Below are 51,255 nucleotides of genomic sequence, written 5' to 3'. Positions count from 1 at the left end.
GTGTAGACATACCTGAGGCAATCAAGCGACCCACACGAGAGGCAGAACAATGCGGAACGGCGAGGGGCCGACCAACAGCACCAGCGAGGTCACCGATGACCTCGACGCGTGCCAGCAGAACGACAACTCACCCAAGCCCCGAGGGGATCGGTACATCCGGGCCGCCGCCGTCCTCGTCGTCATCGTCCTGGCCGGCGTCGCCGCGTACGTGTCGTACCACCACCAGTACGGGCTGGCGATCAAGAACGGGGAGCCCGAAGAGACGGCACGCTGGTTCCCCATCGTGATCGACGGCGTCATCGTTATGGCGTCCCTCGTGATGCTGTACTGCGCCCGCCTCCGACTGGCTGTGCCGCGCCTCGCATACCTCGCACTGTGGGCCGGCATCGGCGCCACCCTCGCGGCCAACGCGGCGCACGGCTGGGACGGCGGATGGATATCACGCCTGGTCAGCGCAGCACCCGCCGCCGTGCTAGTGATCGCGTACGAACTGCTGATGTGGCTGATCCGCACCATCCGGCACAAGGCCCCGGAGCAGACCGTCGAGCGGGTGGTGTACCGCGACCGCGAGGTCGAAAAACTCGTCGAAGTCGAGATCCCCGTGATCGCCACAGACCGGTTCGAGGCGGCACGCCTGGCCTACGAGGCGAGCATCGAAGGCGGCAAGCGCGGGCTCGGCCGGCGCACCCTCGCGGACCGGTGGGGACTGGAGATCCGCGAGGCGCAAGAAGTCATCGACGAGGTGAAGAAGGAGCGCGGCCAGGCATCTCCCGACCCGGAGCCGCGCGCACCGCAGCAGCCGCCCGCCGAGCCGCTCCAGCCCTCGTTCGAGACGGCCTCCCTGAACGGTTCGCACCCCGCCCCCGCGCTGAACGGAGAGTCGTCGTGATCGACGTCGCAACCCACCCTTTGATCTGGTTGCTGTTCCTCGCGTGCGCGATCCGATCCGACCTGTCAGAGGCTCGCACCTGGCCTGAGGTCAAAGCCACCGTCAAGGCCCGCGGCTGGTGGAGCGCGCTCACAGCGGCTCGCGTCGCCGGCGTCGTGATCCTGCTCGTCCTGGTCGAGGTGTGCCGCATCGGATGGGCCGCCTTCCAGTTCGGCGGCGCCGTGCTCGGACTTCTCGCCCTGCACCTGCAGAGCGTCGGCCGCAGAGCCCCGTTGGGGGCGGCATGAACACCGACCGGGACCGCTCGCACCTCGCCGTCGTCTCCCAGGAGCAGGCCGTCGAGGAGAACCACGGCCAGGAGGTCGCCGTTCCCGACCAGCCGGGCGAGGTCGAACCTGAGGTCGTCGACGCCGAGTTCATCGACGAGACCGACGACATTCAGCCCACGCGCAGGACTGGCCGGATCTCGCGCAAGCTGTCGTACCGGCGTATCGCCGAGTTGGAGCACCTGACCGGGCAACTCCCTCACAACGACACGCGGGTGCTGCGCGCTTGTCGAGCCTCAGGCTGCGACACCTCCGGTCAGGCGTTGGAGCGCCTCACCGTGCAGATCAGCGCCGCAGCGCAAGGTTCAGCCCCTTACGCGCGCCGCAGCGGCAGGTTCGCCAAGTACGCCCTGATCGGCTCAGGCAAGGCAGTCGTCCGCTGGTGGCTGTGGGTCACAGCAGCCGACTACGCAGGCCGCGAGCACGTGTCCGTCGACAAGCTGGAAGCCACCCAAAAGCGCCGCTGGATCATCACCGGCGTGTGGACTGGCGGGCTGGCGGGCTCGTGGCTGTGGTGGTGGCCTGCCCCGATCTTCATCGTGACGCTGCTGTTCATCGTCGCCGGCATCGTCGAACAAAAGCGCCGAGCCGAATCCGCCCAGCAGGAAAAGGGTCGCAAACTCGCAGGTAAGCGCCCGTCCTCCGCCCTGGTGCGGCAGGCATTCGCCGACGCCAAACTCGGCAAGCTGGACAACATTCGAGTGATCAGCCCCGGCGTGGTGAAGGACGGCGACGCCTGGCTGGCCGTCGTCGAGCTGCCTTCAGCCGTCACCGCCCGGGCTGCCGTATCCAAGCGGAGAGAACTGGCGTCCGCGTTTGGCGTCGGCTACATCCAGCTCGACATCCGCGGCGTCAACGGCCACGAAGGCCGGATCACGGTCCGCTGCTCGCACGGCAACCCGTTCGCCCGCACGCTCCGCTCCCCGCTGCTGTACCGCAAGACACCGCTCGACATCTGGACCGAAGGCGTGCCACTCGGCATGGACGCCCGCCACCAGCAGGTCGCCCCGCGGATCGTCGACTCATCGTTCCTGGTCGGCGGCGCCCCGCGCACCGGCAAGTCCATTGGCGTCACGAACCTGGCGTGCGCCGCCGCCCTCGACACCCGCGTACGGCTGCACATCATCGACGGCAAGGGGGCCGCCGACTTCGACCCGTTCGCCTGCATCTGCCACACGTACTTCAAACGGCAGCCAGAGCGGCTGGTCGAGTTCCTCGAAGGCAAGGTCGCCGACATGGAGGCCCGCTACGACAGGTTCTCCGAACTGGGCAAACGCAAGCTGACAGCGGACCTGCTCGACGAGATGCCGCTGCACTTCATCATCATTGACGAGCTGCGCTGGTACACCACCGACAAGAAGCACGGCGAAGACATCGTCAACCTGCTGGCCGACCTCGCCTCCCGCGGCCCGGCCGCCGGGATCCTGCCCGTCCTCGCCACCCAGCGCACCACCGTCGACGTGGTCCCGGGCACGCTGCGCGCCTCCGTCAGCATGCGATGGGCGATGCGCTGCGACGGCGCCACCTCATCCAACGCCATCCTCGGCGAAGGCAAAGCCGGCGACGGCTACGACGCCTCCGACATCCCCAAAGCCATCGAATACCGCGGCCTCGGCTGGCTCGACGCGGACGGCGAAACCCCCATCTTCATGCGCTCCTACTACCTCGACGACGAGGCCGGGGAGGTGGACCAGATCATCGCCGTCGCGTACAAGCTGCGCGAGGCTGCGGGGACGCTCCCGTTCGCCGACAACTCGCCTCTCGGCCGTCTCCTACGCCTGCTGCAGGACCTCTTCGGCGAGCAGGACCGAATGGCGACCGAACAGATCCTTGACCGGCTCCACGAGCACGACGAGTGGGCCGGGCTCGACCCCTCCCAGTTGGCGGCCCTACTGCGGCCGATCAACGTCAAGCCGAAAGCGCTCTGGCTACCCGACCCCAACGACGACGGCAAGAAGAAGACCCGCAACGGCTACGAGCGGGCGGACGTCGATGACGCCCTTCATGCGCTCAGAGCGGGGTCGCGGTGAAGGTCCCTGCATGCGCCCCAAGAGGGCCCAACACCCACAAGAGCGCAGGTCGGCGGAGTCGAGAGCCGCCCCAAGAGTCCTTGACACACCCCCAAGTCCTTGGCTTCAGAGCCAAGATTCTTGACCTTCTCCCCCAAGTCCTTGGCCCCCTCTTGAGCCCCAACTCGCACCTCGAAAGGACCTCTCGTGAAGATCCGCGTCAGCGTCGCCCTGTTCACGTGCAAGCACTGCCGACAGGACTACAACAACAAGCTGACCCACGTCTGCTACGTCCCCTGGACCGCCATCAGCCGCCCCGCCCCCATGCGCAAGAAGAGCCGGTAGCGCGCATGGAAGCGGCCTTGTTGCTCCTGCTCGGCGGAGGCCTCTGGGCGATCGTCTACCTGCTCTCGTGCGCCATCCACCCGTACAAGATCTGCCCCGCCTGCAAGAAGTCCGGACAGTCCAACTCGACCACGTTCAAAGGCGCGTTCGGCGCCTGCCGGCGGTGCAAGGGCACTGGCCGGCGTATCCGAGCAGGCGCCCGCCTGCTCGGCCGCGACAAGTAGGAGACCAAGCCATGGCATCCATCTACGGCACAGCTACACCAGCGCGGCTACAGACGGCCCTCGCCTGCGCTGCTGTCCTGCTCGGCTGCGAGGCGCTGACCGAGTGGACGGCGTTCATGTGGCTGCTGCACGAAGCCGGCCTGCCCTGGCAGCCATGGGCGTGGCTGCCGGCCGCAGCCATCGCCTCCGCCTGCTGGCACGTCGCTATCCGCCTCTGGCGGACCGGCACTATCCCAACCGTCTCGGCGCTGTGCGCGGGCGCCGGCTGGGTGCTGCTCATTGCCCTCAACGCCGCCTTCTGGCTGCGCTAACACTCCCCTCCCACGAGAAAGGCATCGACATGGCCGACCCCAAGAAGCCCAAGAAGGCGAAGAAGCCCACGGTCGTCAACAACTTCTACGCCAGCCACATGACGATCCGTGGCGGCAAGGTCTACGACGACGACGGCAACGAGCTCGGCAGCGTGCAGCTCGGCGTCACCCTCCCGGACGACGACCCCGACGACGACGAGTAGGTGCCGACATGGCCGCCACCTGCCCCCGATGCCGTCACGCCCTCGACGAGGGCCCGGTCCAGTACCGGTGCTCCCACTGCCGGCGAGCCGTATACGCCGCCGACGTCGACACCGAGTTCCGTTCTCTCCCGCTCACTTCGGTTGGAGTCGCCCAGTGACCAGCAATGAGAAGACCAGCGCGAACGCCGCATGTGGCGCGAAGTTCATCGACGCCGAGACCTACCAGACGATCACCTGTGATCGGACGGACCGGCACGTGGTCCACAGTGACTCCACCGCCGGCACGAAGGCGCTGCGAGTGCCGGGTGGTGCCCTCATCAGCAAGGTCAAGCGCTGACGTTGCGGGTGCCCGCCACCGCCCTGCTGTGGCGGGCGTCCGGAGCAGCCAGCTCCCACACGAGAGGACAAGCCATGTGCAACAAGATCCATTGGGGCCAATACATCGAGACCCCGGGCAGCCCTTTCACGCGCGTGCGATCACCCCACGGCCTCGACTGCCCGGACAGGGACAGCCAGCCGAACATCGAGATGTTGCCAGACGGCCGCACGCGGGTCCATCCCTGCCCGACTTGCCGGGGCCTCTGCGGCTGCAGCGGCAAATGAGCTGGCCAACCGCTCCCCAACCAACGAAAGGAGCCCCCGTGGGCCTGTTCAGCAGCAAGAAGACGAGCGACCCCGACCCGCCGCCCGTGCGGCGGGACCTGGTACGCGAAGCGCTCAAGCTCGGCATGGTGTGGTACGGCGGCGACCCCGACGGCGACGACTTCAAGGCGAACCGGGACCGGTACTACCGGGCGCTGGATAAGTGCACTGGAGCGGAGGTGGACTACGTGGAGGCCGCTCTTCTACGGCACGGCTACCCACCATGAGGCCGCCAAGAGCGGCCGGTCCACCCCATCAGTTCGACTCCGAGGAGCAGGAAGACGACCGCTAGCTAGCACGTGCGGGAGCCCCGGCCCACTTCCCCAAGGGTCCGGGGCTCCCGCGTGCAGACTATGCACTTTTGTCCGGTTGTGGCGTACGCTCTCGCCCGTGAGAGTGTGGCGCGGCCCTGACGGCATCGAGATCGCCGTCATCACCCTCGACCGCGGCCACGGGCCACGTCAGGTGTACCGCGTCGTCCACCACAGCCCCACCCGAACGACCGTCGTCGACTATGCCACCAGCGTCCGCCAGATCGAGCAGTGGGTGAACCTAGCCGACCTGGTCGAGGTGATCGACCTACCCCTCCGCCGCAGCGTCGCGTAGCAGCGTCCACGCCTTGTGCCGGTTCTCGGCTGCGGCCAGCCACGGACTGCGCTGGATCTCCACCGCGAGCTCCTGTGCGCGGGCGTACGTCGCCTCCCACGCCTCCCGGTTGAACGGCTCCGCCCGGCCGAGCTCCGCCAGCTTCCGTTCTGCGGCGACGAAGTCCCGCCTCATCTGCAGCAGGTCGTCAGGTCCGTCGTAGGCCATGGAGCCCTCCCCGGTGGTGCTTGTGGTGCGAGGGCATCCTACGGACTCCTGGAGCCCCAGCCTCATGCGGCTCGACGCCAACCACCGAACGCAGGCGGTCGTCTTACCTTGCGGCTCGCCCCATCTCTCCCCAGACGAAGGGCCCCCTGATGCGCTCCAGCATCCTCACCGCGGCCATACTCGCGGCCACCCTCACCGCTGGCTGCTCCGCGGCCACCAGCTCCACCACACCCGCCGAGACGGCGCCGGCGCTCCTGTCCACGGGCACGCCCACGCCGACCCCGACACCGACCATCACAGCGACGGCCACGGCCACGCCGACGCCGACCCTGACGCGGGTCAAGACGCCGAAGCCCAAGCCCACCACGCCGAAGCCGCGCGTCAAGACGCCCACGCCGAAGCCGAAGCCCACGAGGAAGCCTGCCCAGCCGTCCGTCCAGACTGGTGTGCACCCTGGCTCGTTCTGTTCCCCGCAGGGTGCTCTCGGCCGTACGAAGGCGGGCACGCTGATGCGGTGCACGTCTCGTGGTGGTGAGCAGGCGCGGTGGCGTAGCGCCTGACCCTGGACAGCACGAAACCGGCCCCCGCCCACATAGGGCGGGGGCCGGTCTGTGTCACCCGGGGAGGTGAAGCGGCGGAGGACGCAACTGGAAAGGATTTCTTTCTAGTTCGACAGGAGGGGCGGCTTGTTCGAATACCGGGGTGTGTATTTTCGAGTAATCCCATTAATTACGATCATGACGAGGCGCTGATAATATCAGCCGATTCACAACACCAAGATCGCAAATGGGGCCGGGCAGCCCGAAGGCGACCCGACCCCGTAAGAGCGCGTCCCGCCGCTTAACCGCTCAGGAGCGGACGCTACGGCGTCCCGCAGCAGAGACGGACCCGCGCGGGGCAGTCCCGACACCCGGCCACACCGGGGCAAGACCACAACAACAGGCTAGCGCGGCGGAATCTCCGACTGGCGGGCGTTCGGGACCGCCCACACGCCCAGCGACGTCAGCACGGCGAGCGTGATGTCGATCCACTCCTGCGGCGTGATCACACCATCAGTGACGGCGGACTTGGCGACCACGACAGCAGCGAACAGCGCGGCCACGACCGACTTGGCGTACTTGCCTACACTCATTGCCCCTCCTCAGGGACAGCCCGCCACGACAGCGGGACGACTTTGAATCTCGGCCGCGGAATGCAAGCCGAACGGGAAGCGCTTCAAAAGCGCAGGCCAGCACGTCAGCGGACGTAGTAGCCGTTGTCGAAGTTGTAGGTCTTCGCCTCGGAGTCGCCGCCCTTGCTGATCCACACGGTGTCGCCCGTGTTGTTCAGGTAGTGGCCGCGGTAGCCGCACTTCGAGTTCATGTACACCAGGTGGAACCGACCACCCTCACCCGACACCGCGGGCGTGCCCGCACCCGAGTAGACGCGGACCGTGTGCCGACCGGGCAGCATGAGCTTCCCCTCGACCTCGGTCACGCCGGGCACGCTGTTGACCGTCCACGTGTTGCAGTTCTTCGGGTTGTCGTCGCCCGCCTGCTTCGCCCAGCCGTCAGCGACGACCAGGCCCTTCACGTCCACCGGCGCGTCGGTGACGTTGACGACGTCGACGTACTCCTTGTTGCGGTTCCACCAGGTGTCGGCGCCGTTCGCGTTGTAGCCGATCGTGCCGATCTCCAGGCCGGGCACGTCGGTGCCGACGGCGGCCGACGCGGGAGCGCCGGCCAGGACCGCCGCGGTGGCGAACGCGGTCGCCAGGATCAGGGACTTGTTGATGCGCATGTTGAGGGTGTCTCCTCGGGACGGGGGAATGCGAAAGGGCGGCCCGCATCTGGCGGGACCGCCCTCAGTGAGCCTCGCGGCTCGTCAGGTGCTCTTGCCGACCAGACCGGACACCCGGCCACGGTCGGCCCACTGGAGCTCCACCGACAGCTCGGCGTGCTTCAGGAGGTCATCAGCGTCGACCGCCGCCCACGAGTCGTCAGTAGGCTCAAGGCGTCGCTGCACGTCTCGCCACGGGTAGTTGCGCAGCCACAGGCCGTCGCTCACTCGCCCACGTCCAGCCGGACCGTCACAGACTCGATCTCCGACCGGATCCGCGCCATCAGCGCGTCCACGTCCACCGACCCGTCACGAGCTGCCAGCGCGTCCGCGAGAGCCTTGATGGTGGCGTGCTGGGCGTCCAGCTTCGCCTCGATGTTGCGGAGCCGCTGCCCAGCGTTCACGAGGATGGACTTGGCCTGCCAGGAGGGGTTCTCCTTGCTGCCCCACTCGACCGGGATCTCATAGCCCCACACGTCCTTCGCGCTCACGTCGTCGTCCTCCTGCTGCTTGGCGCCGGCGGCCGGCTTGGCGTCGCCGCTGGCTGGCTTGGTGAATGTGCCGTTCTTGACGAGCCGGTACAGCCGGTCTCCGGGGCACGAGGTGGAGTAGAAGTCGCGGTGGCCCTTCACGAGGCCGCCGACGCCCTTGTCCATAAGCCACGCCCGCAGCTCCCGGACGGCGTCGATCTGCGCCGGCGTCGGGTCCTCGGACGGGCCGCACATGAGTGTCACGCTGTAGTAGGTGCTGTTCCCGGTCGGCTGGGCAGCCTGCATTCGATCCAGGCCGCGGCCCTCGAAGAGGTACCCGTGCGGGCAAGCGCCGTAGCTGTAGCCGATATCGGACCATCCGCGGTTCGCGCCCATGTGGAAGCGGCGGGTGCGCCGCCAGTAGTCCACGCACGCCGCATGCTCACGCCGGGCCAGACCCTGATCGGACCCGTCGTAGTGGATGACCAGCCCTCGGGTCGGGTGGGCGTACGAGGCGGCCGAGGCGCCCCAGCCGAACGCCGCGCGTCTCACAAGCTGCATGTGTCAGCCTCCCGGCTCACAGGTGTAGGTGGTGGATCCGGGCTCTGTGGGTGTGCACCGGTAGGTGATGGCGCCGACTGTGAACGTCCAGCCGGCCGGTGGCGGGCCGGGCTCGCCGCGCGGGCCAGGCTCACCCGGGTCACCCTTCGGGCCGGGTGCCCCGTCCTTGCCGTCTGCGCCGTCCTTACCTGGCTCTCCCTTGGCTCCAGGAGGGCCCGTGACGGACGCTCCCGGCTCACCCCTGGCGCCCTGCGGTCCTGGAGGTCCAGGCGGCCCCGTAGGGCCGTCCCGGCCTGGCTTCCCCGCGGCGCCGTCCTTCCCATCCCGGCCAGGAGGGCCAGACGGGCCCGGCAGGCCGCGAGGACCTTCCTGGCCAGCCTCGCCCCGCTCACCGCGTGGGCCAACCGGCGGCGACACCTCAGGAACTCCGCCCATTTCGCGCACCTGATCCGCCAACACACCCGCGGTGTCCTGCGCCGAGTGGAGATCCTCGCGGAGCTTGCCGAGCTCCACCGACACCCACACGAACAACCCGGCCACCGCGACGACGCTCACAGCCACCCACCACAGGCGACGTACGCCAGCCAGCATCACGAACCACCCCGGGCGTTGAGGATCTGGATCAGGGTGGCCGCCGCGAAGATGGCGGCCGGTATGAGGCCGGAGAAGACGAACTGCCGCCAGTCCAGGCCTGAGCGCTCCTGGCGTTTGTCCGCCGTCGTCTCCAGCTTGGCGATCCGGTCCAGCATCGCCGACCGCTCCGCTTCGTACCGGTCGCGGGTCACCAGCTGCTCCAGGCGGGCGTTTACGGATACCCACTCGCGCTCCTGCCGGGTGCGTAGCTCAGCGATGTCCTCGCGGATGTCGGCTCGCACGTCGCCGAGACGGCGCATAACCTCGCCCAGCGATGGTGCGTCCTCGGTCACGCGCGCTCCGTTCAAAGTTGGGGTGCCGCCCGTCCCGCACCCTCAGCAGACGGGCGGCACGATCATGTGTCCGGGATCGGACGTGCGCGTCGGGTAAACCGGGGGGATGCTTGGGGCGTCCCACCACGTTCCCCCAGCGATTCATCTGGAGCCGCGCAATGGGTTACCCCCCGCCCCAGCATCAGCCGCCTTACGGACCTCCGCCGAAGCCGCCGAAGAAGGTCACAGCGGTGACGAAGCAGCGCGGTCTGTCCGGGATGAGCCACATGACCCACCTCATGCTGACGATCTTCACGTGTGGGTTATGGGGCGTCGTCTGGCTGTGCTGGTGGATGTTCCGGATGGTGGTCCGTAAGAAGACGAAGACCACCTACCGGTACCGCTAGACGGCCTCGCCGCCGTCCCGGCCGCGCAGGCGTTCCACCTCGGCGGCCAGTTCGTCCCGCTCGCGAATGAGCTGCTGGACGAGGACCTCCAACTGCGCGGCCCGGTCGAGGGCGGTGTTCCGTTGCTGGGAAGTGACCACAACCAGCGCATCGAGAGGTACAGGGAGCTCTTGGTTATCCACGGGGTTCCTTGAGGGTGTAGGAGCGGTAGGCGCCGGAGCCGATCACGTTGACGTCGTCGCGGAGAGGTTCGACCAGCACGGGTGGCACATCCCGCCGGATCGCCTTGACCAGCCACGACACGCGCTGGCCGGGCATGCCATAGATCTTGAATCGGCCATCTTCCGGGTAGGAGGCAGAGACCGGCAGCGGATGGCCGCCGAGGGCGGCGACAAGCACAGCCCGGCCTTCAGTGCTGGTTAGCGACTCGAAGTAGGCGGGCAGCTCGACGTGGGCGTGACCGTACCCGTCGAGGACCGCGCTTCCCCAGTACTCGACGCCGTTGTGGGGCGACTCGGTGCAGGCGTGGATCAGATACCGGTCCGGGTCAGCCGGGTGGTCGATGATGAACGTCTTAGGGTTGCCGTTGACTGTGAATGAGCCGCCGCCAGTGAAGACGGCCACGCCTGAGTCGTTGAGGGTGATCGAACGCTCTTGGGCTGAAGCGCTGTAGTGCTGCAAAACCAGTCCGCCGGACTGAGCAATCAGTCCGGTACCGAAGGCTCCCGCGCTCTTGAAGTGCTCGAACCGGGCCTGATTGGGCCACAGGTTGTACTTCGACTGCTGCCCGGACCATACGCTGGATTCCATTGAAATGCCGACATAGTCGCTCGTGGTGTCAGAAGTGGCGACAATTTTCGCAACCTCGGACCCTGACGTGGCCGTGAACCTGACCTCGGGCAGAGTGGTGCCGGTCGGGTTGAAGATGATCCGCTTGCCGGAAAAAGCGGTACTGACTTGACCTACGAACGTCGCCGCGCCAGTCGCAGCGGAGATGTCCACAGTGGCCTGGCTGCTGCTGTTGTACGCCTTGAAGCCTGTCCCGTCGAGCTGGATACGCGCCCCAGAGGCGGCACTGCGGAGCTCGAAGCTGCCATCTACGTCCAGCTGAGCCGTGCGGATACCGGACGCGTTGTAGATCTGCAGTCCAGTCACGGTCGATAGATCCAGGCGCGCTCCTGTCGTACCGCTTCGCAGGAAAAACTGCCCGTTGGTTTGCAGTTGGACGAGCGATGTTCCTGCACCGTCGTACATCTGCAGGCCACCTGCGTTCATTTCGACACGGGCGCCTGTGTCGGCGGTTTTGATGCGTGCCGCGAGCGCGATGTCGGCGTTAAGCGTCCCGGTCAGCAGCTTGGAGACTGTCAGGTTGCTGATGTGCGCGTCGTCGATGAGCAGCGCAGTTGCTGTGGCCGCCGTGGACGGGTCTGACCGGTTCCCGGCCTGGTCAACGGCGATGACCTTGACATACCGAGTGGTCGTCTCCTCGACCTCAACGCTGCCGATCGCCGGAATCCCGGCTTTGATCATCCCTGCGTGGGCGGACACCTTGCCCTTCAGCGTCGTGTCGTCTGGGGTGTAGCTCGACGAAGCCCCAACGTGCACTTCCAGATGGTCGAGATCCAACTCCAGGTTGTACGTGCCACCGCTGGCCTTCCCCAGCGTGTGCACGATCTGGATCGCCAACCGGCTCCCGGCCACCGTCGGCGGCGCTGGCGTGCTCGGCGGGATCGTGTCCGCGTTCGCCTGCTCCGTCTGCGTCACCGACCAGGCGCCCTGATTGTTGGAGGAGTCGACCGCGCGGATCCGGACGTCGTAGTCGATCCCAGGGCTGAGATCCCAGATCATCGCCTGCAGATCGCCCCACGGCGCAAAAGCCGTCTGCCACTCGTCGGCGACTGGAGACACCCCGTATGCGATCTCGTAGTGGTCGCCATCCAAGATCGTGGAGCCGTCCACGTTGAGCGGCAGATCCCACTTGACCAGCATCTTTGCGCGGGTCGTCCCGTCGGATGCCAGATACACACCCGACTCGAACGGTAGATCCCAGCTCACGACACCGGGGATCGTCGAGTCCGGGATCGGACGAGGCCCTACCGGCTCCGTGCCAGCCTGGGACAGCGACCGGAGCAGGTCGCCGACGATGACCGTCGTCTCCCCGCCCTCCCAGTCCACGAACGGCGTCAGGTCGTACCAGGTGCCGTCCTGGTGCCGGTACGCCACCGTCGACCCGCTACGCACCGGCCACGACGCGCCCACCATGCGTAGCTTGATCGGGTTGATCCGCTCGCCCCGGAACGTGATCTCCACGCCCGGATCCACCAAGCCCTCATCGGGCGCGTACACCCACGCCCAGTCGCCGACCGCGAAAGCGCCCTCGACGTCGTAGTCGTCCGTCGTCAGCCGCATCGCCGCACGGGGGGTGATGAAGCGGCTGAGCTGGTATTCCGCCCGGCCTTGCGCGTTCGTCGGCGTCGTCGTCGACTCGCTGATCACCCGCACGCGTTTGACCGGCTGGCCACGCAGGTCAAGGTAGGGATTCACTGCGGCGTTGGCCGCGCCCGTGACGACCGCGCTGCCTTGCCCCTCCCCCAGCAGCACCACCCGGGACGACCAGTCATCCACGTCCTGCGCGAGACCCATGTCGCCGCGCAGACCATGCAAGGTGAGGTCGTCGCCGTCGGTGTGCCGGTTCGGCCGGCGCCGCACGATAACCGTGTCCGGGGTGCCGTTGTACAAGTCCGTGGCGAGGCCGGCGTCGAGCGTTCCGTCGCCGTTGACGCGCCACTCCGCGCCCATCGTGGTGCAGATGTAGTCGATGGCCTTGCGCTTGGACTGCCACTGGTGGCGGCCCTTATAGGTGCCGGGCACCGAGTGGAGTGTCCCTTCGACGACGGACGTACCCGCGCCGAGGATCTGCCGGATCGCGTTCGGGAAGGTGTTGTTGATGACGACGGCGGTCTCCAACACGTCGCCCTTGCCGTCGGCGTCGCCCAGCCACACGGCCATGCCCTGACCGTCGATCACCTTGCGGATGTGGTCGACGTCCTTGCCGGTGAGAACGCCGACGTAGCGGGCCATGCCGAGGAGGTTGTCGCCGTACTCGGCCGGGTTGACACGGCCGGGCACGATGGCGACGTGACCGAAGTACTGCAGCCGGTCGAGGACCTCGCGGGGCGTCTCCTCCACCAGCGTCAGCGACCACGAGCCGAGCTCCATGAGTTTCTCGTTGACCGGCACCCGTCACCTCCTCACCGCTGCTGTGGTCTCCGCAAGCGCGCCGATGTACTGGTTACGCAGGTCCGTCGCCGCATCTCCAGACACGGCGCTACCGCCGCCGGCGACAACGCCGAGGTAGAAGTCAAGCGCCGCCGTCGAGGTCTTGCTGAGGCCGCCGGAGGCGTGCGGGTCGAAGTTGCGGGCCGACCCTGCGATAGCCCGGTTGCCGTCGGCGTCGTCGGTCGTCTTCACCACGTACGACGTGGCGTCCGTCATCGTCTCCGCACTCGCCAGATAGACGCTGAGCGTGCCCGAGTCGCCCCGCTGCAGATACCCCTCGACGATGCGAGATCCGCGTCGCAGCGTGAGGTCGAGGTAGGCGCGACCGACCGGAGACCGCGCCACCGTCAGGCGGATGATGCACTGCTCAACATCGTTACGCAGCACGCTGGCCGAGTCCCACGCGGTGACCTGCGTGCCGCCGACGTCGATCCACCACTTCTTCGGCCGCCAGGCCCCGCCGGTGAACGCAGCCACCTCCAAGCTGCCGCCGGACGACACCGGACGCACCCGGACAAGCCCATTCGACAGCTCCCAGCCGTCCGCCGCCAGCGGGTGAGCCGTCCCCACCCGCTCCGTCCCCACGGTGAGGACCCGCACCCGGCCGCGCATGTAGTCGCCCACCGCGCAACCCCACCGCGGCGAAACCCCAGCTGGCAGCCCACGGTACACGGTGATCAGCCCGTCCGTTGAGGCGCGCGTCATCAGGCTGGGCAGGGTCGGGCCGGTGTAGTAGCCGTAGTGCCCGATCGGTGGCGCGCTCCACCGTTCGCCCGTCAGGCTGAAGTCGTTCTTGCGTACGGCGCCGCTGAGCCGGCTCTCCAGGTCTACGTCCGTGTCGGGGCCGTGCCGTTGCAGGCTGATCTTCCACTCGACGGTGGCGATGCCGATCGGCCGCCGGTCCAGCACCGCCCCTGACGCTGAGCTCACGGTGTAGTAGCCGTTGCGCTGCGTCTTCTCCTCCCAGATGGCCGGGATGAGCGCCCCCTGCACGCCGAGCGCACCGTCGAAGCGGTCCCACAGCTCATCGAGCCCGATCATGGGACGCACCTCGATACCCGAGATGTGCATCGACCAGCCCTGATACGCCGACTCCGTAAAGCCCCACGTCTCCCTGAGCGTGAGCCGGCCGAGCTGGAGGCTGCTAGGCATCCGCGTACACCTCCCGTTCAAGCTGGCGGATCGCCTCGCGGAGCTGCTCGACCATCCGCCGGTAGCTCACCGGGTTGGAGGGGTCGAGCACGCCTTGGACGGTGATGTTCTCGATCGTGATCCCACCGGCCGGAGTGGCCACCGCGGCGCCTTCTCGGGCCGAGGAGGCGAACGTCCCCGTGAACGCCGGCACCGACGTCTCCGCGGCCAGCTCGGGGAGGTTCACTGAAGCGGCGAACGCGTCCGAAGCGGCCTGACCGAGCCGGGCGACCGCGTCCGTAGCTAGCCCTGCTTTGGCGTCCACACCGACCATAAGGCCGACCGGGATCTCACGCCCGATCGCCGCGAACACCTTCGATGGGGAGGCGATGCCGAGGATGCTCTTGGCCCATTCGGCGAGCCCGCCGAACAGGTTCTGCACCTGGGACACCAGCCAGTTCCACATGCCGATGATCCCGTTATAGAAGCCGATCACCAGGTCACGGCCGGCCCCCTGCAGCAGGGTGCCCATGCCGCTCAGCGCGGACGTGATCCGGCCGGGGATGGACTGGACGAAGCTGACGGCCTCGTTCCACCGGTCGACGATCGACTGCTTGGCGCGGCCGAACCAGTCGGACACCTGGCCGGGGATCTCCGATAGCCGGTTGATGTAGTTGCGGACGGCGTTGACCTTGTCCTCAACCCAGCGGGTGATGGTGTTCCACACGTCCGTGACGACCTGCTTGAGCCTGTTCCAGAAGGACTCCCAGGACTGGCCGAGCGCCGATAGGGGCGCCGTCATCTGGAACTTGATCACTTCCCAGGCGGCGCTGAGAACGCCCTTGATGGCCTCCCAGACGCCGCCAAAGATGTCCTTGATGCCGTTCCAGGCGCGGTCCCAATCCCCAGTGATCAGGCCGACGACGGTGTTGATGATGCCCTTGATCGCCTGCAAAGCACCGTCGATGACCTGCAAAATCCCCGAGAAAACTCCGGACACCAGGTCGAGCAGCGGCCCGCCGAACCGCTCCCACGCGATCGAGATGAACTCGAACAGCCCCGACACGATCGGCCCGATATGGCCGATGATCGACTGGATGCGGGCGCCCCACTCCTCGAACGTGGAGCCGTTCGACTGTACCCAGGCGACGATGTCCGAGAACACGCGGCCGATCAGGTCGCCCGCCTGCTGAACGATCGGCATGATCGTGTCGCGCAGCAGCGTCCCGAACCGGGCGAGCGGATGATCGTCGGTCAGCCCGCCACCCGTCTTGATCCAGTCGACGGCCTGCGTGATCCAGCCGACCAGCGTAGACAGGGCGGGCGCGACCACGCCCGTGATCAGCGCGGCCAGAACCTGAAGGATCGGCACGAGCAGGTCAGCGATGGCGGGCAGCAGCGGCGCGAGCGCGATCAGAATCGCCGACAGCGCTTCAGCGACCAGATTGAGCACGCCCGAGCTGGCGAGCGTCGTCACAGCGGCACCGAGGTTGGTGAACACAGCGATGATGCCGGGCCCCAGCGCGGCTAGGGCCGGGGCCAGCGCGTTGATCGCGGTCGTGAGGATCGGTCCGACCAGCGTCGCGATCTCGGCGATGACGGGTGCGAGGGTGGCGATGCCGCTGGCCAGGGCGGTGACGACCGGAAGCAGGGCACGGCCGATGTCAGCCAGCGCCCGAAAGATCGTGATCAGGGTTTCTTGGCCCTTGGCCGAGTTCACCCAGTCGTTCATGGCGCCGACCAAGTTGCCGAGCACACCGAGAGCCGACCCGCCGGCCTTCTCCGCGGCGTCGAACAGGCCGGTAAAAATGCCCCACACGTCCTTGACGAGGCGGCCGAGCTGCTTGAGCACGTCGAGGGCGTCGTTCATCCATGCCATTGCCTGGCCGGACTCCGACACGCGGCTCATCCATTCGCCGAACGTGGTCAGCGAGTCCTGTAGCCCGCCGGACAGGCCGGCCAGCCACGTGCTGCCTACCGTGCCCAGGTCGAGGAAGCCCTTGAGGAGCGGCTGTAGGGCGTTGCGGACGGCACCGACGAGGGTGCGGGTGTTTCCCAGGACGGTGCCGAGCTGGTCGAGGCTGCGCGGCGCGGTCGCGAAGTCGAGGGTGGTACGGACGAGGCTGCCGAACTCTCTGGCCAGGTCCGAGATCGCGGGCTTGAGCCCGCTTGCGGCGAGCGCCCACTCCATCAGCCTGCCGCTGATCTGGCTCAGGAACGCGTCCTGTGCGGCAGCCTTGAATTCCTTCAGGATCGGGATGGTCTGCTGGAATTCGGCAACGAAAGCCTTGCCGCCGTCGGACAGTTTGGCCATGGCGGCGGCGAGCGCTTCCGCGTTACCCGACAGGGCGGCGCCCATCGCCTCGCCGAGACCGCCCGTAGCCAGCTTCCACACGCTGAACGCGGCAGCGCCGGTGAGGGCGATGCCGGGCAGTGCGGCGAGCAGCCCGCCAACGGGGGCGAGCGCAGCCGACAAGGCGACCACGTACCCGGCCGAAGACGCCGCCGCGGCGCCCAGTGTGGCGATACCGCCCGCGATGGCCGTCCACTTGGCGACGCTGCCCAGCAGCCCGGCGGCGGCCCGTGAAGCGTCGCCGAAACCGCCCGTCAACCTGCCGAGCGACGGCAGCATCATGTCGAGGGCGCGCCGGCCGATGTCGCCGACGTCACGGATCCGCCGGCCGAACCCGTCGTTGAAGCCGTCTCCGAGCCCCTCGCCGAGCTTGCGCCCTTCGGACACGAACCGGCCGCGCTCGTCGCGCAGGCGACCGTTGGCGTCGCGGAAGAACCGCTTACCGAACTCCTCGCCCGCCGCCTGCCCCGCGTCGCCGCCGATCCGCTGGCCGACAGACACGAACGGGGCTCCGTCGTCGCCGAACCGGATCTGCCCGGTTTCGGCCATGCGGCGGCCGAACCGCTCCCCCGCAGCGTCGCCGGCGGCGTCGCCGATGTCCTGCCCAGCAGCAGCGAACAGGCCTCGCTCGTCACGCAGCCGGGCGGAGCCTTCGCGGGCGAACTGCTTACCGAAGTCGTCGCCTAGCCCTTGGAAGCCGCGCTCGACGTCGTCCTTGAACTTGTCGGTCAGGGCGCGGACGCGGACGAACGCCTCGGCAAGGGGGGTGGCAGCCACGACACCCCCCGACCGGTTTCCTGTGCTGGGCTATCCGGCGGCGAGCGCGGCAATGATGCGTCTGCGCTCTTCAGGGTCTTGCTTTGGTGCTGGGCGGGGCGGCCCATACAGGTCGTCGAAGTCGGCGTGCGGGTCTGCTTCGAAGTCCTTGGGTGCACCGGCGAGGGCGAGCAGCGCCTGCGTCTGAATCAGGGTGTGCCGCCACTCGATCCACAAGCTGTGCACGAAGTCGCACCAGTCGCGGAGCGGCAGGTCACTCAGCCGTAGGACAGCACCGGCGGCGTCTCCGCCACCGGCTCCTGCGGCTTCTCCTGCTCGACGGTGCCCCGCTTGAAGGAAACGACCGTCACAGAATCCGGGGCGGTCGGCGGCCCATCGGAGGAGTCCGAGGACCTGCCGGTAGGGCGGCCCGCCTCCTCCTCGACCGCTCCTGACACCAGGTCGCCGAGGATTTCCAGCAGGACGGAGGGTTTTGTGTGATGCGTGCGGGTGTGCTCTCGGAAGAGGCGGTACTGCTCGGGGCCGAGGAGCGACAGGTAGACGTCGGCCAGGAACGCGACCGCCTGGGGGCTCTTGGAGTCGAGTCCCTGGCTGGCCAGTCGCGCGAACTCGGAGATGTCCATCATGGAGATGGAGCCCTGCGCGACGAAGGTGACGCCGTCCAGGTCGAAGTCGAGCGGTGCCGTTGCGGGCGCCTGGTCGCGGCGAGAGGTGTAGGAGCGCCGGGCCATGGGTTACGCCCTCGCCATCGCCATGATGGCCTTGAAGCTCTTAGCGCCAGAAGGCCGCTCCAGCTTGAACTCGCAGCTGATCGTGGCCTTCGCGGCGCCCTTCGCGCGGGACATCTCCATGTTGCCGACCTGCAGGCACTTGCGGTACACCCAGCGCTCGGTGTGGTCCTCCGACTCCCAGCCAAGCATCGTCCGCACCTCCTCGCCCAGGTCCGGCGGCTCGAACGTCACGATGCCGGTGCCGGCGGTGATGGTGCCGCCGTTGAGGGCCCGCTTCAGGTTGGCGGCGGTGATCTCGGCCAGGGCGAACGCCAGGCTGAGCTCACGCGAGGTGAGGGCAACCGCGACCGGGTCGAGCTCCTCCGCTACCTCGACGTTCTCGGAGTCCACCGAGTAGTTGAACGTGGAGCCCTCGTCGGTGTAGCCGAGCGGGATCCAGCTCGCCGACACGGTCTCCCACGGCGTGGTGAGGTCGGTCGGCTCCGGCGTGCCGAGCACAGCGATGTACAGGCTGCCGGGGCCGAGCGCGAGCGCTCCCGGGTTTCCACGAGCCATCAGGCATCCGTCCCTTCAGAGGTCGCCTGGCCGCTGTGGGTGGTCTCAGGCTCGTTGTGGTCGTCGCTGGCGGGCTGGTCGGGGCGGCGCACCTTGTCGCGCCAGCCGAACCGGTCGACATGGTCAGCAGGGACTCGGTCGCCGGGGTTGTGGGCGCGGCTGAACTGGTCGTCGATGTACAGCGGCTCAACGGCGATGTAGTACGGGGGCGGCGTCTGGTCCTGCGTAGCGGGCTTGCTGTCGCGTCGCGTTGCCATCAGGCCACCTTGAACACGCCGACGGTCACGGAGGTGACGCCGGAGTAGGTGATGTCGCACTGGCCATCCGCTTTCGCGTACGTCCTGCTGACCAGGACCTTTCCCCGCGCCCCGGCAGGGACCGACTCCTCACGGTCAGCGATCGCGAGCCCGTCCACGGTGCCCGGCGTGGCGAGTGTGACGGTGATGGGACTGCCGCCCGCGTTGTCTACCTCCAGGTAGATACCGTCGCCAGCAGGGCATGTGTCACCGCCGACCGATGCCGCGACGAGCTCCGATTCAATCAATTCAGGTCCTATGACCTGCAGGGTGAGAGCCGCCATTGAAAACCTCCAGGTCAGGGCGGGGTCAGTAGATGTAGAAGCTCGCGTCGACCAGGTACTGCCACTGCTCGCGCTCGGAGTCGTGGTTGTCGACCAGCAGTGGCCCGACCACCTCGTCGGCGATGAGGCAGCGTGAGTCGCCGATCACTGACGGGCTTCCTGACAGCGCGATGACTGCGTTCGCGTAGGCGACAGCGGCCAGTTCGGCGGCTTCGTCGGTGCCGGCGTAGATGCTGGCGCTGATACGTGGGCTGTCGATGAGGTCTTCGGCGACGAGGTCTCCGGCTCTGCCGATACGGGACAGCAGTACGTATGCGCCGTGGCCGGGCGATCGGGGGTGTCTGCGGTGGGCGCCGAGCGCGATCGGGTTGCCGGGCCCGGTAAGGGTGTCGATGTCATTCAGCCAATTGCGAACGATGCCGACAGCAGCCACATATCCAGGCATTTGGTTCCCAACTCCCGATATATTAATAAGGTGTTAGGAAAAACAGTCGCAGCGCGACTCCTCGCCAGACTCATTCCGGCAGACCCGCCCACCACTGCAGACCGCCTCGGCAGACCGCTCATCGGTCCCTGCATGCTGTGGACCGGCGCCCTCGACAAGCAGGGCTACGGCGTCATCTGGGACAGCCAGCACGGGAACAACCGCAAGGTGCACCGCGTCGCCTACGAACTAGCCAACGGCGAGCCGCCAGCGGGAGACCTTGACCACCTCTGTCGGGTACGGCGCTGCGCCGCCGCGCCACACCTAGAAGTCGTGACCGCCGCCGAGAACGCCGCCCGAGGTGATGTGCACCTCAACAACGGCGGCAAGACGCACTGCCCGCGCGGGCACGCCTACGACGAAGCGAACACGCGATGGACGACGACCGCAGTAGGCAAGGGGCGCGAGTGCCGAGCCTGCGACCGCGAAAAGTGGCGGGCCGCCAACGGTGTCCCGCTCGACGCTCCGCTTCGCTCCGAGCGGGCGACCTGTAAGAACGGCCACCCCTGGACGGAAGAGAACACGTACTGGGCACATCAGTCTGGCAACGGCAAGCTGCGGCGGCAGTGCAGGGCGTGTAAGCGCGAACGCGCCCGCCGGAGTTAGGCGCCACGCAGGTCTTCCAAGGCTGGCCGCAGGTGCGGGTAGGGCCGGGTGCCTGGGTGGTTGACCTTTTTGGCGAAGTGCACCTTGCCGTCGGAGCCGACCCAACGCAGCCATCCGTTCGGATTGCGCGGGCGGATCACGTGAGCCCGTGTCCCAACTTCCATGAATAGGCCGACGGGCTCACCGTGAACGGTTCGGGCGGGGCTGGAGATATCAACGTACTGGCCAATCACGTCGCGTCCACGATCCCATCGAATCTTCGACCGGAGATAGCCGCGCGGTCTTCCGTCGGAGCCGGCCGGAGACACGGGGGCGCGGCGCTGCGCCCCGATTTTGACCTTTTCGCCGAGCACGCCCATGTGTCGCCCCACGGGCCCCTCGTAGCTCTTGAGTAGCCAGTAGACCTGGGGTTCGTTCCACACCCACAGAACGTCGGGCACGGTCGCCTCCTACAGGGGGTAGTCGCCGTACCAGACGGGATCGGAGAAGCTGTAGACCGGCAGCAGGCTGCCTTCCGGGCCGGCGTCGGCGTCGTTGACGGCGTCGATCAGGCGTTGCAGGGCGTCCTTGGCGCGCTGGTCGAGCTGCTGGAAAACGTTGACGTCGGCGTTGCGGTCCGGGTAGGCGAGTTCGATGTCGGCGGCGGCCCTCAGCGCTGCCGCCTCGGAGGCGAGCGTCTCCAGGTGCGCGGGCGTTGCGGGGACCGTGCCGCCCACCGCGGCGAGCACCTCTGCGACCGCGGCGACGATCTGCCGTGTCGCCTGCTCGGCGGTCGGCGTGGTCGAGGCATTGAACGTCCCCAGCAGCGTGTCACTGCCGGGGTTAGCCGCGTCTCTGGTGCGGGTGGGGATGTGGTCGGCTACCTGCTCCAACGTTGGCTGCCACGACTCCGCCACGGCCCCTCCTCGCTGTTCGGTTGTGGCGGCCCGGCCAGCATCTACGGGGATTGCGCTGGCCGGGCCACGTTCTCAGCTACGACCGGACGTACCGGTCGAGCAGCTCGTCGCGGGTGGCCGCCTCCAGCTCGGCGCGGTTGCCGCCCTGAGCAACGCCGTACTCCACCAGCTCGGCCTTCGAGGACCGGGAGTTGACAGACAGCTGCTCCTGATCGACGGACTCCGCCTCGACCCGGCCATCGACCGGCGCGATCAGGTTGGAGTCGAGCAGGTGCTTGATTCGGTCAGCGGGCACACCCTCGGGCAGGACGGCGTCCCGGTAGAAGGTGTTGAGCTGGGCGCCGTCCGCGGAGCTGACCGGGACGTTGACCACGCACGGCGCGGTCACCTTGTACTGCTTGGCCACGGCCAGTCTCCTTACGGGTTCGTGCCGGTGATCTTGATGGCGGCGCCCGGCTCCTGCACGACCGGCACCGTGATACGACGGCCCCACATCTCCCAGGAGTCCTTCGACGCAAGCCGCTCCGTCTGGATCTGCACCGCCATCTCAGACACGGTGTAGCCGGGGTCGGCATTCGTCTCGTCGGCCATACCGCCGAGCTGCTGGCTGTCGAGGATCCACACGTCATCCGACGGCAGCGACGACAGCGGCGCCTTGATGATGGCCAACCCGCCGATCCGCTCGATCTCGCCGCCGTAGACGGGGTTGTCGGTCGCCTCTCGGCGCCGCAGGTTCGAGATGCGCTCGTCGGACGCCATGTAGGCGTACTTCGTGCTGGACATGACGATCGTGTCCGGCCGGTACCCCATCTGCAGGTCCTCGATCTTGGCCGTCGCCAGCTCGATGTCCCGCAGGATCGTCGCGGTCGAGGCGACCCAGTCGTCACCGGCGAGCTGCGTCTGCGTGACCGCGGACGCGACAGCCGACATGGTGATGCCGTCGATGTGCCGGATTACGGTGTTGATGACCTTGCGCAGTGCCCGGTCGACCGGCGCGCCGGCGGGAACGCTGCGCTTGATCGCCTCGTCGGTGATGCGGGTGGCCTGGCCCCACTTCAGGACCGACGCCAGCGCCGCAGCACCGATCGGGGTGACGGCCTTCGGGTACTCAGAGCCGGGGCCGACAGCCTCGGGCGTCCGATCGGTGAAGATCGGCTCACTGACCTCGTACAGCACCGCGCCGCCGGACGACCGGAAGCGCTGGGTGAGAATCTGGTCGGAGATGAACCGCATGTCGGTGATGGTCTGCAGCCGACGCTGAATCTGCGTCGGCGACGCGAGCAGCCGGTGGATGGTGAGCAGGTCACCGGACAGGCTCGGCGGAGCGTACGGGTTAACAGGCATCGAGAGGCTCCTTACCAGGCCATCCAGCGGACCTTGGCCGCGTCGGCTGCTGTGGTGAGCGCGACGCCGATGACGCCACGCGCGCTGTTGATGTCGCCGGCGGTGGCGCCGGCCGCCGCGGCGAGGGAGGCGACGGTGCCGGCGGCGCCGGTGGCGAGCTGCGCGCCAGCGGTGATCGCGCCGGACGCCGTTGACTCGTGGACGGTGCCGCGGCAGAACACCGTGACGCGCGCGCCGGAGGTGGCGTCCCCGGAGGCGACGCCGATCCAGGAGGCGCTGCCGGCCGCCGCAGGGGCGACCGTGCCGTTGCCGGAGACGGCCAGAAGCTGACCGCCGGTGACGGCGGCGCTGGTGGTGAAGGTGGCGGTCTCGGCCGGAGTGAAAATCGGCAGGTAGTCGCTCACGAGTTAGCTCCGTCCGGGGGTGGAGAAGAGTCGGTCGACCTCGGCGTCGAAGCCGTTGTCGGTGGGCTCGCCGCCGGGCTGGCCAACATCGGCGAGCGGCACGATGCCCTCGGCGAGGCTGGCGAGAAGCTGCTGGGTGCCCTCAGGGTCGGCGTCCCACGCCGCGGCGTAGTGGGCCTTCCGCGACGGCGGGAACTTGCCCTTGGCGATGGCGTTGTCGAGGGCGCGGTCGCGAGCCTCAGCGCGCTGCTGCGCCCTCGCTGCGACGCCTTCGGCGGCCTGCGCTTCGAGCTGGGCGAGCCGCTCGGCGTCGACCAGCACGGTGCCCTCGGGCAGGCGTGCGGCGACAGGCTCCGGCGTCTCGACGGGCTCGGGGGCGGGCGGGTCGGCGCGCTCGGTCAGAGCCTGGTCGAGCGCGTCGAGCAGGGCGTCGTCGTCGAGCTCAGCGTCGGCGCCGATGCCGAGCCGCTCACGCAGGCCCTCGCTCAGAGTGGACATGCTGTCCTCCTCCTGGGTTTCTGTGGGCCCCGCGGCCGGCTCGGCCGGGGGAGTTTGGGCGGTCGCGGCCATGGCTACGACCGGTGCCGGGGCGGCGGAGCGTCCGGCGTAGCGGAACCTGGACAGGTCCCACGCGTTCGCCACCTGCGGCGGGCTGTCCTCTTCGTTGCGGCGCGGCGCGACCTCGTCGGCCAGGCCGGCGGCGACTGCCTCGTCGGCGGTGAACCATGTTTCGCCGCGCATCCGGTCGCGCCACTCGGCGACGGTGCCGCCGGCGCGTTCGGCGTAGACGCCGGCGATGTTGTCGGACTGCCGGTCGAGCCTGTCGGCGAGTTCCCGCATGTCGGCGGCCTGGCCGTAGCACATGCTCGACGCGTCGTGAATCATCATCTGGGAGTGCGGTTGCATCACGACCCTGTCGCCAGCCAGCGCGATGACGGACGCGATCGACGCGGCAAGGCCGTCCACGTGGACGGTGACCTTGGCCGGGTGGGCGCGCAGCGCGTTGTGGATGGCGATCCCGTCGAACACGTCGCCGCCGGGCGAACTGAGCCGGACCGTGATCTCAGAGGCGGAGATGTTCCGCACCTCGTTGATGAACTCTGAGGCGCCGACGCCGAACCATCCGATCTCGTCGTAGATGGCGACTTCGGTGGCGCCGTCGGCCCGGTTGGTGATGCGGTACCAGTCCGCGGTGTGGGCGTGCGGGGTCTTTCTCACCCTGGTCTCCTAGTTGTTCCAGAGGGCGATCACGGTGCCGCGGCAGCGGACTCCGCCCTCGCACGCGATGTAGCTGCCGTTGCCGTAAGCGGCTTTGGCGTCGTCGAGGTCGTCGAACACGTGGCCGTCCACCTCGCGGCATGGGCCGCACGTTGAGGCGTCGAGCACCTCGCTGGCGACGTACTCGGCCTCGGGGGCGGCGTCGAGCACGGCGAACCTGCCGGCGGCCTGAGCTTGCGACAGGGCGGCGCCGAGCTGGTCGCGCAGGAACCGGTCCGACAGGCCGGCCAGGAACGCCACCACCGCAGCGGCCGCCGGCGCGGCGGCAGCGCCGGGGACGGCGAGGCGGAGCGCCTCGCGGGCGGCGGCGCCGGCCAGCCATGCGGCGAGCAGCGCGGCGATGACGGCGGCGACCGCGCCGAGCGCTTCCTCGTCGACGGGCGGCTGCTCGACTTGCACGCCTTGCGAGGCGGCTTCGTCGGCCATCTGCTCGGCGGCCAGCACAGCCATGGCGATCATGGCTGCGGTGAGCAGCGCAGCAGCGGCTGTGCTGTCGAGCGTCAGGTCGGCGAGCGCTTCGAGGTCGTCGTCGGCGATGGCCTGCTCGATCTGGTCGGCGAGCTGGTTACGCCAGTCGTCGGCTACGCCTTCCCACGTTTCGAGGAGGGCGTCGAGGGCCTGCTGCCACGCCTGCTGGATCTTCTCCGGGTCCATCCCGGAGGCGTCTTCGGCGAGCGTGAGTTGTCTTCTGACGCCCTCCTGGTCGGCGGCAGCCCGGATGTGCCGGGCTCGGGCTGCACGGCGCCTCTGGCGGGCTTGAGGCGTCGCGGCAGGCTCAGGATTCGGTTCCGGTGCGGGCGGCGCCGTTAGCGCCACCTGAGCGCGTTCGGGGAGCCGCCACGACTTGCGCACGTACGCTTCCAGCTCCGGGTCCGGGGTGATCGCTCCCGACCGGATGAGCTGGTCGAGCGCCTCGGCGGTGACCTCCTGGCGGGAGCCGACGTCCTGCACCACGATCCGCGGCGCGGGCTCGTCCTCGCCCCAGTTGTAGTCCACGAGCTGGGTGACGATGCCGGGGATGCCGGGCTGCCCAGACGTCGCGGTTTCGGCGATCTCCTCGGCGACCGCCTGAAGCGACAGCAAGAACAAGTCAAGGAACGACTGCCCGAGCGCTCTGCTGCCGTTGCTGGTGTCGCCCAGGTCCATCAGCCCTGCCAGGGCTTGTCGTGACATCTGCTGGTCGAGGTAGTGGATGAAGCCCATCGCGTCAGGGGCGCTGCCGGTCATGCCGGTGATGTTCAGCCGGTAGCCGGACGGCAGGCCGACGCCGGCCTGGTCGCCGACCCGCATCGAGCTGGCGAGCCGCTGCGCTTCAGCCACCTGCGCCGGGTTCGCTCCGGGCGGCGCCTCAACGTTGGGGACGCCCATCCCGAACCGGCGAATGCTGGTGGCGTGGACACGCCACACCTCGTGCTTCAGCAGCCAGGCACCATAGGCGGCGCGCATGACGCTGCGGCCCGCCCAGTTGGCGCCCTCCCGCTCGTGCACGTACCAGACGAGCCGGTCGGCAGGGATCGGCTGGGAGACGGGCGCGAGGTCCTGCTGAATCGTCTTGACGGTGCCGTCGCGGTTGAGGTTGATGGCACCGATCGTGTGCGGCAGCCGCTCCCCCAGCGCGACGAGCCGGGCCCTGCCCTCGCGGATCTCGTAGCGGCGCTCGAACGGTGCGAAGCCGTACGTCAGCGACAGCAGGGCAAGACGGAGGTGGTCGGCCCAGCGCACACCGCGCCTGCGCGCCGGGCCAGGCTTGGCGTCGGCACCGAGGATCGGCAGGCCCAGGTCGTCGGCGACAAGCTGGGCGACCTCGTCACGGCAGCCGGCGGGGTCGAGGGCCCAGGTGGCGCGGCGGATCGGCAGCGTGTAGGCGGCGAGGACGGCGGTCAACTGCGGGTCGTGCCGCATCCGCGCGTACGTCTGCACGCTGTTGGGCCAGATCAGGTCAGGGATGAGCTCCAGCCAGTCGCCGAGCCACAGCCCGTAGTGCTGGTCGAGGTACCCGATGTCTCTGGTCGGGGCGTTGGCTGCCATGTCACCCCGTTCAGTAGTTGAGGCTCATCAGGTCGAGTCCGTTGCTGCCGCCGGTCGCTGCCGCGTACGCCTGCCCGATCACGTCGTCTGCTGGTGAGGCGGCGCGGCGGGCGTCCACCTGGGCGGCGGACTCCATCGGCAGCCAGTGCGCCCCCGCGACCCGGGCCGCGTAGGCGACCACGTCAACGACGTCGTCGTGACGGGCGTTGGGGAAGGCCAGCAGTTCGTCTCGCCAGTCGCCCCACGCCGGGAACCGGTCTTCGGGCGGGAACCACAACCGCCCGGAGTCGGCGCGGGCTGTGGCGGGGAGGGCTCGGGTGACCTTGTCAGCGTCGGCGTGCAGCTCCTGCACCGGTACGCCGGCCCTGCCCGCCTCGTAGACGAGAGTCGTGCCGAACATGCGCGACTCGACGAACACGACGTCGGCCGACCAGCGTTCGCGAAGCGCCCGAACGGCAGGCCAGTGCCCGGCCGGGTCCATCCGTTCCCGGATCCCGTCGAGCATGACGAGGTCGCCGTCCACGCCGATCGCCCACACTGCGGCCACGGTGTAGTCGGCGCTCGTACGGGTGGAGGCGGCGAGGTCGACGGTGAGGAACCGCCAGCAGTCCCGCAGATCCACGATGCGGCCATCGAGCAGGATCCGCTGGTCGGCGCCCTTCGTCCAATGCCGCAACGTCGCCCGCTTGAACAGGCCGCCGTCGGCGGGGGCGGGGCGCTGCTGGTAGAGGGCGGCCCACACGTACTCACCGACATCCGACCGGATCTTCGCCCAGTCTCGATCGCCGCGGGCCGACCGCATCGCCTCGCCCGGTCGGCGGCCGAGCGGGTCGTCGTCGGCCTCCGCCACAGCGGGAATGGAGACGACTTTCCACCGGTCGGGATCCTGCTCCAGTAGCCGCCCAGCTAGGTCGTTCTCGTGCCAGCGGGTTTGCACCAGCACCACGCGGGAGCCTGGCCCGAGCCGGGGGACGGCGACGGCCTGCCAGAACCGCCACGCCCGCTCCCGGTAGACCGCGGACTGAGCCTGCTCCAGGTCTTTGATCGGGTCGTCGATCACCATGACGTCGACCGGTTTGCCGGTGAGCGCTCCGGCGACGCCGACGCAGTAGACGCCGCCCTTACGCCCGTCGATCTGCCACCGGCCGGCGGCGCGGGAGTCCGCCCGCAACCTCAGGCCGAGGTCTACGGTGCCGTCGTCGCCGTTGAACGCTTGGGCATCGAGTTTGATGTCGGAGCCCCACCTGCGGGCCATCTCGTCGGCGTAGGAGACGATGGCGACGCGCAGGTCGGGGTCGGTGGTGAGCAGCCATTCGACAAACCGGTGCGAGACGCGGACGCTCTTGCCCTCCTGGGGCGGCATGAACACCATGAGCCGGTCGATGTCCCGGTCTGCGAGCGCGACCAGGTGCTGGTCGATGACGTCGAGTGCCGATGTCTGGACGGTGGTCGGGTCGAGCGCTTTCGCCATCTCGCCTGGGGTGGCCCAGCGGCGGGGACGCGGCTGGAAGTGGCGGGCGGCCACCTCCCATGCGGTGATCGTCATGACGCCTCGCCCGCTTCGTCGATCTTCCGTTCGGCGCGGGCTGCCTGCCACGCGGACAGGTGCGCTGCGATGTTCGCCCACAGCGACATCAGCGCGACCCACAGGACGCTGTCGCGCCACCAGATCAGCGTCGGCGCGATCAGCAGCATCCACACGAGAGCGAGCGCCAGCTGGACGCGCGCCCAGAATCGGGAGGTCACGCCTCGCCGACCGTGAGCGTCCCTGATCGGCGTACCGGCCGTTCCGTCGCGGTGGTCAGGCGCGTCCACACCACGTACGAGCCGGGGGTGAGCGGCACGTCGGAGCCGGCGCCGATGATGATGGTGGCGGCGCCGCCGTCCCACTGCGCCGGGTGGTAGTCGCTGTCGGCGGGTTCACCTTCGGACTCGCGGACGACGGCGATCTCGACCGGGTAGGCGGTCGCGTCCTGGTGGTAGGGGACGCGGAGCGCCTCTTTGGAGCTGGCGGGCATGTACGCCATCAACCCTCCAGGCTCGGCGGGCCGACAGGCCAGCCCAGGGCGGGCGTTCCTGTGGACGGGGGCAGGGTTGGTGTTCCGGTGGGCCAGCCGAGTTGGGGCGGGCCGACGCGCACGATCAGGTCGGGCAGTTCGGTGGCATCAGACGTGCCTGTCAGGGCACCGACGAGAGCGGGCAGGCGGGCGTCCAGTGTCCCAGCGGGGCGGATGACGGCGGCCTGCACGCTCGCGGTGAGCGGGGGCAGGCCGGCGGTTAGCGTGCCCTCCGTGGAGACCGCGCCGACCAATCCTGCCGCGAGTGGCGGGAGTTCTGCGCTGGTCTGCCCTTCGATGCTGGCCGCCCCGGTGAGGGCAGCACCCACACTCGGCAGGGCCGCGTCGAGGTGTCCCCCCGCGGATTCGGCGGTCACGGTGAAGGCGGCGCCGAGGGCGGGCAGTGCCGCGTCGAGGGCGCCTTCAGCGGTGGCCGCGGCTTCGACGCCAGCGGTGAGCGGCGGGAGGTTCGCGTTAAGGCTGCCCGTCGCCTGCGATCGGCCGGTGGCCTGAGCTTCGAGCGGCGGCAGGACTGCGGACACGTAGCCGTCTGTGGAGACGGTGCCGGTCGCCTCGCCGGCCAGGGCGGGAAGCAGACAGGTGACGTCGCCGTGGGCGGTCAGGATGCCGGTGGCTGCGGCGCCGAGCCGCGGGAGGAGCATGTGGACGGCGCCGCCCTGCGACTCCGCGATCCCCGTCAGCTCTGCCTGCAGCACAGGCAGGCTGGCCGTCAGTTCCGTGGTCGCCGTAGCGACGCCTTCGAGGCTTGCCGTGAGCGGCGGCAGGACGGCGTTAGTTGTGGCGGTGGCGGTGGCGGCGGCGGTCAGGTTTGCGCCGAGCAGGGGCAGCGTGGCCGCCATGGCGGCTGTTGCGGTGGCCCCGCCTTGCGCGTCGGCGTCGAGGGCGGGCAGCGTGGGGGCGGCCTGCCCGGCAACGACGGCGGTGGCTTGCAGGCTGCCGTCGAGGCTCGGCAGGGATGCTGCCAGTGTGCCGGGTATGGTGACGGCCCCGGTGGTGTCTGTGTCGAGGATGGGGAGCGTAGCGCCGATCTGGGCAGCGGCGGCGAGGTGTCCGTCGACGTGGGCAGTAAGCGGCGGCAGGGACGCGGGCACGACACCCGATGCGGTGGCGGTCGCGTCGGCGTGAGCGCCCAGCTTGGGGAGGGTAACGAGGGCCGCGCCATCGACGGTGACCCTGCCGGTCGTGCTGCTGCCGAGAGGAGGGAGGGCAGCAGCCAGATTCGCTGGCGCTGTGATCGTGCTGACCGCAGACCCGCCGACCGCGGGCAGGGCGGCAGCCAGTTCGCCAGTGACGACGTCGGAGGCGGTGGGGAGTAGGACGATCGGCGGGCTGGAGCCCCATGAGATGCCCGGCCCGTCTTCGACGGTCGTACTCGTGCCGCCCGACAGAGTTCGTGCGTTGCCGCTGTAGTCAGTCGTCTCGGGGGTGAGAAGCGGATACCAGGCGGCCAGGTTCGATGTGCGGCGCGGTACGTGGGACCAGTACTCCGATTCAAGTTCCGTCTGAGTGAGCGCTGCGCCGGTCCACAACTTGACTGACGTCAGGCAGCCATTGAGCCACTCCCCGCCGAAGACCGACTCGCCGAGTCGCAGCGTGGCGACGTTGGTGGACGCCGCGCCGGTTGTCCACGTCGCGACAGCGAAGGACGCATCCCCGAGGGCGCGCGAGATGGCTGTCCCGTTCACCCCATCGACCGAGATCCCCCAGAAGTACCAGGTGCCTGCGGTCAATGTGCGGGCCGCCTTGTAGGTGGGCGCGCTCTCGTGGAACAGTCCCATCGTGGTGCCGTCGGCGTCGGTTTGCAGGGTGTAGACGTCCGATGTGGCTCCGCTGTCCAGGCACCAGGCGGTCGAGAAGCTGTTGCGATCGGTGCTGATCTTCACCCAGCAGGTCACTGTGAACTGGGTTTGCGTGCCCAGCGACAGCGTCCTGGTGTAGTCCTGCCCGTCAGCGGAGAAGCGGACCGCCACAACGCCCCCCGATCAGGTGTCGGAGTAGGACAGCTCCACCCCGACCACGATCGCGTCACCGGCCAACGTGTCGTTGGCGTGCGCGGCGAGCCGTTGTAGTCGTATCCACGCGTAATCGTCGGCGGCGGCCGAGTCGACGTTCGCGACGACGATGTCGTGCGTGTGGAGCCGCTGCCCCGTCGTGGCCAGATGGGTGTCGTCGGTGTCGGTGGCCGCCGCGAACGCTTTCGTTTCGACGTCCTGCGAGTCGGTGTTCGGGGTGATGCAGGCGACCGCCGCTGACCAGCGGACCACGCCGGAGGAGGCGGTGTCGGCGTACCAGGCCACGGACAGGGTGAGGCTGCCCGACCCATAGCTGAGGAGTTTCCGCTTGAAATAGGCGGACTCCGTCGCAGCGGCATCGAACGCCAGACCGGTGACAGGGAAGGCGGTGCCGTTCGCCTTCACGAACTGCGGGAACCCGGACGCGGCGAACGCGGCCTCTTCGGGGGCGAGTAGCTGCCGTACGGTGGCCAACGGTCAGTCCTCCTCCGTCTGCAACCGTCCCGCCCGCCGCATCAGGATGAACGCGAGAAATTCGTGCTTCATCGCGACGCCCAGTTCGGCCCGGGCGGGCTGCGGGATCGAGGCGTTGAGCGAAGTGACGTTCGCGTCGAGCCAGTCGTCCATCGCCGCGAGCGCGGCGGCGAGGTCCGGTTTGGTGACCGCTGGGAGTTGCGTCTCGTTGAGGCGCATCCAGTGGTTGAGGACGCGCGCCCTGTTGACTGCGGTGAGCGCCATCAGGACGCGGGCATCGTGATGGAACCGCCGGTCAGTTCCACGTCCACTCCGACCGAGATCGTGACGGTGTTCAGCGTCATGTCCCCGCCGCCGCCGGTCGCGGTGACGGACCCGTCGAGCACGCCGAGGCCGGTCCCTGCCGCTTCCGTGCTGTCGAGGATGCGGAACCACCCGGCCGTGCCCGCAGCGAGGCCCTGGTCGACGAGGGCCGGGGTAACGTCGAGCGCAGCCGAGCCGCTCGCCGCCGCAGCGAACGCCGGGTCGCTGAGCGTGAACTCGGCCAGCAGCGTGCCGCTGGGCGCGGTCGCCGGGCTAGCAGGCTGCGAACCCGTGTAGATGCGGATCACGCCCGGCCCGGTACCGCCGTTGACGAGCCCGGCGACGGCGTCGGCTGCCGCGTTACGGGCGGCGGTGTTGATGCGGACGGCCATTGCCGGCCTCCCTCTCAGATGATGTGGATGCTGCCAGCAGGCAGGAGCGGGGTTTCGGGGGTGGCGGTGATGCGGACCCACACGTCGTAGGTGCCGGGGGTGAGGACGAGCCCGCCGGTGCCGATGAGGACGGCGGCGTTGTCGTCGATCCACAGCCCTGTCTCCCAGTCGCCGCCGGTGGGCGTTTGCCCGTCGGGGACGACCGCGAGTTCGACGGGCAGATCGTCAAGGGCAACGCCGGCTGGGTAGGCGCTGATCGGCACTTTCAGGTATTCGACTGACGCGGCGGGGATGCGGGGGATGGCCACGGTCACCCCCTACGTGGTGGGTTGGCGGGCGGCCCAGGAGCGGGTTGGCGTGTTCGCGGACCAGGTCCGGTCGGGCGGGCGGGCGGCCCACCGGCTGTCGGGCTGGTTGGCGGCCCAGTCGGCGGCGGGGGTGCTGGCCTCCCAGCCTCGGCGGGGCGGCCCGGCGGTGAATGTAACGTCGCCGTGCGGGATCTCGATGACGCCGGTCAGGCTGGCGGTAAGGCTCGGCAAGGTGGCCGGTGTAGTGCCGTGGACGCGGAGAGCGCCTTCGAGTGTGGCGGCGAGCGGCGGCAGGACGGGGGTGGCGAACCCTCCGGTTAGCTCGCCCGCGAACTGGGCGGCGAGCGGGGGCAGCATCGCGTCGAGCAGGCCGGGCGCCTGTACGGAGCCGACCGCCGACGCGGCCAGTCCGGGCAGGGCGGCGTCAAACTGCCCCGACGCTGTGATGGTGCCTTCCGCGCTCGCGGTGAGAGCGGGCAGGCCGGCAGATGCAACGCCTGTGACGGTGACCGTGCCGGTCGTCGCCATGCCCAAGGGCGGCAGGGTGGCAGCGATGTCCGCCTCGACAAGTCCCCCGCCGCGGGGAATTGTCCGGTCGCGGTAGCGGGACATCAGCTGTCAGGCGTCGTGACTGCCCACGGGAAGCTGCGGCCCGTCCCGGCAGTCTGCTTGAGCGTCACCGTCGCCGTCTGCGGCACCGGTACCGGCAGCGAGATCTTGACGGGGATGTCTTGGGCGCCAACGAACGTGGCCATGTAGACAACCCGCTCCGTGCCGCCGGACAGGACGTTGGCCTTGATGCGGAGCTCCAGCTCGTCGGCAGTGCCGGTCCCGTGCGTGAGGGCGTTGCAGTCGACATGGAGCGTGTATGTCTTCGGCCCGGTGAGCGTGGTGAGGGTGTGCTCGGTATTGACGGTCGCGGCCTGGGTGCCCGATGCGGTGATGGTCAACGCCACGACGGGCCTCCTAGTAGGTGAAGCCGTAGACGGCGACCTCGATGGGGGTCGTCACCGAGCCGGACGTTACGGCGCAGCGCGCTGCCAGCCTGACGCCGGCCGGGATGCACATCGACAGGGGGACGAACTGCGGGGATTGCGGGTACACGTAGGCGGGGCTGTTCTGGGTGCGCACGTGGTGGTCCGGCACGATCACAGTTTCGGACCCGGCGCCGCCGATGCCGATGTCGATGGCGTATCGGGCGCTGGATGGCGCCGACGTGGATGACTGGACTAAAACCATGAGGGCGTGGATGGGGGAGGTCGTCGCGGCGGCGAGCTCGGCCCAGGAGCCTTTCACGTTCATGCTGCCGCTGGGAGTGACGTGGGTGCCGCTGGACGTCGCGGGCACCGTGCCGTAAGTGGTGATTCGGCCGGGTGTCGTCAGGCCGGACTCGGGTTCGCCGCAGTAGGCGGTGGCTGTCGTCCAAATGTTCATGGACGAGAGTGCGGTGGCGAGCCGGGCGCGGATGGTGGCGCCTGCGGGGATGTGCAGAGGGAACAGGGTGGCGCTGTGGTCGCGGTATCCGACGACGAGGTCGGCGGCGACGATGGTTTCGCTGCCTGCTCCTCCGATGGCGATGTCCATGAGTCCGGCACGATCGCCGGCTTGGCTGATCTGGAGGGTGCCGAGACTGAGCCAGGAGGCTGCTGCGCCGGCAGGGAGGGTGAGGAGGGTGATCCAGTTGCCTTTGGTGTTGGCGCTGTTGGCGGAGACGGACGTTTCGGTGCCGACGACGGCCTTGACGGGAAAGGGCGGGATCGGCCACTGCATGACGCCTCCCGCTTCGTCTCCTGGTGGTGCGGCCCGGCCTGTGACCCCCCAGCCCCCAAGCCGGGCCGCACCGTGGGGCCCTACAGCCGTGGGGCGGGCTGCCTGGCCGGGCACGCTCGGCAGGGGCGGAGCGCGCGTCTTCGGGTTTCTAGCGGCGTCTAGGCCGCGCGGAGCTGGTCGCGGTGTGCGGCGCGCAGCTCGGGTGTGGCGGGGACGGGTTCGCCGCGGTGGATGAATCCGTCGATGGCGGCGAGGTCGCCGTAGTCGTAGTAGGTGGCCCGGTCGATGGTGCCGAGTTGGCGTGCGTGGTAGCGGCGGGCCCACTGCCGGATGGTGCCGGGCTGTTTGCGGAGCCGGGCGGCGGCTGTCTGGGCGGTCACGGGTTCGGGGAGCATGTCACCCCCTGTAACGCGAAATGCCCTCCGCGAGGTGCGTGAGGGCATTCCTGTTCCGTCTGCGCGTAGTGTTACACATACGGTGTGTTGTATCAACTTGGGCTTATACCGACCCACTCCCCGACGCTCAACGACAGCGCCGAGTAGGGGACGTGGATGGGCAGCACGTGGGGGACGACGAGCACGCCGTCAGCGACTTCGTGCACGTCGCAGCCGAGCGTGGCAGTGTCCGTCATGAGATCCATTATCGCAGATCAGCCCGTTCCGTGATCTCGGCCCGAGCTTGATCCCGCTGCCGGACAAACCACAGAAGGGCGAGCCACAAGCACACCTGCATGAACGTCGTCCCCGACAGAGCAGGCCACCCGGCGGGAGCGACCAGCCGGTAGGCGAACGCTGCGATCTCCAGCGGGATGAGCACCTTGAGCGTCCTCGCTGCCTCACTCTCGGCCGGCGCCGAGTACGCACGCCACAGGAAACGGATCACCGTGCCGTCTCCCCCGCGATAGCGAGCAGCTCGCGCGGCACCACCGTGGATACGAGCGCCCGCTGCGCCGCCGACAGGTCCAGAGCGTCGAGGATGCGGGAGATGACGCCGGCGAGCATCTGGCCCTGCGCCTCGGCGAGTCGGATCTCACGGTCGGCGATCCCCATGTCGTGCGCGGTCTTGGCGTAGCGGACGCACCGGTCCCGTTCGGCCGCTTCAAGCTGCGCCAGGCCGCGGACGGCCTCGCCCGACTCGTACACGCCGACGCTCGGCGACGCACTGAACGTGTGCCCGACCAGCCCCTCACCGTAGCCAACCCCGCGCGACGGGTCCGCCTCATCGAGCTGCGCCTCCAGCAGGCCCGCGTACACATGCACCCGAGCCCACGACATTTGCAGCATCGCCATCACCGCCTCAGCCGGGCTGACGTCCTGCCGGCCCGGGACCGCCCGCCACGCACTGAGCGCCTCACCCTTCGCCTTCAACACGTCCGTACGCTGCCCGCCATGCGTGCGACACGCATTCGTGCCCCGGATCGGCGACGCATGACAGCGATCACCAGGCCGTCGCTTCGACCTCTTCGAGCACTCCCACCGCGAGTGCTCATCGCACCAGATCGCGCCGACCTGCTTCATCAGGTCATCGCGGTTCAAGAGGTCATTCACGCCGACACCTGGGCGTGTTCGTCGGCCTGCCGCGTGTATTCGGCGTCGTGTTCGGTCTGGTTGAGGAGCCTGCCGCAGGCGCATTCGTAGTAGCCGTCGTCTTTGCGGCGTACCTGCCTCTCGGTGCAGCGGGGGCAGCGGATGGGCGACATGGTGTTGGCGGGGTCGCTCTTGGTCATGGCGCGGAGTCTGCGCTGCCAGGCGAGGACGTCGAGGCCGAATTGCACGCTGCCGGGGTGGAGGAGGATGTCGTCGAGTTCGCCGAGGAGCCAGCCGATGGCGAGGGTGCGGGCGTGGGAGCCGCGGGCTCTGCGGGGGCGGGGCGGATAGTGGCGTACTTCCCGCCACTGGTCTTCGACGAGGGTGAGGGCGCCGTACAGCTCGTCGAGGGTGTCGATGATGCTGACGTGGGAGGGGGCGGCGATGCCGTTGAGTCCTGAGCGGGTGCCTCCGCGGTGTCCGTCTACGCCGGCGGCGAGGAGTGCGGCGGTGTCGTCGATTTCGTGGAGGGCGGCGCGGATGAGGCGGGCGCAGCGGTGGTCCCATACGGGGTCGCCGTGGTGGATGGGCAGGGTGGGCTGTTCGGGTGGTGCGGGGTGTGGGCCGCGGTCGTCGCCGGGCTGGGCGAGCCATGCTTGTATGGCGTTGGCGTGGGCGAGAGTTGCTTGGTCGTAGGCGTTCCAGGCGTTGCGTGCGGCGTGGTTGCACGGTCCGTTGCAGGCGTCGCTGGTGATGGGCACGTTGCCTCCCCCGAGGTCGTACGCTGGTCGGGAGCGGCTGTGGGGCCGTTGGGGTGTTTGGTGTTGAGGGCGGTCTCCCGTGGGCGCGGGGGGCCGCCTTCGTTTTGGATCAGCCTAGTGCCACGTTTGTGCAGGTGGCATCCGAGCGACCTGCGGCTATTCGGGCCTCTCTTCGAGTAGTCCGGTCCAGAAGCGTTCGAGGTCGTCGCCGGTGTATCGGCGGTAGTGGATGCGGTCGTGGCCTCGGTAGACGGCGACCTCTGTCGTCGGGTTGCCGTCCGGGAAGCTGGTGTAGAGGCTGGTCCAGTCGTCGTCCTGGCGCGTCCAGTTGGGGAATGCGGCTCGGGCTGCGCGGTCTATGAGGGCTTCGGTCCAGCTTCTCCGGTCGTTCGGGTGGTGCATTAACCCACGATGTCACGCAGTATCCGACTTGAGAGGATTTGGCGCTCCAGGTTGTTGGTCGTCCCCGAACAGGTCCGTCTGTCCGTCACAGTCCCCGCCGTCTCGCCGAGAGAAGCGCGGCAAGCCAGGGTCGATGATGCCGAGCTTCTCGGCGCACTCCCGCCCGTACCTGCGCTTGCGGGACTTGGGGTCCCATAGGAGCCTCCCGCAGCCGCCGAGGCAGTACATCGGCGACAACGGGAAGACGTCGAGGTCGAGCAGGGTCACGGCGTGACGCAGGTCGGACAGGGTTTCTTCTTCGCGGCCTCGGCGTCCGCGACCGTGAGTCTGCGGATCTCGTGGAGGGTGTAGCCGTGCGCTTCGCTCCCCTGCCGGCCCGCCTTCCAGGCGGGGCAGTCCTCGCTGGCGTGGTAGCAGTCGCTCGCGGTGGTGGTGATGACCTGCATGGGCTCATCCTTGCGCGGGTAGTCGCCGGTGTCGTCGAGAACGGCGAGGGGATCGGGGGCTTCTCCGGTCTGGCGGGGGTCTATCTCGTCCGCCTTCTGCTCGTAGTCGGTCGCCAGCTCGTGGCGGTGCCAGATCTGGCCCATGTTGAGTCCGTCGTCGGGGATGGACCGGATACGGGCAGCCTTGGCGCGGAATTGGTCGGCCACCTCTCGACGTACCTGGGCGGCGATGATGGGGTAGGCGGCGGCGAGCGCGTGGTCCATCTGACCCCTCCCGAAGAGCCCTTCGCTGTTGATCCAGGCGTCGTCGGCGGCCTGTACGGCCTCCTCGGGGATGTCAGGCATGGTCCACCTCGTTGCTGATTCGGAGCAGCACGGCCGCGTGACACCAGTCCGTCTCTCCCGGCTCCGGAAGGGGGCACCAGCAGGCAAGGTCCTTGCCGGCGAGGTCTCGGCGGACCTGCTCGACGTCGAGCTCGTAGGAGCCCATCGGGCCGGTGTGCAGCTCGTACAGCTCGACAGCGGCCTTCACGGCAGCCTCTTTCGTGGCGAACCGGTCGGGGTAGTCGTTAGACCTGGCTGCGATGCCGGCCGGGTCGTCGATCTTCCAGTGACAGACGCAGTCGGCGGGGCGGACGACGAACGGGTTGCCGTACTTCGAGGGGCGGGCGACGCTGCGGGCATTGGCAGGCATCCGCCACCCTGAGGTGCGCTTCTGCTGGATCCGTTTGGGCGTCTCTCGGAGGTCAGGCACGGCTGCTCCCCTCGTAGCGGCGGACGGGGATGCCGGCCTGCTCGGCGCGGCGGATGCAGTCGGCGGTGCCGCGCGAGTCGTCGACCTGGAAGGCCAGCAGGACGTCCGCGCCAAGATCCACCATGAACTGGTTCCGGTTGAGCCCAGCCATCGGGCAGTAAGTGGCTCCGTCCAGGCGGCGGCGGCGATGCGGAGTCCGGCACACCGGCCCGCACGGCGCGGTCCACTCGGCGGGGTACCGCTCCACCGCCATGCCGGTCCAGGCTGACGCGACCCTGTCGGCGAGAGCATCAGCACCCTTCGGGCACGCCCCGTGGACGACAACGACGTTCTCCGGGCCGTACATGAAGGCGATCGGGGCGAGGGCGTCACGGATGGCCTGCTCGTCACTCCAGGAGCGGGAGCCCGTGATCAAGACGCGGAAGCGGTCAGGCATGGGCGGTCTCCTTTGTCAGCGGGGTCAGTGCGTACCGCCACACAATCGCCCCCACGCTGCGGGCGTCGGGCTCTCCCTCGTCCCCGCACGGGTCGCACACGAGCGAGGTCCGGCGGCCGATGGCGTGCCAGTCGGTGACGACGAGTTGCCCGGCGGGGCGGTTGCGGCACCATTCGCAGGTGAGCGGAGCGGCGGGCTTGGGCGTCTCTCGGGGGTCAGCCACGGCAGGCCTCCCTCACGGGGATTGTGCGGAGCGATGACCACCACGACGGGCCTGACGTGAACCCATTCGCGTCGTGGTAGATCAGGTACTCCCACGAGCCGTCGCGGTACGGGCCTTCGACAGCAGCGACGTTGCCAGTTCCGTTGGCGTGGGCACTCGGGTACTGCTGGCCGTAGTGGCGAACGCGGGTGCCTACGGGAAAGTGCGGTCGGGGGTCAGCCACGGGTCAGCCCTCCTCGGAGGATTCAGGGCGGAGGAACACCAGCCGGTTGACCATGTCGAGTTCGCCGGCGCGAGTCAGCAACTCGGCCACAGTCTGGCCGAGGCGCCGGGCTCGTCCACCGAACGTCGTACCGCTGGGATTGTCGGCGAGGTCTAGGGCGAACTGCTGAAGCTGCTTAGTCGCGTGCTGCACCTCGCGCTCCAGGTTGGAGCGGGCGTTCTCACGCTCGATGGCGTAACCCTGGGCGAGGAGGTGGTCCGGCAGTCGCTCGACGCTCATCGGGAGCCCTCCTCGGAGGAGGAGTCCGGGAAGACCGCTCCCAGCTCGCGCACGTACGCCTCCAGGATCCGCTCAGCACGGGCCTTTAGTACGTCGGCCGCGTCGTCCTTCCATGCCTTCGGGGAGAAGCCCTGCAAGTCGCTGCTAAGCCTGTAGGTGGGTTCGTCGCGGCGGCTCCCGAACGAGATCGAGAACAGGCGCAGCCGACCGACGTAGCCATCCTCGCCGGCGTACTTGGTTTCCTTCCAGGTGATGCGAGCCATGTCGCCTTCCTTGGTCGTCGGGGATCGGGGGTCAGTTGTCTGCGAGCCGCCGCTCGGCCGCGCCTTCGCTGTGGTCCGCTGGGCGCTCCTCGAACACCTCGTACAGCCGCCACCGGCCGTCCTCCCACTCGCGGACCTCGATCCGGTCGCCGTGCGGGAGCTGTTCATGGACGAACTCGTACGCCTTGTTCTGGGAGCGGAAGGTGCGGACGCTCGGTGGATAGTTGGCTCCGACCTTGACCTTCCACTTGTTCGTGGGCGGCTTCGTCATGTCGCGTCTCCGGGGGTCGTCGGGGATCGGTGTTGGTGCCCTCTCCTGCGTCTGAGGCGTGCCCGCCAACATCACGGGAGGAGAGAGCCGGGGGGGTCAGCAGAACTCGTTGTCGGCGAACGGGCAGCCCTTGTCGTCCGCCCACGACGGCCTGGGGCGGACGCGCATCCGCTGGCCCTTTGCGCGCGCCTCGGCGGGGCGAAGGGTGGCGTCGGCCATGAACTCCTCGACGGGCACCTCGTAGCCGCTCTCGGCGAGGATCTTCACGTCAGGCCGGGACAGATACTCGCGCCACGCTTCCGAGCTGACCAGGCCGAGATCGGGGTGGGCGCGGAACAAGAACTCCCAACCTCCGGCGTGCTGGCCGATGTGCAGACCCTCATCACCCTCGGGCGTGTCCGGGGTGACCGCGTAGTAGTTGACGCTCATCGGTCGGGTTCTCCTCAGGGGGTAGGGGCGGGGGTCAGCGGTAGCGGATCTCAGCGAGAGCGGCATTGATCTGCTGCACCCGCTGCTGGTCAGCGTCCGATTCGTTGAAGCGGTAGCACGCCAGCCGCACCCGCCCGGTGTCGCGACCGTCGGGCTTCAGCCGCCAGTTCGCTGAGCCGTCGAGGATCGCTTCGAACGCGTCGTCCGGGCTCGTGTGGTGGCGCTGGACTGCCTCGCCGATCACATCGGCGACGATGGGGTCCTTCAGGTCGGAGAAGTACGGCAGCAGGTTGGCGATCACCCGCTTGGCGTAGCGGCCGAGCACGCCCTTCGGCGGATGACCTACGCCATCGCAGCGGCTACCGCCCGGTCGCAGGAAGCCGCTGCCCTTGTAGGCGGCGTGGACGTGCTGGCGCAGCGTTCCGTCCTTCTTCAGCCCCACGTCGGTACGGCCACACACTCGGCAGCCGTCGTGCGTCTCGGTGCTCATCGGTCGGTTCTCCTCAGGGGGTAGGGGCCCGGCGGGGAGCCGGGCCGAAGAGGGTCAGGCGGCGGGCAGGGCGGTGAACGCGGACGCCAGCAGGTTCCTGGCGAGGGTCAGGTGCGGCGGGAGCTGCGGGTTCGGAGCGTGGGCGTGGACGGTGAACGCGGGGTCGAGGCCGGCGCGGTCGAGGGAGTCGGACGCGGAGGCGCGGGCGGCGTCCATGGTGGGGGCGTAGACGCAGAACAGGTCGGGGCCGTCTCCGGTCGAGCCTTTGCGGACGGTCCAGACGCGGTTGGCGGTGATGGCGGGCATCTCGTCTCCTTGGCGTTTCACGAACCTGTGTGCATATGCACGATAGCGCGATATGCATATGCACGACAATACCTTCGGTGGACTTTCTGCATATGCACGCCCTATCCTCAGATCATGGTCAGCCGAGCGAAGGACACCCACACCGCCAACCGGGTCGTGAGAGTCGAAGACACCCTGTGGGCCGAGTACGAACAGGCATGCGCAGACGAGGGCGTCACCCGCTCTGACGACCTCCGTGCGCACATGCGTCGCAAGGTGGCGGCCTGGAAGCGGCGACTCGCCAAACGGCAGCCTGTCGGCGAGTAGCCGTTCACCGGGACGCCCCCGCAGGCTTGCGCCGAGAAGGCGCGGCCAGCCCTCCATGGCCCGTGCACAGCTGCACCGCAGCCACGTGCGGGCAGCCGTCCTCGCCGCACGAGCACACCCACCGGCCGTCGGCGAGGCGGACGAAGTACGTCGAAGACTGGCCCTCGACCCGTGCCCGCACCCACTCCGGCGGATGGTAGTTGCCGGGGCCAGCGCTGCACACGCGAACCTTGCCTGCGCGGAGGTAGGCGCAGGCTTGGGCGCGGACATCCATCGGCATCAGGACGCCTCCCGCGCTTCGGCGACGAGTACGGGGACCGGGTCGAAACTGACCCACCAATGCGCTGGCAGGCGTCCCTGCTCCAGCTCTGTCCTGACGGGCCGCGACAGCCGCAGAAGGCGTGCGGCCTTCGGCCACCACTGGAGCGGCCCGACGTCGGCGACGGTGAACCGGTGCTCCATGCGGTCACAGGAGAGCCTGTCGGAGGTAAGACCAAGCTCCAGCCTGTGAGCTGGGCCCAGGTCGGTGAACCACGCGACCGGAACGCCGAGAAGCGGGTGGAGGTGTGGTTTGACCATGCCGTCGCGTTGGATGCCGGCGGCGCCGTGTCCGCAGGTGTAGTGCCACATGGTTGGGCCGCTCATCGGGACGCCTCCCCCGACTGCTGGGTGGTAGTCATCGTTCGATTCCTCTCTCGAACACGGGCCGCGCATGTGCGAACGCTTGCTGATCTTCGTTCTGGTGTGCGGTCCCAGAGGGTGCCTAAGGCCCTCTGAGACCCAAGGATGAGTAAAGGGACCGGAGAGCTCCTATTCGGCCGCGAGCGTGGACGCTAGGCCGCTTCCAGAGGCATCCCCGTCCGGACGCGAGACGCCCGCAACGCCGAACAGCGTCTGGCACGCCTCCCACGGCGACAACCCGAGCAGCGGAACCCGCAGAGCGTCGACCAGCTCGGCCAGCCGGTCCAGCACCAGCGCCTCCGCCGCCGCCACCTCCGGCACGGTCCCCTCGAAGCACGTGTCGAACGGCTGAAGCACCTCCACGGGCTCCTCGACGACCTGGACGACCACCGCCGGATGCTCGGCCAGGGACTCCCAGGGGCCTGCGATGGCTGCGATCGCGGTCTCGCGCAGAAGGGCGGCGGCCTTGCGGAGCGTCTCAGGGACGCCCAACTCGGTCTTGGCGTCAGGCATGGACGGCCACCTCCTGCCGCTTCTTGTCGACGCGGACGTGCCATCCGCAGTCCCCGGCCGAGCACGGGCGGCACACCCATCCGCGCGCCTTCCGCACCCACCCAGCCTCGACAGCGGCCTCCTCAGCCTCGGTCAGCGACTTGGAGTGGTAGACCACGCACTCGCCTGGGTCGTCGCAGCCATGCCCGCAGCAGGAACAGACGACGATCAGGCACGACTGGTCGAGCTGGCGGACCGCAGGGACCCCCCACGCGGTGTCGTTGGGGTCGTCCGGGGCGAGAGCCGCCTGCCGGGTGGGGTAGTGCCGCTCATCGGTCACGTCGTTGGGCCGGATCCAGCACCGGTCCGCAGCGGCGAAGGTCTGGGGCTTGGTGTCACTCATTGGGGGTCTCCTTCGTGGGCGTTGGTGTGGGGGTGGTGGGGAGCAGCCCCTCCAGGCCGCACGTGCACGGGCTGCCCCAGTAATCGCCACAGCCCTTCAAGTGGCGGACGTACTGGTGGAGGGCCGCACAGTCGGCACGCTCGGCGCTCCCGCCGTCCAGCCAGCGCAGAACAGCAACCGCTGTCGACAGCGACGCGCCATCCCCAGCCTCGACGTGGCAGATAGTCGGCTGCGAGACGCCGATCTGCGCAGCGGCAGCCCGCATGCTCAACCGGCGGGCCGTCCGCTCCTGCCGGAGCAGGACCGGGAGCCGCTCCAGGACATCGGCCAGAGTGCTGTACGTCATCGCGTCTCCTCCCGGTCTGCCGGTCCAGGGGGCAGGACAGCCGGGGTCATCCGCGCTCCCCGTGCTCGAAACGAGCCGAACGGGCAGCGACGTAGGCCTCACGTTGCTTGGCACTCTCGGACGCCGTGGTGTCCATGTCGCCCTCAGGCTCAAGCCATCCTGCGAACTCGTAAGCCACCGGCGTGGCGCCGCTGGTGTCTGCGGGGCGAAGCGGATGCCTGGGGAAGCCGGCCGGGGTAAGCGACCAGTACGCGTCCGTCGGGTAGCGCTCCCCACTCGGGTCCGCCGCGGAGGGGCTAAGCCCGATCCAGCACCAGTTGCACCGGTCTCCCTTGGGCTCTGGGATGGGCCCCAACAGCAGGAGGGTAGGGAAGGACTCTGCCGCCTCAGGAAGGTGGAATACCGCCTTCAGCATGAGGTCGTGGTCCAGGTCTTCTTCGCTCCCTTTCACCTCCACCCATGTGCCGGAGTCCACGAGGCAGAAGTCGGGCAAGTACGGGCGGCGATCAACGAGGAAGCCCTGCGGCTCGTACTCCCAGCGGATGCCGAGTTTGTCGAACAGGACCGCGTAGCGGGCCTCCAGCCTCGACCTGAAGCGGCAACCGGCGTAGTGCGTCTCGATGGGCTTAAAACTCACGCCGCACCCTCCTCGCCGGCATTGGCCGCGCGACGAACGGTGGTGTCGGTCGACAGCCAGCCGGCCAGGTTGTGGATCAGTGCGTCGAGGTCGCGCTGCTCGATCGCCTCCGGAATGCCGTCACGGAGGGCTCGTGCAGCTCTCACCGCGGCGGGGTCAGGCACGAGGTCCAGTTCGAGGTGCGCACGGTCGGCGAGCTGGATTGCGGCGTCTATGTAGGAGATGCCGTCGATCTTCTCGATGAGGGTGATCACGTCGCCGCCGGCGTCGCAGCCGAAGCAGAACCACATGCCCCGCTCGGGGGTGACGTAGAAAGTTTCGGTCGTGTCGGCCGCGAACGGGCATGCCCCCTTCAGGGTGCCGTCGTCGGCAGGGCTCAGGTCGACGTGCTCGCGGGCGACGGCAGCGATCGGGTTGTGCTGCCGAACGCGGGCGATGTCGCGGTCGGAGATCAGTAACGACATGAGGCTTCCTTCCAGGGTTGAGGGTCAGGCGCTGGTTGCCTCTTCGACCGGGAAGCCGCCATCCCAGACGGCGTTCCACGGCCACGGGCTGGACCGTTCGAGGTGGTGGGGCCAAGCGCGTTCGTCGCGGTCGCCGCGGAACCGCTCCAGGTGGACGCGGTTCGGCCGGTCCTTCGACTTGCGGAGCGCGAGCCCGAACTCGGGCCAGCGGGACCACACGCCGGAGCCCATCGGTCGCAGGGACCGCATGCCCTGCTGCTCCATGGGTGCGTGCGTTTCGAGCCACAGGGCTACGCCATGGCGGGCGCGGAACCCGTCGAGAACGCGGGCGACGTGGCCGTTGACGGTCTCGGCTTTCGCGTCGCCTTCGAGGAAGCTCTTGTACAGCGGGCCCATCGCGACGAACTCGGCGCGGCTGGTTTCGATCACCCGGTCCACGAGGTGCTGGTCGTGCGGCTTGCGAAGGTCGATGCCGCCCGGCCGGGTCCACCGCCAAGCACGGTCATCGTCCCAGCCGGAGTGCTCCCGTCCGAGATTGACGAGCTGGCGCACCTTCCGGCGGACCAGAGCAGGCGGGTTCTCCAGGTCGATGTACAGCGTCCGCACCGGCGGGATCCGCGTGTGCGGCGAGAACGGGTGCACACCCGCGGCGAGCATCACGGCGATCATCCGCGCGAGCGTGGTCTTACCGGCGCCCTCGGAGGCGACCACGATGACGCGGTCCATACGTTCGAGCACGCCAGGGATCAGCCAGTCGTATTCGGTGTCGGCCTCGTCGATGAACGCGCCGAGCGTCGAGAAACCGTCGATCTCGTCGTCGTCGGTGGCCAGTGCCCGGAACCGGGTCAACGCGTCCTCGGTGGCAACCAGCAGCTCGTCGGAGGTGACGGTGCCGCTGTACCCCTGGCTGGCGATCCGGGTGAGTTCCTCGATCGCAATGGCCTTGGTGCCGAGCTCCCGCACCCGGTTGATGTAGAAGCCGACGTTCGCGGCGGTGGGGACGAACGCGACCAGGTCGGCGATGTACTCCCAGCCGCCGGCCTGGTCCAGCTTCTTGCTGGACTCCAACTCGGCGCGGACGCTGATCCCGTCGACGGTGTCTCCACGCCGGTACAGGTCGATGATGGCGCGGAAGATGAACCGGTGCTGGGGCCGGTAGAAGTGATCCACCGACAGGTGTGTGAACACGGCGTTGGCGGCGTTCGGCGAGAGCATGGCCGCTCCAAGGGCGGCCTTCTCGGCGTCGATGTCGTGGGGCAGCGCCCTGAAGTCCTCGTTCACCAGTTGAACTCCTCAGGAGCGCACTCTTCGATGTCGTTGAAGCCGCGGCCGAACGTCTCGGGTTCGTCCTCCCAGCGGCGGCCATACAGCCAGCCGTCGGGGTGCTTGATCTTGTCCTTGGGGGTGCGCTTGGCCCGCATTTCGTCGGCGTAGCGGATAGCGCCGGCGATGATGAGCTCGGGATCGACGCCCTCACGGATCGCCTTGGCCCACTTGCCGCGGGCTCCCTGCTTGCTGGCCTTACGCGGGTAGGCGTCCCAGAACCTCAACCAGTTGGGGTCGTCATCGGAGCCGGATTCAGGCTGCCTTGCCTTGGCGCTGGGGAGTTCGATCAAGACAGCGTCGCCGGAGGCGACAGACTCCGCAGGAGTCGGCTGCTCGTGAGGAAGAGTTACCGAAGTACGGACAGAACCTTGAACACCTACCCAAGCCCGAACCCGGCGCGCGCCCGCGCGCGAGCCATCGCTTGCTACAGCTTTGCCATCCGCAAGATGGCTAACCGATGGCAAGTTGCCATCCTCCGATAGCAACTTGCCATCAGCCGGGAGGATGTCGACATCGTCAGCTCCCTCAGGAGCATCAGAGGCGTCGGCAGCACCCTCCGAGCTATCGGCAGCCACATGCTTGCCATCCGTTTTGCTATCGCGCGATGGCAAATTGCCATCCGTCCGCTTGTTTCCCCAGCGTGAGGCAGCCCCCCTCTTGCCTGCGGCAGACCGGGCAGCGCTGACCTCCTTGTCCGGCAGGTACTCGGCGAAGTCGTGGATCATCCATCCGTCGTCGAGTACGTCCCACATGCCGGCGTCCACGAGCAGCGCAGCCAGTTCCCGCCCCCGGGAGCCGACGAAGCGGCGCGGCAGCGTGCTGGGCAGCAGGCCGGGCGTCTTGCTTTTCTTGCGAGTGTTGCGGTGCGCCCACGTGAGGCACAGCGTCCACAGCCCGAGCGCCGCTACTCCCTCGTCGAGGTCGAGTAGCGCCAGCACCTTCTCGTGATCGTCGAAGGCGTCGTCTATGCGGGCCCATCCCACTTGCGGTGCTCCAGATGGTGAGTAGTTCGGTCAGGTCGGGAGCGGGGCGGGTATTCGGCGTGCTGCCACGATTGAGTCCCCCTGGTGGTGAGTTGGTTTAGTCTTTGCGCTCGGCAAGCAGGCGCAGCAGCCTGGCGAGGTCTTGCGGGGCCATAAAGGCGCGGAGCGACGCAGCGACCGATTCGGGATCGGCCGGCCGGATGGGCACTTCGACGGGCTGCACCCAGGTCAGGCCGAGCGGTCCGGTCTTGGCGATCAGGTGTCGCCAGTCGCGCACCTTGTAGCGGGCGTCCGAGCAGATCCAGCGGCCAGCTCGGCGGCGCCACAACTTGCCGCGATGGTCGCGAACGCAGCTTCCCTCCGGTGGCTCGGCCAGGCCGTCGTAGGGGAGTCCGCGCACAGCCATCTGACGCCGATACCAGGCGTTCTCCAGGTATCGGGCGAACGCCGGGCCGGCGGGGGGTGGGGCGTCACTGCGAAGAACGCTGTTGCAGGGGTTGCAGAGGAGCCCGCGAACGGCCCAGTACCCGACGTGCGCGTCATGGTCGATGTAGAGCTTGCCGCCGGGGTTGTCCTCGGCTGGCCGCTCGCACACCTCGCAGCGCTGGCCAGTGTCCGCGAGCATCTGCTCGTATACCTCGCAGCTCAACATGTAGTTCTTGTGGTTGCAGGTCGCGTGAGCCGGGAGCGTGTGTTCCATGCGTCCTCCGTCGTTACACTTGTGTACACGAGTGTACTCCGGATTACGCCTAGGTACACTGGAGTAATGGCACCCACGGCGCAGGAACTCAGCACGCGGGACGTACGAGCCAAGCTGGCCGACGTCATCAACGACGCCGCCGCGTACGGCACCATCACGTACGTCATGTCCCGCGGCCGGCGCATCGCCGCCGTGGTGTCCGTAGCCGATGCTGAGGCGATCGAGCGTCAGCGCTCCGCCGGCTCCTGAGGTCACGGCCCCTCCCCCAACCACGCCTCGACCCGCTCACGCAACGGGCCAGACACATGACCTCGCCGCATGCAGCCGAGATAGTTGGTGGACACCTGTAGCTGAACGGCGACCCGCCACAACGGCAGGCCGAGCTCGCGGCGCCGCTCGTCGACGAGGGCGTACAACTGCTGGGGGGTCATCGCTTGTCCTTTCGTGGCCTGCCGGCGGTTTCGAGGTTCCGTTGCCTGCGGTCCCACCGGCGGATCGCCTGGCGGTCCACGACTTTCAGCCCGGCCTGGTAGCCGGAGTCGCTGCGCTTGAGCGCGTCGAACGTGCACGGGATCAGCGACGGGCAGGACCGGCACAGGTTTTCGAGGGCGGCGCCGGGGGGCCCGGAGGTGAAGAACACCTCCGGGTCCGCGGTGGCGCACAGGCCGAGCTGGCGCCAGTCGGCCATCACACGGCCGCCCGCACACGCTGCCGCGCCATGGCCTTCACCCAGGTGCGGCGCTTGGTCTTCCGCTCCTCTTCGCCGAGTCCGCCCCACACACCTTCGTCTTGCTTCAGCACGAAGGCGGTCTGCCGGCACTTCAGCTTCACGGGGCAGCGGTCGCAGATCGCTACCGCTCGGGCTTCGCGGTGCCTCTTCTCGTTCTGCTTCTCGCCGGCGGGGCCGAAAAACAGGACGAGGTCCTGGCCGCGGCAGGCGGCCCAGTCCGTCCACCCCCAGTCAGGCGTGGCCATGGTCGGCCTCCTTGCGGGCGGCTTTAGCGTCGGCCTGGCAGTACTTGCACACGTCGCTGGCGTGGGCGAAACGGTCGAGGCGTCGCGGCTTGTGGCAGACGGAGCAGTCGCGGTGGGTGTCGCGGGGTTCGTCGCGCAGGCCAGACGCTTTCAACGCGAGGTCGAGCAGGTCGACGTCGCCGGCGTGGGCGGGGTTGTCGCAGGTGACGCAGCCACACAGCTCCCGTCCGTGGGCGGGGCAGGCGGGCAGGAGGACGCAGTCGTGCCGGCCGAGCGCCAACCTGACCATGGACCGGCCGGCCTTGGCGTGCTCGGCAGCTTCGGCGTCCTGGTCGGCGCGGGGCTGGTGCAAGGTGAGGCTGGCGGCGTGCAGGTCGGAGCCGGCCGCGGGGCGCGGCTGCCACAGCGCCTGGTCGATCATCTTGCTAGTGGCCACGGGGGTTCTCCGTTCCGAGATGTTCCGTTTCGTTCCGGGCCGTTCCGGGTCCGTCCGGTGCCGTCCGGGATCGTCCGGCCTCCTCCCACACGGCACGCTCGGCCTCAACACGGGCACGCGCTTCGGCGGGGGCGGTGGTGTCGGCGGCGGCACGGGCCAGGCAGGCCACGTGTCCGCGGATCAGGGCGGCGGTGAGGTCATGCATCACAGGTGTGCACCTCCCTGGTGGTCGGTAGCGGGCGGGGAGAGGTCGAACAGGGCGTCCTGGGGCGGGTCGACGTCAGGCGCCGGCGGCTGGTGCTCGCAGACGGGCACGTGCTCACTCATCGGCTTGCCGGCGGTCAGCCAGTCCTCGCAGCACTTAGGGAGCCTCATGCGGCCACCTCCGCGTCACGGGCGGGCACGCTCAGACCGGTAGCCGCGGACACGATGTGGGCGGCCAGCAGCGGCGGGACGGCGTTGCCGATCTGCTCGAACTGCTTGGTCTTGGTGCCCTGCCACGGGTAGTCGGCCGGGAAGGACTGCAGGGCGGCGGCCTCTGGGACCGTCACGCGGACTGTGTCTGAGCTGGAGAACTGCGACTCTCCGCCCGGAGACCGATCACGGTGACCGGGTGGGGCGATCCTGTTTGTGGCGCAGGCCGTTGTCGCGGGCCGCTCCAGGGCCCAGCTCCAGCGGTGCGCCTCACCGGTAAACGTCGGGGCTGGCTGGTCAGCGCGGCGGTTCTCGCGAGGCCCGTCGGTGGCGATCCACTTGGGTGAGTCTCGGCGTGAGCGCAGTACCCATGCGCCGCGCTCCTGTGCATCGAGGAGCGCCTGCCGCGCCTGTGTCGGGAACGGCTCAGCGCCGCCGGTCTTCCCGCCGTCCGCAGTGACGGTCGGAGCGACGCGGTCGGTGGCGCCCCAGCCGAGCGCGTCGGCCATGGACACCCAGCCGGGCAGCGACTCGCCGAACAGGTCCTCGCCTGCCGGGTGCTGCGTGTGGGTCGGGGTCGGCGCTGTGACAGTGCGGACGCGGGAGGCGATCAGGATGGCGCGGCGCCGGGTCTGGGGGACGCCGTAGTCGGCGGCATTCAACACCCCGCACCACACGCTGTAACCCCAGCCGCGTAACACCTCTGCGTACTGGCGCCACAGGGGCAGCACGTCCGGCACTTCTTCCATGGCGGTCCACTCGGGGCGCAGGTCGTACAGCCACCGCATCGGCTCGGCGGCGAGCAGGCTACGCGGGTCCTTGCAGGCGGCCAGCAGGGCGCTGCGGGTTTCGCGGCCTTTGGACAGGTCGTGGACGGCCTGGTGGACCAACGGCTGGTCGACGAGGCCGAGCCCCTTGCCGGCACGGGACCACGCCTGGCACGGCGGTGACCCGATCAGCCCGCTGGTGCGGCCCTTGAACGGCTCGGTCGGGTACTGGGCGACGTCGCACTGGATGGTCAGGTGGCCGGCTGCTGCCCGCGTCTTGCAGGCTGCGGTGTCCCACTCCAGGCCGATGTCGCGCAGGCCGAGATCCTCAATGCCGGTGCTCCAGCCGCCAGGGCCGGCGAAGAGGTCGACGATGAGGTCAGCGGTCATCGTCGCCGTCCTCGAACACGTCGTGCAGGCCAGCCAGACCGTGACGTTCCTGCCGGTCCGCCTCCTCGACGAGCGCCTGCCGCAGGACCTTCTCGTTCACGACGGGGACGCCCATCGAGATGCAGCGGCCGATGTAGCCGAACAGCAGGGAGACGGCGGCGAGGATGGCCACGCCGGCGACGACGTACAGGAACGTCCCGCCTGACAGGGCGTTGAGCGCTTCGGCGGCGAAGGTCAGCTTGTCCCAGGCGGTCACGGCTGGCCGCCCTTCTGTGCCCGAGCGGCCTCAGCGGCCTCCCACTCGTCCGCCATCGCAGCAAGGTGGGCTGCGAGTTCACGCGCCTCCTGGACCGTCATGTCGAACCACGCCATGGAGGGCGGCCACATGCGGATCCCGTCGGCGGTAGGGGCGATCAGGTCGCCGCCGTCCTCGTCCCAGCAGAGCCCGAGCTCCTCGGGGCGCTCCAGCACGATCGGGGTCTGCTCCCCCTCGACGACGACCGCCCGGAAGTGCTGCTCGGGCAGTTTGCCGCCGTCCTCGCTGTAGGCGGTGATGCCGATGTGGACGACGTTGCCGTCGGCGCCGATGGACGGGTGCCAGTAGTTGCCGTCGTGGTAGTCGTTGTCGCCGCTGGTCAGCATCTCGGCGACGTTCTCCGGGGTGGGAGGCGTGGTGGCGACGGGCGTCTTGGGGGTGCTCTCGCTCATCGGGGGGCCTTTCCGTACTCGATGGGGGTCTGGTGGGTGCGGCGGGAGCTGAAGTCGTCCACGGGCCGCTCAGGGCGCGGGAGACGAGCCAGGCACGCCCATCCCGTTGCGCAGCCGCGCGGATGGCGGGAGGCGATCAGCCCGAGCAGGCGGGCGGCCCGGTGTAGCGCGGTCACGACGGCTCCCCTTCGCGGGCGGCCTGCGCCTCCCACTGCTCGGCCAGCGCCGCGAGGTTCTTGTCCGGGTCGCGCGCCAGATCCGGGTAGGTCTTGAACACGCCCGTCTCCGGAGGGTTCGTGCCGTCCCAGACGGCCTGATGCTGCTCGGTAGGGGTCTCCGCCTGGTCGGGGACGACCTGCATCGACAAGACGACGGGCGGCTGGTGGAGCTGCGCGAGGAGTTCCTCGCCCTGCTTGTCGAGCGCGGCGAGCACTCTGTCCAGCGAGGAGATCTCACGCCGGGCCGCCTTGATCTTTCGTTCCTCGGCGCTGCGCAGGTCGGCGATCCGCTTGCGGTTGCCCTTGTTCTGCTCCAGCAGGGCGCGGACCTCTTTGGCGGAGGCGTCCGTCAACTCTTCGGCGGTGGCCAGTTCGCCGGCGGCAGCTTGCGTGTAGGGCTCGGAACCCATGTGGTTGCTCCTGGTGCTGTTGAGGTTGGGTGGTGCCGCCGACTCACCCCGACCCCCGATATCGGCGGGGGGGGCCGGCGGCAG

82 protein-coding genes are annotated in these 51,255 nt (G+C 68.8%); 13 read left to right on the top strand and 69 right to left on the bottom strand.

From position 1 onward, the window contains the following. Window positions 1–49: 49 nt before the first annotated feature. The 10 genes from CXR44_RS38195 (at window position 50) to CXR44_RS38160 (ending at window position 5,555) form a co-directional block, all read left to right on the top strand. Window positions 50–889 carry a DUF2637 domain-containing protein gene (locus tag CXR44_RS38195; protein WP_101791052.1) on the top strand — a complete coding sequence of 280 codons (840 nt, stop codon included), beginning with the start codon at window positions 50–52 and terminating at the stop codon, window positions 887–889. Beyond that, the gene (locus tag CXR44_RS38190) at window positions 886–1,176 is read left to right on the top strand and encodes a hypothetical protein (RefSeq protein ID WP_101791051.1); all 291 of its coding nucleotides are present in this window, start codon (window positions 886–888) and stop codon (window positions 1,174–1,176) included. Before CXR44_RS38195 ends, CXR44_RS38190 begins: the two co-directional genes overlap by 4 nt. Beyond that, window positions 1,173–3,245, top strand: coding sequence for an FtsK/SpoIIIE domain-containing protein (locus CXR44_RS38185; RefSeq protein WP_101791050.1), 2,073 nt, complete (start codon window positions 1,173–1,175; stop codon window positions 3,243–3,245). The genes CXR44_RS38190 and CXR44_RS38185 overlap by 4 nt, the downstream gene beginning before the upstream one ends. Before the next feature lie 186 nt (window positions 3,246–3,431). Then, the gene (locus tag CXR44_RS39935; protein ID WP_180903898.1) at window positions 3,432–3,569 is read left to right on the top strand and encodes a hypothetical protein; all 138 of its coding nucleotides are present in this window, start codon (window positions 3,432–3,434) and stop codon (window positions 3,567–3,569) included. A gap of 5 nt (window positions 3,570–3,574) precedes the next feature. After that, window positions 3,575–3,793: a hypothetical protein gene (locus CXR44_RS38180; RefSeq protein ID WP_144070242.1), complete on the top strand. Its 219-nt coding sequence runs from the start codon at window positions 3,575–3,577 to the stop codon at window positions 3,791–3,793. 11 nt (window positions 3,794–3,804) lie between these two features. Beyond that, on the top strand, window positions 3,805–4,104 hold the full coding sequence (locus CXR44_RS38175; RefSeq protein ID WP_101791048.1) for a hypothetical protein: 300 nt from the start codon (window positions 3,805–3,807) through the stop codon (window positions 4,102–4,104). Between the two features lie 29 nt (window positions 4,105–4,133). Beyond that, complete coding sequence (locus CXR44_RS39930) at window positions 4,134–4,307, top strand: hypothetical protein (protein WP_180903897.1); 174 nt, start codon at window positions 4,134–4,136, stop codon at window positions 4,305–4,307. Window positions 4,308–4,461: 154 nt separating this feature from the next. After that, the gene (locus CXR44_RS38170; protein ID WP_101791047.1) at window positions 4,462–4,644 is read left to right on the top strand and encodes a hypothetical protein; all 183 of its coding nucleotides are present in this window, start codon (window positions 4,462–4,464) and stop codon (window positions 4,642–4,644) included. A 304-nt stretch (window positions 4,645–4,948) separates the two neighbouring features. Continuing rightward, entirely contained in the window at window positions 4,949–5,176 is a 228-nt protein-coding gene (locus tag CXR44_RS38165; RefSeq protein WP_101791046.1) for a hypothetical protein, read from the top strand. A 163-nt stretch (window positions 5,177–5,339) separates the two neighbouring features. Beyond that, window positions 5,340–5,555 (top strand): transposase, encoded by a 216-nt coding sequence (locus CXR44_RS38160; protein ID WP_144070241.1) that lies wholly within the window; start codon window positions 5,340–5,342, stop codon window positions 5,553–5,555. Here CXR44_RS38160 and CXR44_RS38155 read toward each other — a convergent pair. The 7 genes from CXR44_RS38155 to CXR44_RS38120 form a co-directional block, all read right to left on the bottom strand. Beyond that, on the bottom strand, window positions 5,529–5,762 hold the full coding sequence (locus CXR44_RS38155; RefSeq protein WP_101791044.1) for a hypothetical protein: 234 nt from the start codon (window positions 5,760–5,762) through the stop codon (window positions 5,529–5,531). The genes CXR44_RS38160 and CXR44_RS38155 overlap by 27 nt on opposite strands. Window positions 5,763–5,865: 103 nt before the next feature. Continuing rightward, a complete protein-coding gene (locus CXR44_RS38150; RefSeq protein ID WP_101791043.1) occupies window positions 5,866–6,174 on the bottom strand; it encodes a hypothetical protein in 309 nt (102 codons plus the stop codon). 531 nt (window positions 6,175–6,705) lie between these two features. Then, window positions 6,706–6,894, bottom strand: a complete 189-nt coding sequence (locus CXR44_RS38145; protein WP_101791042.1) for a hypothetical protein — start codon at window positions 6,892–6,894, stop codon at window positions 6,706–6,708. A 104-nt stretch (window positions 6,895–6,998) separates the two neighbouring features. Next, on the bottom strand, window positions 6,999–7,541 hold the full coding sequence (locus tag CXR44_RS38140) for a hypothetical protein (RefSeq protein WP_101791041.1): 543 nt from the start codon (window positions 7,539–7,541) through the stop codon (window positions 6,999–7,001). A gap of 84 nt (window positions 7,542–7,625) precedes the next feature. Further along, the gene (locus tag CXR44_RS38135) at window positions 7,626–7,808 is read right to left on the bottom strand and encodes a hypothetical protein (RefSeq protein ID WP_101791040.1); all 183 of its coding nucleotides are present in this window, start codon (window positions 7,806–7,808) and stop codon (window positions 7,626–7,628) included. Next, on the bottom strand, window positions 7,805–8,611 hold the full coding sequence (locus CXR44_RS38130; RefSeq protein WP_101791039.1) for a peptidoglycan recognition protein family protein: 807 nt from the start codon (window positions 8,609–8,611) through the stop codon (window positions 7,805–7,807). The genes CXR44_RS38135 and CXR44_RS38130 overlap by 4 nt, the downstream gene beginning before the upstream one ends. Window positions 8,612–9,201: 590 nt before the next feature. Continuing rightward, window positions 9,202–9,537 (bottom strand): hypothetical protein, encoded by a 336-nt coding sequence (locus tag CXR44_RS38120; protein ID WP_144070240.1) that lies wholly within the window; start codon window positions 9,535–9,537, stop codon window positions 9,202–9,204. A gap of 230 nt (window positions 9,538–9,767) precedes the next feature. Here CXR44_RS38120 and CXR44_RS39925 point away from each other — a divergent pair, with 230 nt between their 5' ends. Further along, window positions 9,768–9,923, top strand: coding sequence for a hypothetical protein (locus CXR44_RS39925; RefSeq protein ID WP_180903896.1), 156 nt, complete (start codon window positions 9,768–9,770; stop codon window positions 9,921–9,923). On the opposite strand, the gene CXR44_RS39920 is transcribed toward CXR44_RS39925, so the two are convergent. From CXR44_RS39920 to CXR44_RS38075, 10 genes are read right to left on the bottom strand one after another with little or no spacing between them, the layout of a single operon-like run. Then, window positions 9,920–10,063, bottom strand: a complete 144-nt coding sequence (locus CXR44_RS39920; RefSeq protein WP_180903895.1) for a hypothetical protein — start codon at window positions 10,061–10,063, stop codon at window positions 9,920–9,922. The two genes, CXR44_RS39925 and CXR44_RS39920, sit on opposite strands and share 4 nt — an antisense overlap. A gap of 34 nt (window positions 10,064–10,097) precedes the next feature. Beyond that, window positions 10,098–13,163, bottom strand: coding sequence for a phage tail protein (locus tag CXR44_RS38110; protein ID WP_101791035.1), 3,066 nt, complete (start codon window positions 13,161–13,163; stop codon window positions 10,098–10,100). A 3-nt stretch (window positions 13,164–13,166) separates the two neighbouring features. Next, window positions 13,167–14,354, bottom strand: a complete 1,188-nt coding sequence (locus tag CXR44_RS38105; RefSeq protein WP_101791034.1) for a hypothetical protein — start codon at window positions 14,352–14,354, stop codon at window positions 13,167–13,169. Continuing rightward, on the bottom strand, window positions 14,347–17,463 hold the full coding sequence (locus CXR44_RS38100; protein ID WP_101791033.1) for a phage tail protein: 3,117 nt from the start codon (window positions 17,461–17,463) through the stop codon (window positions 14,347–14,349). The genes CXR44_RS38105 and CXR44_RS38100 overlap by 8 nt, the downstream gene beginning before the upstream one ends. Window positions 17,464–17,493: 30 nt before the next feature. Further along, a complete protein-coding gene (locus CXR44_RS39200; protein ID WP_144070239.1) occupies window positions 17,494–17,679 on the bottom strand; it encodes a hypothetical protein in 186 nt (61 codons plus the stop codon). 41 nt (window positions 17,680–17,720) lie between these two features. Continuing rightward, on the bottom strand, window positions 17,721–18,194 hold the full coding sequence (locus CXR44_RS38095) for a hypothetical protein (protein ID WP_101791032.1): 474 nt from the start codon (window positions 18,192–18,194) through the stop codon (window positions 17,721–17,723). A gap of 3 nt (window positions 18,195–18,197) precedes the next feature. Further along, window positions 18,198–18,749, bottom strand: a complete 552-nt coding sequence (locus CXR44_RS38090; protein WP_101791031.1) for a phage tail tube protein — start codon at window positions 18,747–18,749, stop codon at window positions 18,198–18,200. Then, on the bottom strand, window positions 18,749–19,006 hold the full coding sequence (locus tag CXR44_RS38085; RefSeq protein ID WP_101791030.1) for a hypothetical protein: 258 nt from the start codon (window positions 19,004–19,006) through the stop codon (window positions 18,749–18,751). Before CXR44_RS38085 ends, CXR44_RS38090 begins: the two co-directional genes overlap by 1 nt. Beyond that, on the bottom strand, window positions 19,006–19,329 hold the full coding sequence (locus CXR44_RS38080) for a hypothetical protein (RefSeq protein WP_101791029.1): 324 nt from the start codon (window positions 19,327–19,329) through the stop codon (window positions 19,006–19,008). The genes CXR44_RS38085 and CXR44_RS38080 overlap by 1 nt, the downstream gene beginning before the upstream one ends. Window positions 19,330–19,354: 25 nt before the next feature. Beyond that, window positions 19,355–19,762, bottom strand: coding sequence for a hypothetical protein (locus CXR44_RS38075; protein WP_101791028.1), 408 nt, complete (start codon window positions 19,760–19,762; stop codon window positions 19,355–19,357). A gap of 144 nt (window positions 19,763–19,906) precedes the next feature. On the opposite strand from CXR44_RS38075, the gene CXR44_RS38070 reads away from it, so the two are divergent. Beyond that, window positions 19,907–20,419 carry an HNH endonuclease signature motif containing protein gene (locus CXR44_RS38070; protein ID WP_101791027.1) on the top strand — a complete coding sequence of 171 codons (513 nt, stop codon included), beginning with the start codon at window positions 19,907–19,909 and terminating at the stop codon, window positions 20,417–20,419. Here the strand turns inward: CXR44_RS38070 and CXR44_RS39195 are convergent. From CXR44_RS39195 to CXR44_RS37855, 43 genes are all read right to left on the bottom strand, one after another. Further along, entirely contained in the window at window positions 20,416–20,859 is a 444-nt protein-coding gene (locus tag CXR44_RS39195; RefSeq protein ID WP_144070238.1) for a hypothetical protein, read from the bottom strand. The genes CXR44_RS38070 and CXR44_RS39195 overlap by 4 nt on opposite strands. Window positions 20,860–20,868: 9 nt before the next feature. Beyond that, complete coding sequence (locus tag CXR44_RS38065; protein WP_219602260.1) at window positions 20,869–21,315, bottom strand: hypothetical protein; 447 nt, start codon at window positions 21,313–21,315, stop codon at window positions 20,869–20,871. A gap of 76 nt (window positions 21,316–21,391) precedes the next feature. Further along, window positions 21,392–21,721 carry a hypothetical protein gene (locus CXR44_RS38060; RefSeq protein ID WP_101791025.1) on the bottom strand — a complete coding sequence of 110 codons (330 nt, stop codon included), beginning with the start codon at window positions 21,719–21,721 and terminating at the stop codon, window positions 21,392–21,394. Between the two features lie 11 nt (window positions 21,722–21,732). Next, window positions 21,733–22,659 (bottom strand): phage major capsid protein, encoded by a 927-nt coding sequence (locus CXR44_RS38055; RefSeq protein WP_101791024.1) that lies wholly within the window; start codon window positions 22,657–22,659, stop codon window positions 21,733–21,735. Window positions 22,660–22,670: 11 nt separating this feature from the next. Continuing rightward, entirely contained in the window at window positions 22,671–23,063 is a 393-nt protein-coding gene (locus CXR44_RS38050) for a capsid cement protein (RefSeq protein WP_101791023.1), read from the bottom strand. A 3-nt stretch (window positions 23,064–23,066) separates the two neighbouring features. Continuing rightward, entirely contained in the window at window positions 23,067–24,281 is a 1,215-nt protein-coding gene (locus CXR44_RS38045) for a head maturation protease, ClpP-related (protein WP_101791022.1), read from the bottom strand. 9 nt (window positions 24,282–24,290) lie between these two features. Continuing rightward, window positions 24,291–26,369, bottom strand: a complete 2,079-nt coding sequence (locus CXR44_RS38040; protein ID WP_101791021.1) for a phage portal protein family protein — start codon at window positions 26,367–26,369, stop codon at window positions 24,291–24,293. Between the two features lie 10 nt (window positions 26,370–26,379). Continuing rightward, window positions 26,380–27,915: a phage terminase large subunit gene (terL, locus tag CXR44_RS38035; protein WP_101791020.1), complete on the bottom strand. Its 1,536-nt coding sequence runs from the start codon at window positions 27,913–27,915 to the stop codon at window positions 26,380–26,382. Then, window positions 27,912–28,115 carry a hypothetical protein gene (locus CXR44_RS38030; RefSeq protein ID WP_101791019.1) on the bottom strand — a complete coding sequence of 68 codons (204 nt, stop codon included), beginning with the start codon at window positions 28,113–28,115 and terminating at the stop codon, window positions 27,912–27,914. Before CXR44_RS38030 ends, terL begins: the two co-directional genes overlap by 4 nt. Then, window positions 28,112–28,396: a hypothetical protein gene (locus tag CXR44_RS38025; RefSeq protein ID WP_101791018.1), complete on the bottom strand. Its 285-nt coding sequence runs from the start codon at window positions 28,394–28,396 to the stop codon at window positions 28,112–28,114. The genes CXR44_RS38030 and CXR44_RS38025 overlap by 4 nt, the downstream gene beginning before the upstream one ends. Beyond that, entirely contained in the window at window positions 28,396–30,417 is a 2,022-nt protein-coding gene (locus tag CXR44_RS38020) for a LamG domain-containing protein (RefSeq protein ID WP_101791017.1), read from the bottom strand. The genes CXR44_RS38025 and CXR44_RS38020 overlap by 1 nt, the downstream gene beginning before the upstream one ends. Window positions 30,418–30,429: 12 nt before the next feature. Continuing rightward, window positions 30,430–30,933 (bottom strand): hypothetical protein, encoded by a 504-nt coding sequence (locus tag CXR44_RS38015; protein ID WP_101791016.1) that lies wholly within the window; start codon window positions 30,931–30,933, stop codon window positions 30,430–30,432. Between the two features lie 3 nt (window positions 30,934–30,936). Beyond that, window positions 30,937–31,197, bottom strand: coding sequence for a hypothetical protein (locus CXR44_RS38010; RefSeq protein ID WP_101791015.1), 261 nt, complete (start codon window positions 31,195–31,197; stop codon window positions 30,937–30,939). Beyond that, complete coding sequence (locus CXR44_RS38005; RefSeq protein WP_101791014.1) at window positions 31,197–31,628, bottom strand: hypothetical protein; 432 nt, start codon at window positions 31,626–31,628, stop codon at window positions 31,197–31,199. The genes CXR44_RS38010 and CXR44_RS38005 overlap by 1 nt, the downstream gene beginning before the upstream one ends. Before the next feature lie 14 nt (window positions 31,629–31,642). Then, window positions 31,643–31,942, bottom strand: a complete 300-nt coding sequence (locus tag CXR44_RS38000) for a hypothetical protein (RefSeq protein WP_101791013.1) — start codon at window positions 31,940–31,942, stop codon at window positions 31,643–31,645. A gap of 3 nt (window positions 31,943–31,945) precedes the next feature. Then, the gene (locus tag CXR44_RS37995; protein WP_144070237.1) at window positions 31,946–32,470 is read right to left on the bottom strand and encodes a hypothetical protein; all 525 of its coding nucleotides are present in this window, start codon (window positions 32,468–32,470) and stop codon (window positions 31,946–31,948) included. Window positions 32,471–32,547: 77 nt separating this feature from the next. Beyond that, window positions 32,548–32,892 carry a hypothetical protein gene (locus CXR44_RS37990; protein ID WP_101791011.1) on the bottom strand — a complete coding sequence of 115 codons (345 nt, stop codon included), beginning with the start codon at window positions 32,890–32,892 and terminating at the stop codon, window positions 32,548–32,550. A 10-nt stretch (window positions 32,893–32,902) separates the two neighbouring features. After that, window positions 32,903–33,706, bottom strand: a complete 804-nt coding sequence (locus CXR44_RS37985) for a hypothetical protein (RefSeq protein WP_101791010.1) — start codon at window positions 33,704–33,706, stop codon at window positions 32,903–32,905. A 158-nt stretch (window positions 33,707–33,864) separates the two neighbouring features. After that, window positions 33,865–34,101 (bottom strand): hypothetical protein, encoded by a 237-nt coding sequence (locus CXR44_RS37980; protein ID WP_101791009.1) that lies wholly within the window; start codon window positions 34,099–34,101, stop codon window positions 33,865–33,867. A gap of 244 nt (window positions 34,102–34,345) precedes the next feature. Further along, on the bottom strand, window positions 34,346–34,588 hold the full coding sequence (locus CXR44_RS37975; RefSeq protein WP_101791008.1) for a hypothetical protein: 243 nt from the start codon (window positions 34,586–34,588) through the stop codon (window positions 34,346–34,348). Next, the gene (locus tag CXR44_RS37970) at window positions 34,585–35,253 is read right to left on the bottom strand and encodes a hypothetical protein (RefSeq protein ID WP_144070236.1); all 669 of its coding nucleotides are present in this window, start codon (window positions 35,251–35,253) and stop codon (window positions 34,585–34,587) included. The genes CXR44_RS37975 and CXR44_RS37970 overlap by 4 nt, the downstream gene beginning before the upstream one ends. After that, entirely contained in the window at window positions 35,250–35,993 is a 744-nt protein-coding gene (locus CXR44_RS37965) for a hypothetical protein (RefSeq protein ID WP_101791006.1), read from the bottom strand. Before CXR44_RS37965 ends, CXR44_RS37970 begins: the two co-directional genes overlap by 4 nt. A 156-nt stretch (window positions 35,994–36,149) precedes the next feature. Beyond that, on the bottom strand, window positions 36,150–36,395 hold the full coding sequence (locus CXR44_RS37960; protein WP_101791005.1) for a hypothetical protein: 246 nt from the start codon (window positions 36,393–36,395) through the stop codon (window positions 36,150–36,152). Window positions 36,396–36,407: 12 nt separating this feature from the next. Next, complete coding sequence (locus tag CXR44_RS42280) at window positions 36,408–36,623, bottom strand: DUF6011 domain-containing protein (RefSeq protein WP_425437464.1); 216 nt, start codon at window positions 36,621–36,623, stop codon at window positions 36,408–36,410. A gap of 35 nt (window positions 36,624–36,658) precedes the next feature. Beyond that, a complete protein-coding gene (locus CXR44_RS37950) occupies window positions 36,659–37,186 on the bottom strand; it encodes a hypothetical protein (RefSeq protein ID WP_101791003.1) in 528 nt (175 codons plus the stop codon). Then, the gene (locus CXR44_RS37945) at window positions 37,179–37,595 is read right to left on the bottom strand and encodes a DUF4326 domain-containing protein (RefSeq protein WP_281260323.1); all 417 of its coding nucleotides are present in this window, start codon (window positions 37,593–37,595) and stop codon (window positions 37,179–37,181) included. The genes CXR44_RS37950 and CXR44_RS37945 overlap by 8 nt, the downstream gene beginning before the upstream one ends. Then, complete coding sequence (locus tag CXR44_RS37940) at window positions 37,588–38,031, bottom strand: SLOG family protein (protein ID WP_101791002.1); 444 nt, start codon at window positions 38,029–38,031, stop codon at window positions 37,588–37,590. The genes CXR44_RS37945 and CXR44_RS37940 overlap by 8 nt, the downstream gene beginning before the upstream one ends. After that, window positions 38,024–38,254 carry a hypothetical protein gene (locus CXR44_RS37935; RefSeq protein WP_101791001.1) on the bottom strand — a complete coding sequence of 77 codons (231 nt, stop codon included), beginning with the start codon at window positions 38,252–38,254 and terminating at the stop codon, window positions 38,024–38,026. The genes CXR44_RS37940 and CXR44_RS37935 overlap by 8 nt, the downstream gene beginning before the upstream one ends. Window positions 38,255–38,480: 226 nt before the next feature. Continuing rightward, window positions 38,481–38,756 carry a hypothetical protein gene (locus tag CXR44_RS37930; RefSeq protein WP_101791000.1) on the bottom strand — a complete coding sequence of 92 codons (276 nt, stop codon included), beginning with the start codon at window positions 38,754–38,756 and terminating at the stop codon, window positions 38,481–38,483. Next, entirely contained in the window at window positions 38,753–39,019 is a 267-nt protein-coding gene (locus CXR44_RS37925) for a hypothetical protein (RefSeq protein WP_101790999.1), read from the bottom strand. Before CXR44_RS37925 ends, CXR44_RS37930 begins: the two co-directional genes overlap by 4 nt. A gap of 31 nt (window positions 39,020–39,050) precedes the next feature. Continuing rightward, window positions 39,051–39,290 (bottom strand): hypothetical protein, encoded by a 240-nt coding sequence (locus CXR44_RS37920; RefSeq protein WP_101790998.1) that lies wholly within the window; start codon window positions 39,288–39,290, stop codon window positions 39,051–39,053. Window positions 39,291–39,386: 96 nt separating this feature from the next. Then, the gene (locus CXR44_RS37915) at window positions 39,387–39,719 is read right to left on the bottom strand and encodes a hypothetical protein (RefSeq protein WP_101790997.1); all 333 of its coding nucleotides are present in this window, start codon (window positions 39,717–39,719) and stop codon (window positions 39,387–39,389) included. A gap of 34 nt (window positions 39,720–39,753) precedes the next feature. Next, window positions 39,754–40,209, bottom strand: a complete 456-nt coding sequence (locus CXR44_RS37910) for a hypothetical protein (protein ID WP_101790996.1) — start codon at window positions 40,207–40,209, stop codon at window positions 39,754–39,756. A gap of 54 nt (window positions 40,210–40,263) precedes the next feature. Then, window positions 40,264–40,515, bottom strand: coding sequence for a hypothetical protein (locus CXR44_RS37905; protein WP_101790995.1), 252 nt, complete (start codon window positions 40,513–40,515; stop codon window positions 40,264–40,266). Between the two features lie 585 nt (window positions 40,516–41,100). Beyond that, window positions 41,101–41,451: a hypothetical protein gene (locus tag CXR44_RS37895; RefSeq protein ID WP_144070235.1), complete on the bottom strand. Its 351-nt coding sequence runs from the start codon at window positions 41,449–41,451 to the stop codon at window positions 41,101–41,103. Window positions 41,452–41,631: 180 nt separating this feature from the next. Beyond that, window positions 41,632–42,015 carry a hypothetical protein gene (locus CXR44_RS37890; RefSeq protein ID WP_101790992.1) on the bottom strand — a complete coding sequence of 128 codons (384 nt, stop codon included), beginning with the start codon at window positions 42,013–42,015 and terminating at the stop codon, window positions 41,632–41,634. Continuing rightward, the gene (locus CXR44_RS37885; protein ID WP_101790991.1) at window positions 42,008–42,397 is read right to left on the bottom strand and encodes a hypothetical protein; all 390 of its coding nucleotides are present in this window, start codon (window positions 42,395–42,397) and stop codon (window positions 42,008–42,010) included. The genes CXR44_RS37890 and CXR44_RS37885 overlap by 8 nt, the downstream gene beginning before the upstream one ends. Next, on the bottom strand, window positions 42,390–42,743 hold the full coding sequence (locus tag CXR44_RS37880) for a helix-turn-helix transcriptional regulator (RefSeq protein WP_101790990.1): 354 nt from the start codon (window positions 42,741–42,743) through the stop codon (window positions 42,390–42,392). The genes CXR44_RS37885 and CXR44_RS37880 overlap by 8 nt, the downstream gene beginning before the upstream one ends. 46 nt (window positions 42,744–42,789) lie before the next feature. Beyond that, a complete protein-coding gene (locus CXR44_RS37875) occupies window positions 42,790–43,380 on the bottom strand; it encodes a PDDEXK family nuclease (RefSeq protein ID WP_101790989.1) in 591 nt (196 codons plus the stop codon). Beyond that, window positions 43,377–43,844, bottom strand: a complete 468-nt coding sequence (locus CXR44_RS37870) for a CHC2 zinc finger domain-containing protein (protein ID WP_101790988.1) — start codon at window positions 43,842–43,844, stop codon at window positions 43,377–43,379. The genes CXR44_RS37875 and CXR44_RS37870 overlap by 4 nt, the downstream gene beginning before the upstream one ends. A gap of 24 nt (window positions 43,845–43,868) precedes the next feature. Beyond that, window positions 43,869–45,125 carry a DnaB-like helicase N-terminal domain-containing protein gene (locus CXR44_RS37865; protein WP_101790987.1) on the bottom strand — a complete coding sequence of 419 codons (1,257 nt, stop codon included), beginning with the start codon at window positions 45,123–45,125 and terminating at the stop codon, window positions 43,869–43,871. Next, on the bottom strand, window positions 45,122–46,153 hold the full coding sequence (locus tag CXR44_RS39190) for a hypothetical protein (RefSeq protein WP_144070234.1): 1,032 nt from the start codon (window positions 46,151–46,153) through the stop codon (window positions 45,122–45,124). Before CXR44_RS39190 ends, CXR44_RS37865 begins: the two co-directional genes overlap by 4 nt. Before the next feature lie 97 nt (window positions 46,154–46,250). Then, window positions 46,251–46,853, bottom strand: a complete 603-nt coding sequence (locus tag CXR44_RS37855) for an endonuclease domain-containing protein (protein WP_101790985.1) — start codon at window positions 46,851–46,853, stop codon at window positions 46,251–46,253. 66 nt (window positions 46,854–46,919) lie between these two features. On the opposite strand from CXR44_RS37855, the gene CXR44_RS37850 reads away from it, so the two are divergent. Next, a complete protein-coding gene (locus tag CXR44_RS37850; RefSeq protein WP_101790984.1) occupies window positions 46,920–47,102 on the top strand; it encodes a type II toxin-antitoxin system prevent-host-death family antitoxin in 183 nt (60 codons plus the stop codon). A gap of 2 nt (window positions 47,103–47,104) precedes the next feature. On the opposite strand, the gene CXR44_RS37845 is transcribed toward CXR44_RS37850, so the two are convergent. From CXR44_RS37845 to CXR44_RS37810, 9 genes are all read right to left on the bottom strand, one after another. Continuing rightward, window positions 47,105–47,284 (bottom strand): hypothetical protein, encoded by a 180-nt coding sequence (locus tag CXR44_RS37845; protein ID WP_101790983.1) that lies wholly within the window; start codon window positions 47,282–47,284, stop codon window positions 47,105–47,107. Next, on the bottom strand, window positions 47,281–47,541 hold the full coding sequence (locus tag CXR44_RS37840; RefSeq protein ID WP_144070233.1) for a WhiB family transcriptional regulator: 261 nt from the start codon (window positions 47,539–47,541) through the stop codon (window positions 47,281–47,283). Before CXR44_RS37840 ends, CXR44_RS37845 begins: the two co-directional genes overlap by 4 nt. After that, on the bottom strand, window positions 47,541–47,828 hold the full coding sequence (locus CXR44_RS37835) for a WhiB family transcriptional regulator (RefSeq protein WP_101790981.1): 288 nt from the start codon (window positions 47,826–47,828) through the stop codon (window positions 47,541–47,543). Before CXR44_RS37835 ends, CXR44_RS37840 begins: the two co-directional genes overlap by 1 nt. Then, window positions 47,815–48,264: a hypothetical protein gene (locus tag CXR44_RS37830; protein ID WP_144070232.1), complete on the bottom strand. Its 450-nt coding sequence runs from the start codon at window positions 48,262–48,264 to the stop codon at window positions 47,815–47,817. Before CXR44_RS37830 ends, CXR44_RS37835 begins: the two co-directional genes overlap by 14 nt. 204 nt (window positions 48,265–48,468) lie before the next feature. After that, a complete protein-coding gene (locus tag CXR44_RS39915; RefSeq protein ID WP_180903894.1) occupies window positions 48,469–48,639 on the bottom strand; it encodes a hypothetical protein in 171 nt (56 codons plus the stop codon). Further along, complete coding sequence (locus tag CXR44_RS37825) at window positions 48,636–49,835, bottom strand: DNA cytosine methyltransferase (protein WP_101790979.1); 1,200 nt, start codon at window positions 49,833–49,835, stop codon at window positions 48,636–48,638. The genes CXR44_RS39915 and CXR44_RS37825 overlap by 4 nt, the downstream gene beginning before the upstream one ends. Further along, complete coding sequence (locus CXR44_RS37820) at window positions 49,825–50,091, bottom strand: hypothetical protein (RefSeq protein ID WP_101790978.1); 267 nt, start codon at window positions 50,089–50,091, stop codon at window positions 49,825–49,827. The genes CXR44_RS37825 and CXR44_RS37820 overlap by 11 nt, the downstream gene beginning before the upstream one ends. Then, window positions 50,088–50,543 carry a hypothetical protein gene (locus CXR44_RS37815; protein ID WP_101790977.1) on the bottom strand — a complete coding sequence of 152 codons (456 nt, stop codon included), beginning with the start codon at window positions 50,541–50,543 and terminating at the stop codon, window positions 50,088–50,090. The genes CXR44_RS37820 and CXR44_RS37815 overlap by 4 nt, the downstream gene beginning before the upstream one ends. 172 nt (window positions 50,544–50,715) lie before the next feature. Next, complete coding sequence (locus CXR44_RS37810) at window positions 50,716–51,171, bottom strand: hypothetical protein (RefSeq protein ID WP_101790976.1); 456 nt, start codon at window positions 51,169–51,171, stop codon at window positions 50,716–50,718. Between the last annotated feature and the right edge of the window lie 84 nt (window positions 51,172–51,255).

Source organism: Nonomuraea indica, from assembly GCF_002850745.1.
GTDB classification, from domain to species: Bacteria; Actinomycetota; Actinomycetes; order Streptosporangiales; family Streptosporangiaceae; genus Nonomuraea; species Nonomuraea indica.
The sequence above is the reverse complement of the archived record's forward strand: the minus strand, read 5'-3'. Positions and strand labels throughout refer to the sequence as shown.

Excerpts from the sequence above, each read along its gene's own strand:
- CXR44_RS37850 (WP_101790984.1), top strand. The coding sequence starts at position 46,920 with ATGGCACCCACGGCGCAGGAACTCAGCACGCGGGACGTACGAGCCAAG.
- CXR44_RS37940 (WP_101791002.1), bottom strand. The coding sequence starts at position 38,031 with ATGCCTGACCGCTTCCGCGTCTTGATCACGGGCTCCCGCTCCTGGAGT.
- CXR44_RS37815 (WP_101790977.1), bottom strand. The coding sequence starts at position 50,543 with ATGAGCGAGAGCACCCCCAAGACGCCCGTCGCCACCACGCCTCCCACC.
- CXR44_RS37925 (WP_101790999.1), bottom strand. The coding sequence starts at position 39,019 with ATGGCTCGCATCACCTGGAAGGAAACCAAGTACGCCGGCGAGGATGGC.
- CXR44_RS38175 (WP_101791048.1), top strand. The coding sequence starts at position 3,805 with ATGGCATCCATCTACGGCACAGCTACACCAGCGCGGCTACAGACGGCC.
- CXR44_RS37885 (WP_101790991.1), bottom strand. The coding sequence starts at position 42,397 with ATGAGTGACACCAAGCCCCAGACCTTCGCCGCTGCGGACCGGTGCTGG.
- CXR44_RS38195 (WP_101791052.1), top strand. The coding sequence starts at position 50 with ATGCGGAACGGCGAGGGGCCGACCAACAGCACCAGCGAGGTCACCGAT.
- CXR44_RS37825 (WP_101790979.1), bottom strand. The coding sequence starts at position 49,835 with ATGACCGCTGACCTCATCGTCGACCTCTTCGCCGGCCCTGGCGGCTGG.
- CXR44_RS37915 (WP_101790997.1), bottom strand. The coding sequence starts at position 39,719 with ATGAGCGTCAACTACTACGCGGTCACCCCGGACACGCCCGAGGGTGAT.
- CXR44_RS37870 (WP_101790988.1), bottom strand. The coding sequence starts at position 43,844 with ATGTCGTTACTGATCTCCGACCGCGACATCGCCCGCGTTCGGCAGCAC.
- CXR44_RS37845 (WP_101790983.1), bottom strand. The coding sequence starts at position 47,284 with ATGACCCCCCAGCAGTTGTACGCCCTCGTCGACGAGCGGCGCCGCGAG.
- CXR44_RS38095 (WP_101791032.1), bottom strand. The coding sequence starts at position 18,194 with ATGGCCCGGCGCTCCTACACCTCTCGCCGCGACCAGGCGCCCGCAACG.
- CXR44_RS38070 (WP_101791027.1), top strand. The coding sequence starts at position 19,907 with ATGCTGTGGACCGGCGCCCTCGACAAGCAGGGCTACGGCGTCATCTGG.
- CXR44_RS38055 (WP_101791024.1), bottom strand. The coding sequence starts at position 22,659 with ATGCCTGTTAACCCGTACGCTCCGCCGAGCCTGTCCGGTGACCTGCTC.
- CXR44_RS37980 (WP_101791009.1), bottom strand. The coding sequence starts at position 34,101 with ATGCTCCCCGAACCCGTGACCGCCCAGACAGCCGCCGCCCGGCTCCGC.
- CXR44_RS37920 (WP_101790998.1), bottom strand. The coding sequence starts at position 39,290 with ATGACGAAGCCGCCCACGAACAAGTGGAAGGTCAAGGTCGGAGCCAAC.
- CXR44_RS37985 (WP_101791010.1), bottom strand. The coding sequence starts at position 33,706 with ATGCAGTGGCCGATCCCGCCCTTTCCCGTCAAGGCCGTCGTCGGCACC.
- CXR44_RS37810 (WP_101790976.1), bottom strand. The coding sequence starts at position 51,171 with ATGGGTTCCGAGCCCTACACGCAAGCTGCCGCCGGCGAACTGGCCACC.
- CXR44_RS39915 (WP_180903894.1), bottom strand. The coding sequence starts at position 48,639 with ATGAGGCTCCCTAAGTGCTGCGAGGACTGGCTGACCGCCGGCAAGCCG.
- CXR44_RS38085 (WP_101791030.1), bottom strand. The coding sequence starts at position 19,006 with ATGGCAACGCGACGCGACAGCAAGCCCGCTACGCAGGACCAGACGCCG.
- CXR44_RS37895 (WP_144070235.1), bottom strand. The coding sequence starts at position 41,451 with ATGTGGCACTACACCTGCGGACACGGCGCCGCCGGCATCCAACGCGAC.
- CXR44_RS37960 (WP_101791005.1), bottom strand. The coding sequence starts at position 36,395 with ATGCACCACCCGAACGACCGGAGAAGCTGGACCGAAGCCCTCATAGAC.
- CXR44_RS38025 (WP_101791018.1), bottom strand. The coding sequence starts at position 28,396 with ATGGCGTACATGCCCGCCAGCTCCAAAGAGGCGCTCCGCGTCCCCTAC.
- CXR44_RS37880 (WP_101790990.1), bottom strand. The coding sequence starts at position 42,743 with ATGACGTACAGCACTCTGGCCGATGTCCTGGAGCGGCTCCCGGTCCTG.
- CXR44_RS38080 (WP_101791029.1), bottom strand. The coding sequence starts at position 19,329 with ATGGCGGCTCTCACCCTGCAGGTCATAGGACCTGAATTGATTGAATCG.
- CXR44_RS38005 (WP_101791014.1), bottom strand. The coding sequence starts at position 31,628 with ATGGCCGTCCGCATCAACACCGCCGCCCGTAACGCGGCAGCCGACGCC.
- CXR44_RS37840 (WP_144070233.1), bottom strand. The coding sequence starts at position 47,541 with ATGGCCGACTGGCGCCAGCTCGGCCTGTGCGCCACCGCGGACCCGGAG.
- CXR44_RS38140 (WP_101791041.1), bottom strand. The coding sequence starts at position 7,541 with ATGCGCATCAACAAGTCCCTGATCCTGGCGACCGCGTTCGCCACCGCG.
- CXR44_RS38090 (WP_101791031.1), bottom strand. The coding sequence starts at position 18,749 with ATGGCTCGTGGAAACCCGGGAGCGCTCGCGCTCGGCCCCGGCAGCCTG.
- CXR44_RS38145 (WP_101791042.1), bottom strand. The coding sequence starts at position 6,894 with ATGAGTGTAGGCAAGTACGCCAAGTCGGTCGTGGCCGCGCTGTTCGCT.
- CXR44_RS42280 (WP_425437464.1), bottom strand. The coding sequence starts at position 36,623 with ATGTACTGCCTCGGCGGCTGCGGGAGGCTCCTATGGGACCCCAAGTCC.
- CXR44_RS38010 (WP_101791015.1), bottom strand. The coding sequence starts at position 31,197 with ATGGCGCTCACCGCAGTCAACAGGGCGCGCGTCCTCAACCACTGGATG.
- CXR44_RS38130 (WP_101791039.1), bottom strand. The coding sequence starts at position 8,611 with ATGCAGCTTGTGAGACGCGCGGCGTTCGGCTGGGGCGCCTCGGCCGCC.
- CXR44_RS38105 (WP_101791034.1), bottom strand. The coding sequence starts at position 14,354 with ATGCCTAGCAGCCTCCAGCTCGGCCGGCTCACGCTCAGGGAGACGTGG.
- CXR44_RS38155 (WP_101791044.1), bottom strand. The coding sequence starts at position 5,762 with ATGGCCTACGACGGACCTGACGACCTGCTGCAGATGAGGCGGGACTTC.
- CXR44_RS37835 (WP_101790981.1), bottom strand. The coding sequence starts at position 47,828 with ATGGCCACGCCTGACTGGGGGTGGACGGACTGGGCCGCCTGCCGCGGC.
- CXR44_RS37910 (WP_101790996.1), bottom strand. The coding sequence starts at position 40,209 with ATGAGCACCGAGACGCACGACGGCTGCCGAGTGTGTGGCCGTACCGAC.
- CXR44_RS38180 (WP_144070242.1), top strand. The coding sequence starts at position 3,575 with ATGGAAGCGGCCTTGTTGCTCCTGCTCGGCGGAGGCCTCTGGGCGATC.
- CXR44_RS37905 (WP_101790995.1), bottom strand. The coding sequence starts at position 40,515 with ATGCCCGCCATCACCGCCAACCGCGTCTGGACCGTCCGCAAAGGCTCG.
- CXR44_RS37930 (WP_101791000.1), bottom strand. The coding sequence starts at position 38,756 with ATGAGCGTCGAGCGACTGCCGGACCACCTCCTCGCCCAGGGTTACGCC.
- CXR44_RS37950 (WP_101791003.1), bottom strand. The coding sequence starts at position 37,186 with ATGCCTGACATCCCCGAGGAGGCCGTACAGGCCGCCGACGACGCCTGG.
- CXR44_RS38185 (WP_101791050.1), top strand. The coding sequence starts at position 1,173 with ATGAACACCGACCGGGACCGCTCGCACCTCGCCGTCGTCTCCCAGGAG.
- CXR44_RS37855 (WP_101790985.1), bottom strand. The coding sequence starts at position 46,853 with ATGGAACACACGCTCCCGGCTCACGCGACCTGCAACCACAAGAACTAC.
- CXR44_RS37890 (WP_101790992.1), bottom strand. The coding sequence starts at position 42,015 with ATGCCTGACGCCAAGACCGAGTTGGGCGTCCCTGAGACGCTCCGCAAG.
- terL (WP_101791020.1), bottom strand. The coding sequence starts at position 27,915 with ATGACGATCACCGCATGGGAGGTGGCCGCCCGCCACTTCCAGCCGCGT.
- CXR44_RS39930 (WP_180903897.1), top strand. The coding sequence starts at position 4,134 with ATGGCCGACCCCAAGAAGCCCAAGAAGGCGAAGAAGCCCACGGTCGTC.
- CXR44_RS38040 (WP_101791021.1), bottom strand. The coding sequence starts at position 26,369 with ATGGCAGCCAACGCCCCGACCAGAGACATCGGGTACCTCGACCAGCAC.